This window comes from Streptomyces hygroscopicus, assembly GCF_026168105.1.
In the GTDB taxonomy this organism is placed as follows: Bacteria; Actinomycetota; Actinomycetes; order Streptomycetales; family Streptomycetaceae; genus Streptomyces; species Streptomyces hygroscopicus_D.
In genome coordinates this window covers 225,343-283,013 of record NZ_LBMW01000003.1, presented here as the reverse complement: position 1 = coordinate 283,013, position 57,671 = coordinate 225,343, and the positions used below count along the sequence as shown (strand labels likewise).

The 57,671-nt window shown below is 69.5% G+C and carries 47 protein-coding genes (1 of these 47 running past the window's edge); 17 read left to right on the top strand and 30 right to left on the bottom strand.

What is annotated here, in order from left to right:
- Positions 1-546 precede the first annotated feature (546 nt).
- Both fxsT and AAW14_RS05160 read right to left on the bottom strand, forming a co-directional pair.
- Positions 547-2,604, bottom strand: a complete 2,058-nt coding sequence (fxsT, locus tag AAW14_RS05165) for an FxSxx-COOH system tetratricopeptide repeat protein (protein WP_265560307.1) — start codon at positions 2,602-2,604, stop codon at positions 547-549.
- Positions 2,605-2,750: 146 nt separating this feature from the next.
- Positions 2,751-3,218 carry a hypothetical protein gene (locus AAW14_RS05160; protein ID WP_265560305.1) on the bottom strand — a complete coding sequence of 156 codons (468 nt, stop codon included), beginning with the start codon at positions 3,216-3,218 and terminating at the stop codon, positions 2,751-2,753.
- A 474-nt stretch (positions 3,219-3,692) separates the two neighbouring features.
- Here AAW14_RS05160 and AAW14_RS39425 point away from each other — a divergent pair, with 474 nt between their 5' ends.
- On the top strand, positions 3,693-4,094 hold the full coding sequence (locus tag AAW14_RS39425) for an LAETG motif-containing sortase-dependent surface protein (RefSeq protein WP_322741010.1): 402 nt from the start codon (positions 3,693-3,695) through the stop codon (positions 4,092-4,094).
- A 399-nt stretch (positions 4,095-4,493) separates the two neighbouring features.
- Here the strand turns inward: AAW14_RS39425 and AAW14_RS05150 are convergent, their stop codons facing one another.
- Positions 4,494-4,961, bottom strand: a complete 468-nt coding sequence (locus AAW14_RS05150; protein WP_265560303.1) for a DUF6294 family protein — start codon at positions 4,959-4,961, stop codon at positions 4,494-4,496.
- Positions 4,961-5,326 (bottom strand): hypothetical protein, encoded by a 366-nt coding sequence (locus tag AAW14_RS05145; protein ID WP_265560301.1) that lies wholly within the window; start codon positions 5,324-5,326, stop codon positions 4,961-4,963. The genes AAW14_RS05150 and AAW14_RS05145 overlap by 1 nt, the downstream gene beginning before the upstream one ends.
- A gap of 760 nt (positions 5,327-6,086) precedes the next feature.
- Between AAW14_RS05145 and AAW14_RS05140 the strand changes: the two genes are divergently transcribed.
- Positions 6,087-6,494, top strand: coding sequence for a nuclear transport factor 2 family protein (locus AAW14_RS05140; protein WP_265560300.1), 408 nt, complete (start codon positions 6,087-6,089; stop codon positions 6,492-6,494).
- 126 nt (positions 6,495-6,620) lie between these two features.
- Here the strand turns inward: AAW14_RS05140 and helR are convergent, their stop codons facing one another.
- Complete coding sequence (gene helR / locus AAW14_RS05135) at positions 6,621-8,768, bottom strand: RNA polymerase recycling motor ATPase HelR (protein WP_265560298.1); 2,148 nt, start codon at positions 8,766-8,768, stop codon at positions 6,621-6,623.
- A 188-nt stretch (positions 8,769-8,956) separates the two neighbouring features.
- Positions 8,957-10,189, bottom strand: a complete 1,233-nt coding sequence (locus tag AAW14_RS05130; RefSeq protein ID WP_265560406.1) for a glycosyltransferase — start codon at positions 10,187-10,189, stop codon at positions 8,957-8,959.
- A 278-nt stretch (positions 10,190-10,467) separates the two neighbouring features.
- Between AAW14_RS05130 and AAW14_RS05125 the strand changes: the two genes are divergently transcribed.
- Positions 10,468-11,985, top strand: a complete 1,518-nt coding sequence (locus AAW14_RS05125; protein WP_265560405.1) for a protein kinase domain-containing protein — start codon at positions 10,468-10,470, stop codon at positions 11,983-11,985.
- A 321-nt stretch (positions 11,986-12,306) separates the two neighbouring features.
- Here the strand turns inward: AAW14_RS05125 and AAW14_RS05120 are convergent, their stop codons facing one another.
- From AAW14_RS05120 to AAW14_RS05065, 12 genes are all read right to left on the bottom strand, one after another.
- Positions 12,307-12,858, bottom strand: coding sequence for a GNAT family N-acetyltransferase (locus AAW14_RS05120; RefSeq protein WP_265560296.1), 552 nt, complete (start codon positions 12,856-12,858; stop codon positions 12,307-12,309).
- Positions 12,859-13,246: 388 nt separating this feature from the next.
- Entirely contained in the window at positions 13,247-13,621 is a 375-nt protein-coding gene (locus AAW14_RS05115; RefSeq protein ID WP_265560294.1) for a VOC family protein, read from the bottom strand.
- Positions 13,622-14,101: 480 nt separating this feature from the next.
- Positions 14,102-14,704 carry a sarcosine oxidase subunit gamma gene (locus AAW14_RS05110; RefSeq protein ID WP_265560292.1) on the bottom strand — a complete coding sequence of 201 codons (603 nt, stop codon included), beginning with the start codon at positions 14,702-14,704 and terminating at the stop codon, positions 14,102-14,104.
- A complete protein-coding gene (locus AAW14_RS05105) occupies positions 14,697-17,918 on the bottom strand; it encodes a sarcosine oxidase subunit alpha family protein (RefSeq protein ID WP_265560291.1) in 3,222 nt (1,073 codons plus the stop codon). Before AAW14_RS05105 ends, AAW14_RS05110 begins: the two co-directional genes overlap by 8 nt.
- Before the next feature lie 12 nt (positions 17,919-17,930).
- The gene (locus tag AAW14_RS05100) at positions 17,931-19,163 is read right to left on the bottom strand and encodes a sarcosine oxidase subunit beta family protein (RefSeq protein ID WP_265560289.1); all 1,233 of its coding nucleotides are present in this window, start codon (positions 19,161-19,163) and stop codon (positions 17,931-17,933) included.
- A complete protein-coding gene (gene glyA / locus AAW14_RS05095; RefSeq protein WP_265560288.1) occupies positions 19,160-20,443 on the bottom strand; it encodes a serine hydroxymethyltransferase in 1,284 nt (427 codons plus the stop codon). Before glyA ends, AAW14_RS05100 begins: the two co-directional genes overlap by 4 nt.
- Entirely contained in the window at positions 20,440-21,300 is an 861-nt protein-coding gene (locus AAW14_RS05090; protein WP_265560286.1) for a bifunctional methylenetetrahydrofolate dehydrogenase/methenyltetrahydrofolate cyclohydrolase, read from the bottom strand. The genes glyA and AAW14_RS05090 overlap by 4 nt, the downstream gene beginning before the upstream one ends.
- Before the next feature lie 37 nt (positions 21,301-21,337).
- On the bottom strand, positions 21,338-23,776 hold the full coding sequence (locus tag AAW14_RS05085) for a GcvT family protein (protein WP_265560285.1): 2,439 nt from the start codon (positions 23,774-23,776) through the stop codon (positions 21,338-21,340).
- Positions 23,777-24,027: 251 nt separating this feature from the next.
- Complete coding sequence (locus AAW14_RS05080; RefSeq protein ID WP_265560283.1) at positions 24,028-24,990, bottom strand: ABC transporter substrate-binding protein; 963 nt, start codon at positions 24,988-24,990, stop codon at positions 24,028-24,030.
- Between the two features lie 13 nt (positions 24,991-25,003).
- On the bottom strand, positions 25,004-26,977 hold the full coding sequence (locus AAW14_RS05075; RefSeq protein WP_265560282.1) for an ABC transporter permease: 1,974 nt from the start codon (positions 26,975-26,977) through the stop codon (positions 25,004-25,006).
- The gene (locus AAW14_RS05070) at positions 26,977-28,065 is read right to left on the bottom strand and encodes a quaternary amine ABC transporter ATP-binding protein (protein WP_265560281.1); all 1,089 of its coding nucleotides are present in this window, start codon (positions 28,063-28,065) and stop codon (positions 26,977-26,979) included. The genes AAW14_RS05075 and AAW14_RS05070 overlap by 1 nt, the downstream gene beginning before the upstream one ends.
- A gap of 20 nt (positions 28,066-28,085) precedes the next feature.
- A complete protein-coding gene (locus tag AAW14_RS05065; protein WP_265560280.1) occupies positions 28,086-29,555 on the bottom strand; it encodes an aldehyde dehydrogenase family protein in 1,470 nt (489 codons plus the stop codon).
- A 218-nt stretch (positions 29,556-29,773) separates the two neighbouring features.
- On the opposite strand from AAW14_RS05065, the gene purU reads away from it, so the two are divergent.
- Positions 29,774-30,646: a formyltetrahydrofolate deformylase gene (purU, locus tag AAW14_RS05060; protein WP_265560279.1), complete on the top strand. Its 873-nt coding sequence runs from the start codon at positions 29,774-29,776 to the stop codon at positions 30,644-30,646.
- Between the two features lie 76 nt (positions 30,647-30,722).
- Here the strand turns inward: purU and AAW14_RS05055 are convergent, their stop codons facing one another.
- Entirely contained in the window at positions 30,723-31,559 is an 837-nt protein-coding gene (locus AAW14_RS05055; RefSeq protein ID WP_265560278.1) for a 5,10-methylenetetrahydrofolate reductase, read from the bottom strand.
- Between the two features lie 2 nt (positions 31,560-31,561).
- Positions 31,562-33,232: a choline dehydrogenase gene (gene betA / locus AAW14_RS05050; protein ID WP_265560277.1), complete on the bottom strand. Its 1,671-nt coding sequence runs from the start codon at positions 33,230-33,232 to the stop codon at positions 31,562-31,564.
- Between the two features lie 203 nt (positions 33,233-33,435).
- On the opposite strand from betA, the gene AAW14_RS05045 reads away from it, so the two are divergent.
- Positions 33,436-34,182, top strand: a complete 747-nt coding sequence (locus tag AAW14_RS05045) for an IclR family transcriptional regulator (RefSeq protein WP_265560403.1) — start codon at positions 33,436-33,438, stop codon at positions 34,180-34,182.
- A gap of 65 nt (positions 34,183-34,247) precedes the next feature.
- Here AAW14_RS05045 and AAW14_RS05040 read toward each other — a convergent pair whose 3' ends face one another.
- From AAW14_RS05040 to AAW14_RS05015, 6 genes are all read right to left on the bottom strand, one after another.
- A complete protein-coding gene (locus AAW14_RS05040; RefSeq protein ID WP_265560276.1) occupies positions 34,248-35,381 on the bottom strand; it encodes an aromatic ring-hydroxylating oxygenase subunit alpha in 1,134 nt (377 codons plus the stop codon).
- A gap of 130 nt (positions 35,382-35,511) precedes the next feature.
- Complete coding sequence (locus AAW14_RS05035; protein ID WP_265560275.1) at positions 35,512-36,675, bottom strand: NAD(P)/FAD-dependent oxidoreductase; 1,164 nt, start codon at positions 36,673-36,675, stop codon at positions 35,512-35,514.
- Positions 36,672-37,034: a bifunctional 3-phenylpropionate/cinnamic acid dioxygenase ferredoxin subunit gene (locus tag AAW14_RS05030; RefSeq protein ID WP_265560274.1), complete on the bottom strand. Its 363-nt coding sequence runs from the start codon at positions 37,032-37,034 to the stop codon at positions 36,672-36,674. The genes AAW14_RS05035 and AAW14_RS05030 overlap by 4 nt, the downstream gene beginning before the upstream one ends.
- A gap of 307 nt (positions 37,035-37,341) precedes the next feature.
- Complete coding sequence (locus AAW14_RS05025) at positions 37,342-37,974, bottom strand: MBL fold metallo-hydrolase (RefSeq protein WP_265560272.1); 633 nt, start codon at positions 37,972-37,974, stop codon at positions 37,342-37,344.
- Positions 37,974-39,059 (bottom strand): S-(hydroxymethyl)mycothiol dehydrogenase, encoded by a 1,086-nt coding sequence (locus AAW14_RS05020; RefSeq protein WP_265560270.1) that lies wholly within the window; start codon positions 39,057-39,059, stop codon positions 37,974-37,976. The genes AAW14_RS05025 and AAW14_RS05020 overlap by 1 nt, the downstream gene beginning before the upstream one ends.
- A 201-nt stretch (positions 39,060-39,260) precedes the next feature.
- Complete coding sequence (locus AAW14_RS05015) at positions 39,261-40,166, bottom strand: NmrA family NAD(P)-binding protein (protein ID WP_265560268.1); 906 nt, start codon at positions 40,164-40,166, stop codon at positions 39,261-39,263.
- A 233-nt stretch (positions 40,167-40,399) separates the two neighbouring features.
- Between AAW14_RS05015 and AAW14_RS05010 the strand changes: the two genes are divergently transcribed.
- The 3 genes from AAW14_RS05010 to AAW14_RS05000 all read left to right on the top strand — a co-directional run bounded on the left by AAW14_RS05010 (position 40,400) and on the right by AAW14_RS05000 (position 42,286).
- A complete protein-coding gene (locus AAW14_RS05010) occupies positions 40,400-40,960 on the top strand; it encodes a TetR/AcrR family transcriptional regulator (RefSeq protein ID WP_265560267.1) in 561 nt (186 codons plus the stop codon).
- Between the two features lie 356 nt (positions 40,961-41,316).
- Positions 41,317-41,559, top strand: a complete 243-nt coding sequence (locus AAW14_RS05005; RefSeq protein WP_265560266.1) for a hypothetical protein — start codon at positions 41,317-41,319, stop codon at positions 41,557-41,559.
- Positions 41,560-41,896: 337 nt separating this feature from the next.
- Positions 41,897-42,286 carry a hypothetical protein gene (locus AAW14_RS05000; RefSeq protein WP_265560265.1) on the top strand — a complete coding sequence of 130 codons (390 nt, stop codon included), beginning with the start codon at positions 41,897-41,899 and terminating at the stop codon, positions 42,284-42,286.
- Positions 42,287-42,399: 113 nt separating this feature from the next.
- Here AAW14_RS05000 and AAW14_RS04995 read toward each other — a convergent pair whose 3' ends face one another.
- Positions 42,400-43,635 (bottom strand): FAD-dependent oxidoreductase, encoded by a 1,236-nt coding sequence (locus tag AAW14_RS04995; protein WP_265560263.1) that lies wholly within the window; start codon positions 43,633-43,635, stop codon positions 42,400-42,402.
- 104 nt (positions 43,636-43,739) lie between these two features.
- On the opposite strand from AAW14_RS04995, the gene AAW14_RS04990 reads away from it, so the two are divergent.
- The 7 genes from AAW14_RS04990 (at position 43,740) to AAW14_RS04960 (ending at position 50,323) form a co-directional block, all read left to right on the top strand.
- Positions 43,740-44,966, top strand: a complete 1,227-nt coding sequence (locus AAW14_RS04990; protein WP_265560261.1) for a cytochrome P450 family protein — start codon at positions 43,740-43,742, stop codon at positions 44,964-44,966.
- 81 nt (positions 44,967-45,047) lie between these two features.
- Positions 45,048-45,773, top strand: a complete 726-nt coding sequence (locus AAW14_RS04985; protein ID WP_265560259.1) for a ParA family protein — start codon at positions 45,048-45,050, stop codon at positions 45,771-45,773.
- Positions 45,770-45,994, top strand: a complete 225-nt coding sequence (locus AAW14_RS04980) for a hypothetical protein (RefSeq protein WP_265560258.1) — start codon at positions 45,770-45,772, stop codon at positions 45,992-45,994. The genes AAW14_RS04985 and AAW14_RS04980 overlap by 4 nt, the downstream gene beginning before the upstream one ends.
- A 272-nt stretch (positions 45,995-46,266) precedes the next feature.
- A complete protein-coding gene (locus tag AAW14_RS04975) occupies positions 46,267-47,211 on the top strand; it encodes a quinone oxidoreductase family protein (protein WP_265560257.1) in 945 nt (314 codons plus the stop codon).
- A 31-nt stretch (positions 47,212-47,242) separates the two neighbouring features.
- On the top strand, positions 47,243-48,016 hold the full coding sequence (locus AAW14_RS04970) for an IclR family transcriptional regulator domain-containing protein (RefSeq protein WP_265560255.1): 774 nt from the start codon (positions 47,243-47,245) through the stop codon (positions 48,014-48,016).
- A 218-nt stretch (positions 48,017-48,234) separates the two neighbouring features.
- Positions 48,235-48,600 (top strand): hypothetical protein, encoded by a 366-nt coding sequence (locus AAW14_RS04965; RefSeq protein ID WP_265560253.1) that lies wholly within the window; start codon positions 48,235-48,237, stop codon positions 48,598-48,600.
- A gap of 184 nt (positions 48,601-48,784) precedes the next feature.
- The gene (locus tag AAW14_RS04960) at positions 48,785-50,323 is read left to right on the top strand and encodes a sulfatase (RefSeq protein WP_265560252.1); all 1,539 of its coding nucleotides are present in this window, start codon (positions 48,785-48,787) and stop codon (positions 50,321-50,323) included.
- A 552-nt stretch (positions 50,324-50,875) separates the two neighbouring features.
- Here AAW14_RS04960 and AAW14_RS04955 read toward each other — a convergent pair.
- From AAW14_RS04955 to AAW14_RS04945, 3 genes are all read right to left on the bottom strand, one after another.
- A complete protein-coding gene (locus AAW14_RS04955) occupies positions 50,876-51,757 on the bottom strand; it encodes an NlpC/P60 family protein (RefSeq protein WP_265560251.1) in 882 nt (293 codons plus the stop codon).
- Positions 51,758-51,971: 214 nt separating this feature from the next.
- The gene (locus tag AAW14_RS04950) at positions 51,972-55,847 is read right to left on the bottom strand and encodes a helix-turn-helix domain-containing protein (protein WP_265560250.1); all 3,876 of its coding nucleotides are present in this window, start codon (positions 55,845-55,847) and stop codon (positions 51,972-51,974) included.
- A 158-nt stretch (positions 55,848-56,005) separates the two neighbouring features.
- On the bottom strand, positions 56,006-56,371 hold the full coding sequence (locus AAW14_RS04945; protein WP_265560249.1) for a hypothetical protein: 366 nt from the start codon (positions 56,369-56,371) through the stop codon (positions 56,006-56,008).
- 292 nt (positions 56,372-56,663) lie between these two features.
- Between AAW14_RS04945 and AAW14_RS04940 the strand changes: the two genes are divergently transcribed.
- Positions 56,664-56,852, top strand: coding sequence for a hypothetical protein (locus AAW14_RS04940; protein WP_265560248.1), 189 nt, complete (start codon positions 56,664-56,666; stop codon positions 56,850-56,852).
- Positions 56,853-57,059: 207 nt separating this feature from the next.
- On the top strand, positions 57,060-57,671 hold the 5' portion of the coding sequence (locus AAW14_RS04935; RefSeq protein ID WP_265560247.1) for an alpha/beta fold hydrolase. It continues 525 nt past the right edge of the window; only the first 612 of its 1,137 coding nucleotides appear in the window; it begins with the start codon at positions 57,060-57,062; its stop codon lies beyond the right edge, outside the window.

Sequence of the window (57,671 nt, the reverse complement as noted above, 5' to 3'; positions counted from 1 at the left end):
GCTCACTTCCTTCGCAAACGCGTCGGGTCCACGGGCACCTGGCTCAACGCACCAGGAAACAGGCATCGATGAACAATCGACGCCTTCTGCATCCCCACTCGCGCCTGCCGGGCCCGACCGGCCCCGGGAGGGACCGGAACAAGCTGACTGGCTGCCGTGCCCGATCAGATCCGCCGTCAGGTCGCATCGCTCACACCAGCGTCCTGTGGGGCGCACCGCAAGGCCCTGGAGAACTCGACCGTCACTGCCGTGAGGTCCACTTTCCGCTGGCCAGGAAGCGATCGTGTCCCATCGGGTGGTGTGGTCACCGGCCAAGCTGATTCGGTTCCGTTCGTGGCGGAAGCTGGCCGTCGTCCTCGGCCGAGTCGGCGGTGAGGAGTTCGGTCATGGAGGGCTTCGGAGAGGTAACGGTGGTTGAAGGCTTGCCATTCGTCGTGGAGTTCGGCCGTGATCGCGGCGGTGAGCCGGTCGACGGTGGCTGGTGGGCGTCGGTGCTGAAGGCACATTGGCCAGGGTGTGGGGATCTGGGGCCCATACCGACGATCGTTACTGGTCTGCAGCGCTCGCTTCCCCCGCCTGGCCCCGCCAGTAGGCGAGGTTACTCCGGGCGACCAGGGTCTGGGGGTGGTCGGTACCGAGCACCCGTACGGAGTCCGGCAGCAGGGCGGCGAAGGCGGCCGCTGCCCCGCTCGCGTCCCCCGCCTGGCCCCGCCAGTAGGCGAGTCCCTGCCGGGTGGAAAGGGTACGGGGGTGATCGGGGCCGAACACCCGCAGCCGATCGATTAGCAGGTCCCCGAAGGCGGCCGCGGCCCCGCTCGCATCCCCCGATTCCCCGCGCCAGTAGGCGAGGTTGGCCCGGGCGATGAGGGTGTCGGGGTGGTCAGGGCCCAACACCCGTACGAAGTCCGGCAGTAGGTCGGCGAGCGTGGCAGCCGCCCCGCTCACATCCCCCGCCTGGCCCCGCCAGTAGGCGAGGTTGGCCCGGGCGACGAGGGTCTCGAGGTGGTCGGGGCCGAACACCCGCAGCCAGTCGGTCAGCAGGTCGGCGAAGACGGCCGCCGCCCCGTCCACGTCTCCCGCCTGGCCCCGCCAGTAGCCGAGGCCTTGCCGGGCGAGGAAGGTGCCGAGGTGGTCGGGGCCGAACACCCGCAGCCGGTCGGTCAGCAGGTCGGCCAAGGCGGCCGCGGCCCCGCTCGCATCCCCCGACTCCCCCCGCCACCGGGCGAGGTCGTACCGAGCGGTGAGGGTGTCGGGGTGGTCGGGGCCGAGTCGGCTCAGGGTGGTGGTCGCAAGATGACGGCAGTAGTCGCGGGCGGCGGCAGCCTGACCGGTCTCGCCGAGGCTCTGGCCGACTCGGTACAGAATCGGGTGGGCATGGGGCCGGTACAGGGCGTCCTCGGCGCATGCGATGAGGGTTGAGGCGTTGGCGCGCAGCACCTGGGCGAGGGCGGTGTCGCGTTCGATGGCGGGCCAGGCGGCGATCAGGGCGTCGGCGGCGGTCCAGGCGTACTGGTCGTGCTGATCCAGGGTGAGGGTGTCACGAACGGCGCGCTGGACCAGCTGGTGAATGCGGACGGCCTGGCGGGGAGCGTCAGGGATGTGTTCGATGAGGTGGAGCCGGTGCAGGGCCCGCAGCGCACTGGCCACTTCCTCGGCCCGGACAGCGCTTGCCTGCTCTGCGCTGCCTCGGCGTTTGCCTGGGGTGCGATGTTCGGCGAGGCAGGCCAGGACGGGCCGGCTGGTCAGGACGGCGATGGGAATGCCGTTGGGGTCGAGCATCGCGGTGAGGTGGAGCAGGTGGCGGGCCAGGCCGACGGGGTGCAGGGTGTCGGCGCGGTCGATCGACAGGGACCAGGCGGCCGCGACGGTGTGGTTCTGGTCGTCGGGCAGGGTATCGGGGGCGGCGTGGGCGAGCTTGGTGGCGCGGTCGGCAAGCAGAGCCCGGTAGGCGGTGATCTCCTGGCCAGAGTCTGCGAGGTGGGCGGCAGCTTGGGACAGGGCCAGCGGCAAGTGCCCGAGACCGTCGGCGAGGGAGTTGAGCTGGTCGTCGGACTCTGCGCGGCCATGGGACGCCAGCGCGACGGTGAGGTATGCGAGGGCCTCGGCGGAGGTGAACAGGCCCACCTCGATCGAACGGCGGCTGGTCCCGGTCAGGGCGGCGTCACGGCGGCGGGTGGTGACGAGGGTCCGGCCGTGGGGGCTGGCCGGGGGCCAAAGCCCGCGCAGGTCCGCCGGGTCCGCAACGTCGTCCAGCACCACCAGCCACCGGCACGGGTTCGCCCCGGCCTTGGGCTCCAACCAGGCCAGAAATGCCCGCGCCGCCCCTTCCAGGTCGGCCGGGTCGGCGCCCAGGACCTCGATGCCGGCCTGCGCGTACCCGGCCGCGACGGCGGCAGCGCTGTCGGCGGTGATCCAGACCAACACGTCCACCGCACCGCTCTCCTGAGCGTGCCGGGCGTAGTCGGCGGCCAGCTGCGTCTTGCCTACACCGCCCATCCCGGCCAGCACCTGGCCGATCACCGCGGTCCCCCCGCCGGCCAGCGCCGTCCGCAGCCGCGCTACCTCCGCCCGGTCCTGAAAACACTGCGCTCGCGGCGGGATCACCCCGACCTGGCACGGCCAGGCGGCCGGCCGACGTGGCGCGGCAAGGTAGTTGACCTGGCTGATGCTTCCGGCGGCGAGGCTGCCGTGGTGCGCGATGATGGTGGTTTCGGCGTCAGCCGGTGGGCTTGGGTCGGTGCCGGGTGCGGTCAGCCCTGGTCCGGCCCCGGCGCCGAAGGGTTTCCCAGCGACACGTCTCCCATCCGCAGCGCGGCGACCGACCCGTGCTCCGCACGGATGTCCACGTCCCCGCCGACAGCCTGGCCGTCGCCGGTTACCGAGACACCGCCGACGGGAGTTGTGGCGGCCTGAAGGTCCTTGACCGCTCGGTTCAGGGCTTCGGAGAAGGCGCTGTCACGCTCGGCGGCGTCCTCCACCGCCAGCTCCAGACGCTGGCGCGTGCGCGGAGACAGCTCCATCTGCCCGGCTTCGGCCTCCTCCCCCGCCCGCTCCAGCGCGGGGTCCTGCCCCAGCTTGGCACTGATCAGCTCATGCAGTCGGTCCATCGCCGCTTCCAGACCCCGGTCGACCTCCTCATCCGCCTGCCCTGCCACCCGCTTGGCTTTCCGGACCAGCCACGCGAATGCGTACCCGACCGCGATCTCCACACCCGTCACCACAACCCCCGTGCCAGTCCCGGAACATGACACTCAGACAGTATCGGGATCCCCCTTCGCACACCATCGCACCCAAATGGACAGGACCGAGACCGCGTCACCCGCCCATCGGCGCGCCCCGCAGCGACCGCGCCCCTCACCGCCGGGCAGCAATTCGTGTGGCTGGCTGGTCTCGGTCGATCAGCACGGTGCCGTCATGCCGTCCGCGGCGGGTGGCGAAGTCATCGACGCCCAGCACCTTCGGAAGGGTCCAGGCCGGATCGGGCATGGCCGTGAGCGCCCGAAACAGTGTCATCCGGCTCCCCGGTAGGTGCAGGACGGCGGCGAGACGGCTCCCGGCCCGCCGGCCGGCGCGACGGCGACGGTCCGCGGCGAAGGCCGGCCGGTGGCGGCGAGTGGGCGGCGCATACGGCTTCCACGGCCGGGGGCCGGTGCGTCGGCACCGGGCACATCGACCACGCCACGGCGGCAGGTGTGAGCACGACAATCCTGGTGCCGTGGCTCCAGGGCTACCAGTGGAACGTCTCGGTGACGGCGGGCAGTCTCGTCGATGAACGGCTGACGGACCTGCCCATCTCCCCGGACACCCCGTGCGTGCCCGCCGCTTCCCACCCGTCCGGTACCCCGACTGCCGGCCCGGCCCCCTCGGCATCCCCGACCGCCACCGCGACGCCGACCTCTCCGGCCGCCGCACCTCCGGCCTCGACGTCCCCGGTCCCCTCGACGTCCGCGTCCTCGCCTGCTGCGGGGACCGGACTCGCCGAGACCGGAGGCGGCAGCGAGGCCGGTCTGATCGCCGGGTCGGCCGCCGCGGTGATCGCCGCCGGTGCAGGCGTACTGTTCGTGATGCGCCGCCGCACGGCCGGACGGCACTGACCGGGGACCCGCATCGGGTCGAGGGCACGGGTCGTATGCGTCTGACGATGCTTACGCCCCCTGCCCGTTGATCCACCGGCTTGTACGGGTCCAAGCGGCGGCCCATGGCGGGAGCCTATTCCGCACTCGGGCCAGACCGAGTCCACGGCCTTGCGGACTGTCCGCCACGGCAGGTTGTCCTTGCGCTCAAGCTCCCGCATCGTCACGCCGCCAGGGTGGCGGCCCTTCTGACCGCCGCCGTCCGCCGAGCCACCAGACGGCCTACGGTCGGTGACCCGGCCCCGCCTGAGCCGCGCGTGGCCTACGAGACCGGGTCATGCGCCACTCCGACCGACTAGAGAGGCAGGACGATGGTGGCTTCGTGCAGCGGACACGAGGCCACCACCGCGTGGGGCTCGTTCAGCACGAGGCCCATTGGGTCACCCTGACCGTGGCGCCGTAGACGCTCGGTTCGTAGGTACCGTTCGCCGTCCAGTCATGCTTCTTACTCGCCCACATCGTCGGGCTGTCGTAGGTGGACGTGGTGAACAGGCCCTGGCCCGCGGAGTTCTTCAACTCGAATCGCGCATGCCACACATCGCCGCTGAGCGTGAAGTCCGTCCATGTCCGCGCACTGAACGTGAGGCGGCCATCCGCGTACAGCCGCAGGTACCCGCCGGTCTGGTGGCAGTCACCGACCTTCAGATCCCCCCAGCTGAACCACTTGTACGCGACATCGGCGAGCCCGGGCCGGGCCTCGCTCGAGATGCCCGTACGGAGGGCGTCCGCGCCGGTGTCGGCCCACGCCGGGGTGTGGAAGACCAGTACGGCGGACAGAACGGCGACGAGCGTCGCCACGAGTCGGCCGACACGTCGAAGGGAGGCCATCAGTGGGCTCCTTTCGTGGCTCGGGTGGTCGAACCGAGACGGACGGCGAGTGCCTGGACGCCCGTGGGCGCGTCCCAGGTGGCGCCGACGCCGACCAGCGCCCACCCTCCGCTGCACGAGGCATCCCCGTACAGGAATGCCGTGTCGGTGGTGTCGTTGGAGAACCTGACCGCACCGCCCGTCAGCGGAAGGCAGGTGTCACTTTGCGGGTCGCGGACCTCGAAGGCTTGTCCGGCCGTTGTTACGTAGGTGTAGCTTCCGCCCGCCGCTCGGGCGCTGCCGGACAGTGCCGCGAGCAGCGCTAGCGCGAAGGCAGCAGTCAGAGCTGAACTGTGGAACCGGCGCAGCACCGTTGTCGATTTCACGCTTGTCCCCTCCTTTCGCGGGTCAGCAACTCCCGCACGCGTATTCGGAGAACCAGGGCTGTGAACACACGAGGCCGTCACAGTCCTGACAGAACTCGCCGCAGATCAGAGTGTGGCGGGGCGCATCACAGCGCGTGGTACCGGTCGACTGGCACGTGGTGACCTTCAGGTGGGCCCTGTGGCCGGGCTTGACGGCTGCGGCCTGGCGGGCGAGTTCCTTGATGGCCTGCTCTTTGGTGAAGCACTGGTACTGGCTGCGGCCTTGGACGGGAGGCCGACAGCGGCGGCGTCGGCAGCGGCGGTGGCGGGCATCCCAAGGGCCAGCCCCAGGGCGAAGAGAGCCAGGACGGCTCGGCGACGTCTCATCACGTCGTCATGCTGCCCATCACCAAATGGGCTACTCTCGGGGCGAATAGGTCATATGAACTGCTCACCCGGGACATGACGGAAGACGTCTGGACGTTTTGGATCTTCGTGGCTTCCGGGGCGCCGCCCACGTCGGCCTCAATGACCGGAGGCCGACCGATCCTGCGGAGCATGATCGTTCACCGAAAACCCGCCGTCCGGCAAACGCCTCTGTGATGATGTGGCCTTCCGTGTCTGTGTCTGTGTCTGTGTCTGTGTCTGTGTCTGTGTCTGTGTCTGTGTCTGTGTCTGTGTCTGTTTCCGGGTCCGGGTCCGGGTCCGGCTCCGGCTCCGGGTCCGCGTCGGTCCGGGTCCGCGTCGGTCCGGGTCCGGGTCCGCGTCCAGGGAGGCCGCCGTGTCCACATCCCCGCAGGAGATCTTCGAGAGCTACGTCTACGCCGGTGCCCTGACCCGAAATGCTGACGCACTCGCCGAGAATTTCACCGAGGACGGCGTCTTCGAGGCACCGCTCATGCCTGCCGACGCCGTTTTCCCCAGGCGGTTGGAGGGGCGCGAGGAGATCCGCAGGGGAATGGCGGCGTACTACGGGCAGCAGGTGAACGGCAGGGGAGCGCCGAATTTGGAGAAGTCCGGGTACGTGCTGCACACCACCTCCGATCCCGACGTGTTCATCGCCGAGATCGACACGGTCTTCGACGGGAGCGGAGAGGACGTGACTGTCTCGCTCGTACAGATCTTCCGCATCCGCGACGGGAAGATCGCTCGGCTGCGCGACTACTTCGCGCCGGAGCAGGTGGGTTGAGGAAGCCAGAGCGGTGACCGTCGGAGGCATGCCCTGGGCTGCATGGGTACCAGGGCCGTTCCTCGGCCCGAATATCCAACTGTCACTGAACGGGGTGGCCACGCGCTGCCCTGAAGCCGGCCGACATCAGGAACTCGTGAGGATGACGAGTTGCTGGGTCGCTCGGGTCATCGCGACATAGCGGTCGACCGCGCCTTCGATGCCCTGGCCGAACTTCTCCGGGTCGATGAGGACGACCAGGTCGAACTCGAGCCCCTTGGACAGCTCCGGGGTCAGCGACCGGACGCGGGACGTCGTCCGGAGCGTGGGATCGCCGATGACGCAGGCGATCCCGTCGGCATGTGCGGCGAGCCAGGTGTCGAGGATCGAGCTCAGATCCGAGGCAGATCCGTGTACGACGGGGACGCCGTTGCTGCGGATGGAGGTCGGCACGTTGGCGTCCGGGAGCACGGCCCGGATGACCGGCTCGGCTACCGCCATGACTTCTTCCGGCGTCCGGTAGTTGATGCTCAGGGAGGCCAGGTTCATTCGGTCGAGCCCGACCCGCTCGAGCCGTTCCTTCCAAGACTCCGTGAACCCGTGCCTGGCCTGGGCACGGTCCCCGACGATGGTGAAGCTCCGGGACGGGCACCGGAGCAGCAGCATTTGCCACTCTGCGTCGGTCAGTTCCTGAGCCTCGTCCACGACGATGTGCGCGAACGGGCCGGCGAGCAGGTCCGGTTCGGTGCTGGGCAGTGCGGTCTCGTCGATGAGGGTGTCCTGCAGGTCCTGTCCTCGCAGCATCGTCACCGCACCCTCACCGTCGGCATCGGCCTCAAGCAGGTTGTCGATGACGCCGGCCATGCGCTCGCGTTCGGCGGCGACAGAGGCGTTGTGCCGACGCCTACGGCGCGACGCCTCCGGGTCACCGAGCCGCTGCCGTGCCGCGTCCAGGAGGGGCAGGTCGGACACCGTCCAGGCCTGGGTGTCCCCGCGCTGCAGCTTCCGAACGTCATCCGGGCTCAGCCAGGGAGCGCACATCCGCAGGTAGGCGGGTACCGACCACAGGTCTCCCACGAGGTCAGCCGCTTCGAGCAGCGGCCACGCGCGGTTGAAGGTCGTGAGCAGTTCCCTGTTCTGCCGCAGCGACTTGCGGAGCAGGTCGGCCGAGACGTCGCCGTCGTGCTTGTCCACCAGGATCGTGAGCAGTTCCTCCCAGACCTGGTCGCGCGCCTCGTTGTGCGGAGTGCCGGGTTCTGCCGCTTCGAACGCCACGGCCCAGTCGTCGGCGCCCAGCCGGATGTCGGACCAGTGGGTCGTGACCGTCATCCCTTTGGTGGGCGGCTCCTCATAGAACCTGACGGCCGTCTCGATCGCCTTCACCATGTTCGCGGACGACTTCAGGAGGGCCACGTCCGGGTCGGACTCGACCGCTGCTCCGGCTCCCTCGGCGACAAGGTCCCGCAGGGTGCAGGTCTGCACGCCCTCCTCTCCGAGGCTGGGGAGGACGTCGGCGACGTAGGCCAGGTAGGGCCGGTGCGGACCGACGAACAGCACACCGCCCCGACGGTGGCCGAAGCGAGGGTCGGAGTAGAGGAGGTAGGCGGAGCGGTGCAGAGCGACGACGGTCTTCCCCGTACCCGGACCGCCGTCGACGACGAGAGCGCCGCGGGATCCCGCCCGGATGATGGCGTCCTGGTCGGCCTGGATGGTGCCGAGCACGTCTCGCATCCGTGCCGACCTGTTGCTGCCCAGACTGGCGATGAAGGCGGACTGGTCGTCGAGCGCGGCGTGCCCGTCAAACCCGTCCGAGGTGAACACCTCGTCCCAGTAGTCGCTGACCCGGCCGCGGGCCCAGCGATACCTGCGGCGGCTTGCCAGACCCATCGGGTTGGCGTGGGTGGCTCCGAAGAACGGCTCTGCCGCCGGGGAGCGCCAGTCGAGCAGCAGCCGACGGCCGGCGCTGTCGGTGAGGCCAAGTCGTCCGACGTACACCGGCTCGGGGTTGTCCGCGCTGACCATGTGTCCGAGGCAAAGGTCCAGACCGAAGCGACGCAGTGCGCGAAGGCGAGCGGTCAGCCGGTGGATCTCCACGTCCCGGTCCATCGCCTGTCGGCCCACGCCGCCGGGCGCCCTGCGCTCGGCATCGAGGCGGTCGGACAGTTCGGCGATCGCCTGCTCGAGGCTCTCCGCGATGACCGCGAAGTGATGCTCGTCGCCGGCGATCAGCGCCGGGTCGGCCTTGGGGGAAAGGTGGTCGGGAAGGTCAAACACGCTGGTGGTCAGCGGGTTCACGTCATCGGCTCCGATCTGGGGTCGCTTGCGACCGTTGCGCACAGCAAGGCGTCTGGACTGGCGTGACGAACCTGGTGGCCATGACGAGCAACGCTCCACCTGACGTGGCCCCGTGGCCGTTGGCGGTTGGGGCGCCAGGGTTTGCAGGTTCTCGTGTTCCGGGTCCTGGCTCGACGGTCCCGCGTGGTTCACGCGACCATCGGCGGCTTCTCTCGGGTGAGCGCGTCGAGCAGCAGTCTCGCGGCCACCGTCGCCCCGTCGGTGCGGATCGTGCCGGCCAGGGCGGTCGCTCGTGCGCGGGTTTCGGGAGTCAGGGTCGTCTTGAGCGCCGCTGACAGGGACTCGGTGGTCGGGGTCGGACCGCCGTGTGCCGTGCCGATGCCCAGGTCGGCCACCCGGCCGGCCCAGTACGGCTGGTCCGCCGCCCGGGGTACCACCACCTGAGGCGCGCCGGCCCGGGCGGCCGTCGTCGTGCCCGCACCGCCGTGGTGCACGACGGCGGCCACCCGGCCGAACAGCGCCTGGTGGTTGACCTCGCCGACGGCGAAGCAGTCGTCCTGGTCGTCGATCAGGGTCAGGTCGGCCCAGCCGCGGGAGACGAGTGCGCGGCGGCCCTGCGCGCGGACCGCCTCGATGGCCGGCTGGGCGATGTCCTCCGAGGCGCGCATGGGCATGCTGCCGAAGCCCACGTACACCGGTGGTTCGCCGGCCTCCAGGAACGCCACCAGCTCGTCCGGGAGTGGGCGTTCGTCCGGCAGGATCCACGCGCCGGTGTGTACGACGTCGAGGTCCGGCGTCTCCTGCCACGGGTCCAGGATCGGGTCCGTCGCCAGCCACGGCTGCTCGCCGATGACGTAGTCGCGAACGTTGTCCACCGGAGGCAGGCCGATCGACGCCCGGTTGGTGTTGAGCGCCTCACCGAACAGCGCGTCGGTGCTCTGGGCGTCCAGGTCCCACAGCACCCGGTTGTCGGTCACGTCCGGCGGAAACGGCCGGCCCGGATACGCCAGCGGCGGGTGGTGCGGCGACGGCAGGGTGAGCGGCTGGAAGGTCGCGTGCACGTAGCGGATGCCCAGCTTCTCGGCCACCGACCGCGCGCCGGCCACGGCCGGCACCATTCCGGTCGCCACCACCGCGTCACATCCCTCGGCCGCCGCGATGACCGCGTCGAACTGGCTGGCGATCAACTCGGCCGCGCGCCGGGGCAGGTTCGCTGCTGACGGCTGCGGCGCCGCAGCCGTCAGCGCCCGCGCCGACCGGCCGAAGGGCAGGAGAGGCACTCCGACACCGGCGAGCCGATGTGCAAGGTCATCGTCCGGCGGAGCGCACACCCGTACCTCCGCGCCGAGTTCCCGTAACCGCACAGCCAGTCCCACCAGCGGTTCGACATCCCCGCGCGACCCATACGTCGACAACAGCACACGCACTTCGCGACTCCCATTTCCGCAGGTTCTGGCCTCGGCCGGTGATTCTGCGGCATGACGGGGGTCTTGCCGCAAGCCCCCCGGTGCGCTATACGTTGAGAGTGGCAAGGAGTGGGTACTCCCCCTTGCCCTTTGCCCTTTGTCCTCCACTGTGGACGGACGACCTCCTCGCGAAGCCGCTGCGCGCCGCGTACGGCGATACGTCGGCCCAGGGGATCTCCCATGGGGCGCGCGGGTATCGGTACGAGCTTGGTGAGCGGCTTCCTTCGGTGGAGATGCCGTCGCTGCTGCCGCGTTTCCTCAGCTTCACGGGAGCGACGAACGGATTGCTGAGCGGAGAACGGCTTCGCCCCCTGCGCAACCATCTCGGCGCGCAGCGGCACCTGGCCTCGGGGCGCCTCCAGCCTTGTCTGAACGCGCGGCCCGCACAGGGTCCGCGCAGAATCACAGAGATCCCACAAGATCCGCCCCTACCGTGCCTCGGCGGAGACCGGCAACGAGGGGGAACAGTGGATCGCACACGTCGTCTGGGCGGACGCTACCGTCTGGAACAGGTAGTAGGTCAAGGGGGGATGGCCGACGTATGGCTGGCGCAGGATCTGCTGCTTTTTCGCTCGGTCGCCGTGAAGACTCTCCGGCCGGAACTGGCCGCCGATGCCGAACACTGGGCACGCTTCCGCCGTGAGGCCTTCTCGGCCGCCCTCCTGGGCCACCCGTCCGTCGTCGCCGTCTACGACACGGGCGAGGACATGGCCGACGACGGTCCCGTCCCGTACCTCGTGATGGAGTACGTCAAGGGCGCCACGCTGCTCCAACTCGTGCGTGACAAACGGATCGCCGGGCCCGAGCAGGCCCTGGAACTCACAGTCGGCGTGCTGGAGGCGCTTGAGCACGCCCACCGCCACGGCATTGTCCACCGGGACATCAAGCCGGCGAACGCCATGCTCTCCCACGAGGGCACGGTGAAGGTGATGGACTTCGGAATCGCCCGGTCGGTGGATCTGGCGGGTACGACCCTCACCCGCACCTCGGTAGTTCTGGGCACGGCCGAGTACCTCTCGCCGGAACAGGCCCGGGGCGAGCAGGTGGACTGCCGCACCGACCTCTACTCGACCGGCTGCCTACTGTACGAGCTGCTCACCGGCCGCCCTCCGTTCACCGGTGACTCGCCGCTGGCCGTGGCCATGAAGCACCTCTCGGATCCGCCGGTCCCCCCGTCCGCCCATGCGCCGGGGCTGCCCGCCGCCTACGACACCCTGGTGCTCCGCGCGCTGGCCAAGGATCGCGCGGAGCGGTACCAGACCGCCGAAGCGATGCGTGACGCCATCGGGGAGGTACTCGCAGGCCGTGCCACGGCGGTCACCTCGCCGCTGCCCACTCCACCCCCGACGGTCCGGTACACCCCACTGCCGCCGCCCAAGGGTCCCCGGAAGGGACGCTCCGTGCGCCGACGGCGCATCCGCTGGGCTCTTCAGGCGACCGTGGCTTTACTGGCGACCGCCATGGGCACCTACCTGATCACCGGATCGCACGTCTCTCCTCGCGCCCCGGTCGCGGCCCCCTCCCTGATCGGCAAGACGATGGCCGAAGCCCGATCAAGCGCCCAGACAGTTGGCGTACGGGTCCAGCCCGCCCGACACCGGGTGTGCCCACAGCCCGCCACACCCATCGGCCGAGTGTGTGAGCAGACACCGTCACCTGGGAGCCACGTGCCGCGGCACACCATCATGTGGGTCACCGTGTCTCTCGGCACCCCCCAGGAGGACCCCGGGCGCAGCAGCGCACCACGGTGAACCGGGCCTCGATCCGGTTTCACGTAGGAGAGGCTGGGTCGGGGTTTGGGCGATCTCGGCGTTGTGCACGGCTGCCCAGTCGCCGAAACGGCTGTCCTCCTTCGTGCTGTGCCGGTAGGGGGGAGGTCCCCCTCACGGGTGAAGCACCTGCTGATCCGGATCCTGCCGTCGGCACGCGAGAACGTCGAGCTGTTCCAGGGCTGGTCCTGTGATCTGCAGACGGCGAACAGGGCCCACGGCCCATGCGGGACAACTTCGCCCACCTGGCCCTCGGCCCTCCATCCCGGCTCCGCGGCCCGCCCTTGACCGTCGGGCGGCGGCCTAACAGTGCTTCGAATCCGGGTCCGGATTCCAGTCCTGGACGAGGAGCCCGAGCAGCACCTCGTCCAGGAACTCGCCCATCACCCAGGCCGAGGAGCGCAGCACGCCCTCGCGGACGAAGCCGTTGCGTTCGGCGGAACGCAGCATCGCGACGTTGTCCGACAGCGTCTCGATCTGCAGCCGCTGCAGGCCGCGCACGACGAAACCGTAGTGGCACAGCACCGCGACCACGTCGGTGCCGTAGCCCTTGCCGCGAGAGGACGGCAGCAGCCCCAGCCCGATGTGCGCGGACCGGTTGTGGTTGTCGATGCTCCACAGCGACGCGGTGCCGAGCAGCGTGCCGCCGTCCAGCTCCACCACGGAGAACGGGACGTGTCGCTGTTCCTTGTCGTCCACCACGAGCGGCGAGTCCTTCGAGCCGGGCGTGATCGGCCGCCACGGCCGGCTTTCGGCCCGCGAGGAGTTGACCACGTCGTCGTGGAGCTCGGCCTGCAGGATCGGGATGTCGTTTTCGTGCCGGGCCCTGAGCCCGACCTTGCTCCCCTTTAGCATGCAAGCTTCCTATCCGACCGGGCTGGCCGGCGGCAAACCCATAAGAAATCGCCTCAGTTGACGTAGAGGCGGTAGCAGATGAGTGGGCTGGCGAGGTCGATCGCGCACCGGGACCAATCGAGTTCCCAGCACATTGCACAAACCCACCGCGCAGACCCACCACACCCGCGCCGACCCACCACACCCGCGCAGACCCACCACACCCGCGCAGACCCACCACACCCGCGCAGACCCACCACACCCGCGCCGACCCACCACACCCGCGCCGACGCGCTGGTGCCGGCCGTGCCGCCGGGCCGCGCCTGGCTGATCGAACCCGGGGCCGAGGTCCCCGCCCTACGGCCGATCCTGACGCCGCGCCTCAATGACGGCGATGGGCCCGGCGGACTCAGTGGAGGCAGAGGCAGAACGGATGGCCGGCCGGGTCCGCGTAAATCCGCCAGTTGGCCCCCGGACGGAGCCGGTCCGTCCGCTCCAGCACGGTCGCGCCGAGGGCGAGCGCCCGCTTCTCCTCGCCGTCGAGGTCGTCCACGTCGAAGTCCAGGTGGAGCTGCTGCGGGCACTCCTGGCCCGGCCATTCGGGCGCTCGGTAGCCGTCCACCCGCTGGCAGGCCAGCGGCGTCCCCTCGAACCCGTGCACCTCGACCCAGTCGGGATCCTCCGGATCCGCGACCACCTGCCCGCCGAGCAGATCCGCGTAGAACTCCGCGAGCCGTACCGGATCGGTGCAGTCCAGCGCGACCGCCTGCAGCTTTCGAATCACTTCCGAACACCCCTCGCTCTTCGGCCGCTTCCGCGACGCCCCCGTACGGGAGGGGTCGTACCCGCCGGGGCGGCGGGCATGCGCGGCGGTGCACCGGACCGCCGCCGCGATTCACGGGCGGTCGGTCGACCGGGGTTGGAGCGGCGTTGCGGCAGGCCGCCGGCCGGCAGTCCGCCATGAGCGGACTGCCACGGCTGCTGTGGCGCGTTGCCCAGAGTTTGCCGCGGTGAGCGCCTCCTCTCCCTCGCCGCCGAAACAGCTCGCGAACCGGCCGCCGCAGGGCAGGAGCCCCCGTCGTTCCCGGGGGCGGATCCTGCCCGGCAGCGGGTCCGCATGGCGCGCGGCTTCGATCGACGGCTGATGGAAGTCAATGCCGGGGAAACGGCTCCACGGGAAAGCCCGGGTCCGTGGTGCGCGCAGTGGTGTGGGAGCCCCTGGGGGCTCCCACAGAAGGGACGAGGCCCGCGCCGCTGAGGTCGTTCACACGTATTCCGTGGCCGCGTCCAGGAGCCAGTCCGTCAGATAGGCGGCGAAGGACGAGCGGACCAGCACCCAGAATCCGGCCCTGGCTTCGTCCCGGGCGACCAGCATGATTTGGGCGCGGCCGAGTGTGGTCTGGGCACAGCGTCCGGGGCCGAAGGCACGCGGGTGCAGGTCCAGTGGACAGCCGTGGGCCAGCAGGTCCCGGGCGTGGGGGCCCGCGACCAGGAGCGTGGTGCGCTGGGCTGAGACGTCGGTGACGGACACGGGTTCGTCTCCGGAAGCCGCCCGGATGCGGTTCTCCAGGTCCCGCTGGATCCCCGGCGGCCCCACCAGCAGCCATTCGTCGGGGCCGAGCCACAGCGCGGTCAACTCCCCCGCACGTACGACGGTGTTGGGTTCGAGGGGCAGTGGGAGGTCCAGCGCGATCCCTACGGCGTCCGCTGCCGCTCCCTTGGCGTCGAGGCGCAGGTTGATCTGGGCCAGGAAGGGGAGTTCGGCCAGCCGGACCGCGCCGCGGGAGGTGCGCGTTGCGACGGCCAGGCGATCGGCGGAGTGCGACAGGGGGCTTCGGAGCGGGGCGGTGGGGGCGGTGTCAGCCATCGCGGCGGGCTCCCTCGGGGTCGTAGAGGACGGGGCTTGCGACGGTCACCGGTACCAGCCGGTCGCCCACGGGGGCGTACAGCCGCTCGCCGATGCGCTCCCGTCCGCCCTTGATCAGAGCGAGCGCGAAGGTCCGGCCCAGGGCGGCGCTGCGGTAGCTGGAGGTGACGTGGCCGAGCATCGGGACGGGCGGTGCCGGCAGCACGCTGTCGGCGATCAGGTGGGTGCCTTCGGGAAGGAAGGTGCCGGGGTCCTCCGGCAGGAGGCCGACCAGGTGCTTGCGGTCGGGGCGGACGGTGTCCGCGCGGGCGTAGGAGCGCTTGCCGACGAAGTCGCGCTTCTTCTTGGACACCGCCCAGCTCATGCCGAGGTCGTGGGGAGTGACTGTGCCGTCGGTGTCCTGGCCGATGATCGGGTAGCCCTTCTCCGCCCGCAGGACGTGCATGGTCTCGGTGCCGTACGGGGTGATGCCGTACGGAGCGCCGGCCTCGTACAGCGCCTCCCACAGGGTGAGCGCTTCCCACGGTGACACGTTGATCTCATAGGCCAGTTCGCCGGAGAAGCTGATCCGGCACACCCTCGCCTCGATGCCCACGACGCTCGTCTCCCGCCATGCCATGAACGGGAAGCTGTCGTTGTCCACCGCCAGCGCCGGTGCGAGCGCACCCAAGACCTCGCGGGAGCGGGGGCCGACCAGGGCGACGGTGGCCCACTGCTCGGTCACGGACGTGCAGTGCACGCGCAGTTCGGGCCATTCCGTCTGCAGCCACTCCTCCATCCAGTCCAGGACGGCAGCGGCGTTCCCCGTCGTCGTGGTGACCAGGAAGCGGTCCTCGGCGAGGCGCATGACGGTGCCGTCGTCGAAAACCATGCCGTCCAGACGGCACATGACGCCGTAGCGGATCATGCCGACCTTCAGGGTGCTCATCATGTTGGTGTAGAGCCGGTCGAGGAACACGGCCGCATCCGGGCCCTGTACGTCGATCTTGCCGAGGGTGGAGGCGTCCATGAACGCAACGCCCTCGCGGGCCGCCCGGCACTCGCGCAGCACGGCGGCCTCCATGTCCTCGCCGTCCTGCGGGTAGTACCAGGGCCGCTTCCACTGGCCGACGTTCTCGAACAGGGCGCCGTGCGCGACGTGCCACTCGTGCAGGGCCGTCACCCGGATCGGGTCGTGCAGCGCGCCGCGGTCCCGGCCGGCGAGCGTGGCGAAGGAAACGGGTGTGTAGGGCGGCCGGAAGGTGGTCGTGCCCAGCGCCGAGATGTCCACGCCGAGGAGTTCGGCGACGACGCCACTGGCCAGGACGCCGGAGGTCTTGCCCTGGTCGTTGGCGGTGCCCGCCGTGGTGTAGCGCTTGGTGTGCTCCACCGAGCGCAGACCGGCGCCGGTCGCCCGGGCCAGGTCGTCGACGGTGACGTCGCGTTGGAGATCGACGAAACGGGGTGCGCCGGGGGCACCGGGGACGACGAACACCTGCATGGGCGGCGTCTGCGGCTGCACGGCCACGTCCGGGATGCGATGCGTCTCGGGGCTGTAGCCCTCGGCCTCGATCGCGCGGGCACCTGCGGCGGCACCGTGCGCGAGGACCCGGGCCAGGTCGAGTACGCCGGTCGCGCTGCCGGCGACCTCGACCGCCTGGCGGCAGGTGTCGGGGACGAAGGAGCCGCGCGCCTCGTCGTGGTGCAGTTTGCCGCCCGCCTGGCTGAACAGATGGGCGACCGGGTTCCAGCCGCCGGAGACCAGCAGCAGGTCGGCGGTGAACTTCCGTTGTCCCGCGGGCTGTTCGTAGGGGGCGACGGTCACGGCTGTGAGACGTGCGTCGCCTTCCGTGCCGGTGACCGCGTGCCCGGCCAGCACCTCGATACCGGCATCCCGGGCGCGCTCCGCCCACTCCCCCGGCTCGGGGCGGGTGTCGACGATCGCTGTGACGTCCACCCCCGCCGCCGTGAGGTCCAGCGCCGCAGCGTAGGCGCTGTCGTTGGTGGTGAAGACGACCGCGTGGCGGCCCGGCAGGACACCGTGACGGTTGACGTAGGCGCGGGCCGAGGCGGCCAGCATCACACCGGGGCGGTCGTTGTCCGCGAAGGCCAGCGAACGCTCGTGGGCGCCGGTGGCCAGAACGACACGGCGGGCGCGGATGCGCCAGACGCGCTCACGGGACACGTTCTCGGGTGCCGCTGCACCGAGGTGGTTGGTGCGGCGCTCGACGGCGAGGAGGTGGTTGTCGTCGTAGTACCCGAAGACGGTGGTGCGGCGCAGCACGCGCACCTCGGGCGCGGCTTCCAGCACGGCAGCGACCTCGTCGACCCAGTCGAGCAGTTCGCCCGTGCCCAGGAGGCTGCCGCCCAGCTCCGGTTGGTCGTCGGCGAGGATGACGCGTGCGCCGCTGCGTGCTGCGGCTGCCACGGCGGCGAGCCCCGCCGGACCGGCGCCGACCACGAGGAGGTCGCAGTGCGCGTGGACGGCGTCGTAGCGGGCCGGGTCCGGCTCCGTGGCGAGGCGTCCCTGGCCGGGCAGGCTGCTCGCGACGAGGCCGTCGTACAGCTCGACGGTCGTGGCGGGCAGCATCGGCTCGGGGAAGGGGGCCTCGATCTGGACGACGGCGTTGGGCTCCTCGACTCCGGCCGAGAAGATGCCGCGCGGGCGGCCGAGCTTGATGCTGGTGCCGGCCTGGATCACCCCGTTGGCGAGGAGGGCGGACGCGAGGGTGTCGCCGCGGAAGCCCTCGTACGGGGTGCCGTCGAAGGTGAAGCTCAGTGGTTCGGTGCGGTCGACTCGGCCGCCGGCCTGCAGCCGGAACGGCTGACCGGCCACGCCGGCCGCGGTGGGCCCCGGGGCGTGTCGCGGCTTCGTCCTCTGCTGCGGACCGGTGCTTGTGGATCGCCCTTCCGGCTCGTCCTCGACCTCCGCACGGGCCGAAGTCACCGGACCGGGACCACCCGTTGACGGCCGCTCCTCTCCCGCCCGGTACACGGCGAGGATCTCGTTCGTTGCGGTGTTCCGCACCGCGTTGAACCACCGGCGGCAGCCCGCCGCGTGGCTCCAGCGTTCGGCGAACGGGCCCTTGGGGTTGTCGCGGAAGAAGAGGTAGCGCGCCCACTCCTCGTCGGTCAGGGCCGCGGAATCCTCGGGGTAGGGCACGTGTGCCTGGCCGCCGTAGTGGAACTCGGCCTCGTCACGGGGCCCGCACCACGGGCAAGAAATGAGCAGCATGGTTTCGGCTCCCTAGTGGGCCACCGCGGCCGCGCCGTGCTCGTCGACGAGCGCGCCGGTGGTGAAACGGTCGAGCGAGAAGGGGGCGTTGAGGGGGTGAGGAGTGTCGTGGGCGATGGTGTGCGCGTAGACCCAGCCGACGCCCGGGGTGGCCTTGAATCCGCCGGTCCCCCAGCCGCAGTTGAGGTAGAGGTTCTCGACCGGGGTGAGGCCGACGATGGGCGAGGCGTCGGGGCTGACGTCGACGATGCCGCCCCAGGTGCGCAGCACATGGGCGCGGGCGAAGACCGGAAAGAGTTCCAGGGCGGCGGACATCTGCTGCTCGATGATGTGGAAGGCACCACGCTGGGTGTAGGAGTTGTACGCGTCGATGCCCGCGCCCATCACCAACTCGCCCTTGTGCGCCTGGCTGACGTACACATGGACCGCGTTGGACATGACGACCGTCGGGTGGACCGGCTCGAGGAGTTCGGAGACGAGCGCCTGCAACGGGTGGCTCTGCAGCGGCAGTTCGATGCCGGCCATGGCGGCAAGGACCGAGGTGTGGCCGGCCGAGCACAGCGCCACTTTCCCGGCCGCGATCGGCCCGAGCGTGGTCTGCACCCCGACGATCCGGCCGCCGACGATGTCGAGATCGGTGACCTCGCAGTTCTGGATGATGTCGATCCCGGCGGCGTCGGCGGAGCGGGCCAGGCCCCAGGCGACGTGGTCGTGCTTGGCGATGCCGGCCCGCGGCTGGTAGGTGCCGCCCAGGACCGGATAGCGCACGTGGGGTGAGATGTTGACGATCGGGCAGACCTCTTCGACCTGCTCTGCGTCGAGCCATTCGGCGTCCACGCCGTTGAGCCGGTTCGCCTCGACGCGGCGCACGCTGTCGCGGACGTCCTGCAGGCTGTGGGCGAGGTTCAGCACACCGCGCTGGGAGAAGAGGATCGGGTAGTCGAGTTCCTCCGCCAGTCCCTCCCACAGCTTGAGGGCGTGTTCGTAGATGCCGGCGCTCTCGTCCCACAGGTAGTTGGAGCGGATGATGGTGGTGTTGCGGGCCATGTTGCCGCCGGCCAGCCAGCCCTTCTCCAGTACGGCCACGTTGGTGATGCCGTGGTTCTTCGCCAGGTAGTGGGCGGTGGCGAGGCCGTGTCCGCCGCCGCCGACGATCACCACGTCGTACGACCGCTTCGGTTCCGGCGTGCGCCACAGCCAGTCGGGGTGCTCGGGGAGCTCGGCGCCGGGGGTGCGAGGGCTCATCGGACGTCTCCGGCTTGTGACAGGTGCGGGTAGAGCGGGTGCTTGGCGGCCAGCGCCTCCGTACGACCGCGCAGGGCGGCGATGTCGGGATCGGGCTGGAGGGCCAGCGCGATCACGTCGGCGACCTCGGCGAAGTCCTCGTCGGTGAAGCCGCGGGTGGCCAGTGCCGGGGTGCCGATGCGCAGTCCGGAGGTGACCATGGGCGGGCGCGGGTCGAAGGGCACGGCGTTGCGGTTGACGGTGATGCCGATCTCGTGCAGCAGGTCCTCGGCCTGCCTGCCGTCGAGTTCACAGGCACGGAGGTCGACCAGGACGAGGTGGACGTCCGTGCCTCCGGTGAGGACCTTCACCCCGGCGGCCGCCGCGTCGGGCCGGGTGAGACGTTCGGCGAGGATTCGCGCGCCCGCGAGCGTGCGGGTCTGCCGGTCGGCGAACTCGGGCGAGGCGGCGACCTTGAAGGAGACCGCCTTGGCGGCGATCACGTGCTCCAGGGGTCCGCCCTGCATGCCGGGGAACACCGCCGAGTTGATCTTCTTGGCGAGGTCGGCCTCATCGGTGAGGACGACCCCGCCACGCGGGCCGCCGAGCGTCTTGTGGGTCGTCGTGGTGGTCACATGGGCGTGCGGTACGGGGTTGGGGTGCAGCCCGGCGGCGACCAGGCCCGCGAAGTGCGCCATGTCGACCATCAGGTACGCGCCGACCTCGTCGGCGATGCGGCGGAACGCAGCGAAGTCCAGCTGCCTCGGGTACGCGGACCAGCCCGCGATGATCATCTTGGGGCGGTGTTCCTTGGCGAGCCGCCCGACCTCGTCCATGTCGACGAGGTTGTCCGCCTCGGCCACGTGGTACGGCACGACGTTGAACAGCTTGCCGCTGTAGTTGATGCGCATGCCATGCGTGAGGTGCCCGCCGTGCGCGAGGTCGAGGCCGAGGATCGTGTCGCCCGGCTGGAGCAGGGCGAAGAAGACGGCGGTGTTCGCCTGGGCGCCCGAGTGCGGCTGGACGTTGGCGAAGCCCGCGCCGAAGAGCGACTTGACCCGCTCGACGGCGAGCCGCTCGGTGACGTCGATGTGTTCGCAGCCGCCGTAGTAGCGGCGGCCGGGGTAGCCCTCGGCGTACTTGTTGGTGAGGACGGAGCCCTGCGCCTCCATCACCGCGGAGGGCGCGAAGTTCTCCGAGGCGATCATCTCGAGGGTGGACTGCTGGCGGTGCAGCTCGGCGCCGAGAGCTGCGTGGACCTCGGGGTCCAGCTCCGCCAGGGGTGTGTTCAGCGCGTTCATACGGTGTTCGCGTTCCTCTCGGCGGCCTCGACGACATTGGCGAGCAGCATCGCTCGGGTCATGGGGCCCACGCCCCCGGGCATCGGCGCAAGCCACGCGGCGACCTGGACGGCCCCCGGGTGCACATCGCCGACCAGCCCGTTGTCGGTGCGGGTGATACCGACATCCAGGACCGCCGCGCCTGGGCGCAGCATGTCCTTGGTGATCAGCCCGGGCGAGCCGGCGGCCGCGACGACGACGTCCGCCTCGCGTACGTGCCAGGCCAGGCCCTTGGTGCCGGTGTGGCACAGGGTGACGGTGGCGTTCTCGGACCTGCGGGTGAGCAGCAGTCCGATGGGCCGCCCGACCGTGACGCCCCGGCCGATCACGCACACCCGCGCTCCGGCGAGCGGCACCCCGTAGCGACGGAGCAGTTCGACGATGCCGCGCGGGGTGCACGGCAGCGGGGCGTCGACGCCGAGGACGAGCCGGCCGAGGTTGACGGGGTGCAGGCCGTCGGCGTCCTTGGTCGGGTCCATGCGTTCCAGGACGGCGTTCGCGTCCAGGTGGCGCGGGAGCGGGAGCTGGACGATGTAGCCCGTGCAGGCCGGGTCGGCGTTGAGTTCGTCGATGACGTCCTCGACCTGCCGCTGTGTGGCGTCGGCGGGCAGCTCACGCCGGAGGGAGGCGATGCCCACCTGTGCGCAGTCGCGGTGCTTGCCGGCGACGTAGGCATGGCTGCCGGGGTCGTCGCCGACCAGGACCGTGCCGAGCCCTGGCGGGCGGCCGCCGGCGGCGGTCAACTTGGCCACGCGCTCCGCGAGTTCGCGACGGATCTCGGCGGCGGTCGCCTTGCCGTCGAGCAGCTGTGCGGTCACCGGCGGTGCTCCTTCCTTCGAAGCCGACGCTGTGGTGCTAGCCACGCAGGCGGGACATGGTCGGGTCGAACAGGGGCTCCTCGGCGACGACCGCCTCGATGCGCTGGTCGAAGTAGCCGACGTGCACGGTTGTGCCGGGCGTGGCGAGCTCCGCCGGGAGCCACGCGTAGGCGATGCCCTTGCCGATCGTGTAGCCGTAGGCGGCGCTGGTGACGTAGCCGACGGGGCGGTCGCCGTCGTACACCGGCTCCTTGCCCATGACGACCGCCTGCGGGTTGTCGATGGTGAGGCAGGTCAGCCTGCGCCGTACGTCGGCCTTGCGCCGCTCGAGCGCGGCCTTGCCGATGAAGTCGTCCTTGTCGGGCTTGACGGCAAAGGCGAGCCCCGCCTCGTAGGGGTCGTGTTCATAGGTCATGTCGGTGCCGAAGGAGCGGTAGCCCTTCTCCAGGCGGAGGCTGTTGAAGGCGCCGCGGCCGGCGACGATGCCGCCCAGTGGCCTGGCCGCCCGCCACAAGGTGTCCCACAGCTTCTGTCCCAGGTCGGCGGTGGTGTAGAGCTCCCAGCCCAGCTCACCGACATAGCTCAGGCGCATCGCGGTGACCGGGACGGAGCCGATGTGGGCGCGCCTGGCACGGAAATACTTCAGGCCGTCGTTGGAGAAGTCCGCGTCCGTGAGGGGCTGCAGGACCTTGCGGGCGAGCGGTCCCCACAGCCCGATGCAGCAGGTGCCGGGGGTGATGTCGCGTACGGCCACAGAGCCGTCGGCGGGGAGGTGGCGGGTGAACCAGTCGAGGTCCAGGTTGCCGTTGGCGCCGACCTGGAAGAGGTCGCGGGCCAGCCGGGCGACGGTGATGTCGCTGCGGATGCCGCCGTCCTGGTCCAGCAGGAGGGTGTACGTCACGGAGCCGACGGACTTGTCGACCTTGCCGGTGGACAGCCGCTCCAGGAAGGCGGCGGATCCGGGTCCGCTCACCTCGAGCCTCTTGAGGGCCGTCATGTCGTACATCGCGACGGTCTCGCGGGTGGCCTGCGCCTCGGCGCCGACGATGGGCGACCAGTAGCGCGCGGCCCAGTCGTTGGGGGCGACGATGGAACGGCCTTCGACCAGGCCCGCGTTGGCCTCGTACCACTGGGGGCGCTCCCAGCCGTTCGCCTCCAGGAAGAAGGCTCCCAGCTCCTGCTGGCGGGCGTGGAAGGGGCTGGTGCGGATCGGCCGCGGGTCCCCCGACGGCTGCAGCGGGTGCAGGATGTCGTAGACCTCGACGAAGTTCTGGCAGTCGCGCGCCAGGACGTACTCCGGGGACAGTTGGTGCGGCTCGAAGCGGTTGACGTCGCACTCGTGCAGGTCGAAGGACGAGCAGTAACCGTCGACCAGCCATTCGGCCACGGCCCGCCCCACACCCGCCGAGTGGGTGACCCAGACGGCCTCGGCGACCCAGAAGCCCTTGACGTCCGGGGACTCCCCGAGGAGCGGCAGGTTGTCGGTGGTGAAGGAGAACAGGCCGTTGATGCCCTCCTCGATCTTGGCCTCCCCCGTCGCGGGGAGCAGGGACTGGGTTTCGGCCCAGGCGTCCGCGAAGTCGTCCTCGGTGAACTTGAGGACCGACGGCATCCGGTCGGCTTCGTCCACGGACAGGATGTCGTCGGCGGAGACCGGCATCGGGCGGTGACCGTAGTAGCCGATGCCCAGGCCGTCGAAGCGGTCGCGGTAGTAGAGGTCGGCGTCCTGGTGGCGCAGGATCGGGCGCACCGCCTCCTCCGTCTGGCCCGCGAGCGCCGGTACCGGGCCGGTCCAGGCGAGTTGGTGGGCGAGCGGGGTGAGCGGGAGGTTCATGCCGACCATGCGGGCGATCTTCGGGCCCCAGATGCCGGCGCAGCACACGACGATGTCGGCGGGGATCTCGCCCTGGTCGGTGAGGACGCCGGTCACGCGGCCCTCGCTCTGCTGGACGTCGAGGACTTCGTGGCGGGCCAGGAAGCGTACGCCACGCTCGGTGGCCCGCCGGATCTGTGCCTCGACGGCGAGGACGGCCTTGGCGAGGCCGTCCGTCGGTACCAGGAGCCCGCCGAGGACTCTGTCCGGGTTCACCAGCGGGTGCTGTTCGACGCACTCCTCGGGGCTCAGCAGTCGGCCCTCGATGCCCCAGGCGGTGATCCAGCCGTGGCGGCGGCGCAGTTCCGTGAGGCGCTCCGGGGTGGTTGCCACTTCGAGGCCGCCGACCTGCAGGAAACAGGGCTTGCCGTCGACATCGAGGGAGCAGAACTTCTCGACGGTGTAGCGGGCCAGTTCGGTCATCGTCTTGGAGGAGTTCGTCTGGAAGACCAGGCCCGGGGCGTGCGAACTCGAGCCCCCGGTGGCGGGGAGCGGGCCCTGGTCGACCACGGTCACTTCGGTCCAGCCTCGCGCGGAGATCTCGTCCGCGAGTGCCGCTCCCACGACGCCCGCTCCGATGATCACCACTCGGGGTCCCGCCATCGCCGCACCTCCGAATTCAAAACCGGTTCAGTTGCTTTGTACGCAACATGATTCAGGTTGCGCAACTCAATGTGCCTGTCGCGAGGATGGGTGTCAAGGGGTCGGCGACGTCGGTGAACAGCCCGAAACATGAAGGGGCCCGGCAGGCTGCGCATGCAGCCTGCCGGGCCCCTTCGCGGGCTCTCCGGCTCGCTCGTGCGTCGACGCTCCGACAGCCGGCGAAGGCGCCGGAGACGGTACGGCGTCCCTCCCTACTTGAGCCAGGCGTCGACCTTGCCGCGATTCGCGTCGACCCACTTCTTCGCCGCCGCGTCGTCCGACATCTTGTCCTGCGCGATGTACTTGGCCACGGTGTTCTGGTCGTCGTTGGTCCAGTTGAAGTTCTTCACCAGCTTGTACGCCGGACTGCCGGCCTGGGCGAACTTGGCACTGACGATCTTGTCCAGGTCGTAGACGGGATAGTCGCAGGCGACCTTCGCCGCGTCGGCGTCACAGCCCGTCGTGTACTTGGGCAGATCAACCTTCACCAGCGGCACCTCGGACAGGAACCACTGCGGCTCGTAGAAGTAGCCGATCACCCATTGCTTGTTCTTCTCGGCGGTTCGGAACGCCTGGATGAGCGCGGTCTCGCTGCCCGCATACACCACCTTGAAGTTCAGCTTCAGGTTCTTGACCAGTGCCGCGTCATTGGTGACGTACGACGGGTCGCCGTCGAGCAGCTGCCCCTTGCCGCCCGACTCGGACGTCTTGAAGTTGGACGCGTACTTGTTGAGATTCTGCCAATTGGTGATGTCCGGGTGCGCCTTCGCCAGCCACGGCGGCACGAACCAGCCGATGATGCCCTTGTTGCCGGTCTGGCCCGCCTCGACGGCGGTCTTCTGCCCGGTGATGTACTTCTTCTTCAGATCGTCGTGACCCCAGTTCTCCAGGACGGCGTCGACCTCGCCCGTGCCGAAACCCTGCCAGGCGATCTCTTCCTTCAAGTCCTTCTTCGTTACCGTGCAGCCGAGGTCGTGCTGCGCGACGTACGCGACGACCGCCGCGTCCGCCTCGTAGCCCACCCACGGATTGACGGCGAGGTTGAATGTGCCGCACTTGCCCGAACTCTTGGAGCCGGAGGAGGAACTGTCGCCCACCTTCGCTCCGCCGCAAGCGGTGAGGGTGAGGCCGAGGACGGCCAGGCCGGCTGCGCCGGCTCGCCAGTGTCTTGCCATGGTGTCGTGCTCCTTATGCGCTGGTGCGTCGCGCCGCAGCCTGAGTGATCCGGTCGAACATGACTCCGAGCAGTACGATGGCGAGCCCCGCCGCCAGCCCCTTGCCGTACAGCTGTCCCTGCGAGAAACCGGCCACGACGTCGTAGCCGAGGGCGCCCGCGCCTACCAGGCCGCCCACAACAACCATCGACAGCACGTAGATCAGGCCCTGGTTGGTCGCGAGAGTCAGGGCGCTGCGTGACATCGGCAGTTGAACCTTGGTGATGATCTGCCAGGTGCTGCACCCGGCGGACGTGGCCGCTTCCACGGTGGTCTCGGGCACGGCCCGCACTCCATCCGCGATGATCTTCATGGCGACCGGCGCCGCATAGACGACGGCGGCGACGATGGCCGTGAAGCGTGTCGCGCCGAACAGCGCGAGAAACGGCACGAGATAGACGAACGGGGGCATGACCTGGGCGGCGTCCAGAGTGGGCCGCAGCAGCCGGTCCACGAGCAGGCTGCGCCCCATCCACACCCCGAAGACGACTCCGAGCACCATCACCAGCACCGTCGCGACGACGGTCGAAGCCAACGTCGTCATGCCGTCCGACCACACGCCCGTGCCGACCAGCAGGCCCACGCACACGACAGTGGTGACCCCGGCGCGCCAGCCGCCGAGCACCACGCCCATGGCGATCAGTACCGCGCCGACGAGCCACCACGGGGAGTCGGTGAGCAGCGACTGGAACGGATTGAGCAGGCCGTTGGTGACGACGTCGCGGAAGGTGTTCGTAATGCCCGACAGGTTGTCCTGTGCCCAGGTGGTCGCGGTGGCCGCCGCGCTCGCGATGGAGCTGCCGAGGCCGCCACTGCCGGGGAACTCCGCAGCCCACACGTAGGTGTGCGACAAATGGATGAGGACGGCGACGACCACGGCACCCGCTCCCAGCAGCGGCCGCCGCCAGGTGAGGAAGCGGCCGCCGGAGCGCCGGGCGGCCTCCTCCCGTCCGCTGGCCGCGGTCGTGACCCGGTCGAGGACGATCGCCATCACGACAATGGCCAGGCCCGCGTTGAAGGCCGTCCCCACATCGAGCGACTGCAGGGCCTGGACGACGGTCTTGCCGAGGCCGGGCGCGTCGATCAGGGCCGCGATGGTCACCATCGCGAGGGCGGCCATGATGGTCTGGTTGACGCCCATCACCACGGTCCGCTTGGACATCGGCAGCAGGACCTTCTGCAGCGCCTGCCGCCGTGTCGCGCCCAGCGAGTCGGCCGCTTCGACGGTGGTCACCGGCACGGAACGGATGGCGTGCGCGGTGATGCGGATCGCCGGCGGGGCCGCATAGATCAGGGTGGCGATCGTGGCGGAGGCAGGGCCGATGAGGAAGAACAGGGTCAGTGGGGCCAGGTAGACGAAGGTCGGCATCGTCTGCATGAAGTCCAGGAAGGGCGTCACGATCCGGTTGAACCGGTCGGACAGCCCGGCCCACACGCCCAGCGGGATCGCGAACAGCAGCGCGACCAGGACCGCCGAGAGTGTGAGCGAGAGGGTGTCCATGCTCTCCTGCCACAGGCCCTGCAGCCCGAAGAGGGTGAACCCGGCCACCGCCAGCAGAGCGACCCGCCAGTTGCCCACGGCCCATGAGACGTAGCCGGCGATGCCGACCACGCCGAGCCACCCGATCTGCGGGACGGGGCGGCCGCCGGACGGCTGTGAGATCAGGCCCTGGACGAAGGTCACCAGGTTGTCGATGACCAGACGGATCTCGTTGAAGAAGTAGAGGAAGAGCGGGTTGGAGTTGCGGTTCGCGCCGATCGTGTCGTTGACATCGTTGAACCACCGGTGCAGACCGGTGAGGTCTGCGGCTGCCAGGCTCAGGGTCTGCTTCCCGCGGAACACGGCGAACAGGACCAGCCAGGCAACCAGGATCGCGGCCACCACCATGCGCCGGGGGACCTTGCGGACACCGGCGAGGGCTGTGGTCTTCTCCAGGGCGACGGCCATCACATGCCGCCTTGCTGTCCGGCGACCACCGAGAGGATCTCCTCGTCACCGACGATGCCGAGCAGCTTGCCGTTCTCGACGACCTTGACCGGCCTGTCGGCCGCCAGTACCGCCCGGGTGGCTTCCCGCACCACGACGTCCGGGCCCAGCTCGGGACCGTCCAGGGCGTCGTCCGGCTCCGGGGGCCGCATGATCCACCGCAGGGTGAGGACATCGCCGCGCGGCACGTCCTTGACGAATTCGCGTACGTAGTCGTCGGCAGGGGCTCCGACCAGTTCGTCTCCGGTGCCGCACTGGACCATCCTGCCGTCGCGCATGATGAGAATGCGGTCGCCCAGCTTGAGCGCCTCGGAGAGGTCGTGAGTGATGAACACCATCGTCTTGCCGACCTCGTGGTGCAGGCGGATGACCTCGTTCTGCATGTCACGGCGGATCAGCGGGTCGAGCGCCGAGAACGGTTCGTCGAAGAAGAGCACGTCCGGGTCGCCGGCCAGCGCGCGGGCGAGGCCGACCCGCTGCTGCATACCACCGGAGAGCTGGTCGGGGTACGAGTTCTCGTAGCCGGCGAGGCCGACCAGTTCGACGACCTCCAGGGCCCGCCTGGTGCGTTCGGCCTTGCTCATGCCGCGGATCTCCAGGCCGAAGGCCACATTTTCGACGACGCGGCGGTGGGGCAGCAGCCCGAAGTGCTGGAAGACCATGGAGAACTTGCGGCGCCGCAGTTCGCGCAGGCGTTTGTCGTCCGCGTCGCGGATGTCCTCGCCCTCGAAGACGACCTCTCCGGCGGTGGGTTCGATCAGCCGGGTCAGACATCGCACCAGCGTGGACTTGCCCGAGCCCGACAGGCCCATGACCACGAAGACCTCGCCGGGAGACACTTCGAAGTTCAAGTCGCGTACGGCGGCGGTGCATCCCGTGCGGTCCATGAGCTCGCGGCGAGTGAGCCCGCACAGCTCGTCGGAGTCCGGCACCCGGTCGGCCTTCGGCCCGAACACCTTCCACAGCCTGCGCACGGATATGACCGGAGTGTGGTCCGAGTCCTGGGGCGTGCCGCGCCGCTGCGGCACCTCGGTCTGTGTTGGGGTCACGATCGACCTCTTTTCGGCGTTCAGCCGCGGAACCAGCGCTGCGGCCGGGGTTGGATGTTCTGCCAGATGTGCTTGGGCTCTCGGTACTCGTCCAGGCCGGTTGGTCCCAGCTCCCTACCCACGCCCGAGTGCCCGAAGCCACCCCATTCCGCTTGCGGCACATAGGGGTGGTAGTCGTTGATCCACACCGTGCCGTGGCGCAGCCGCCGGGCGACCCGCTGGGCCTTGCCGGCGTCCTGCGTCCAGACGGCTCCGGCGAGCCCGTACTCGGTGTCGTTGGCGATGCGTACGGCATCGTCCTCGTCATGGAAGCGCTCGACGGTGAGCACGGGTCCAAAGGACTCCTCGTGCACCACGCGCATGTCCTGCCGGCACTCGTCGAGCACGGTGGGCGGGTAGTAGTGGCCGTTCGCCAGTGCGGGATCAACGGGACGTTCGCCGCCGCAGCGCAGGACGGCGCCTTCGGCGAGGCCCGCCGCGACGTACGCCTCGACCTTCTCCCGGTGCTGGGAGGAAATCAGCGCTCCGGTCTCGGCCTCGAGGTCGAAGGGGCCGCCGAGGCGGATCTGGCGGGCACGGCGGACGACCTCGTCGACGAAGGCGTCGTGGAGGGAATCCTCGACGATCAGCCGGGCGCCGGCCGAGCAGACCTGTCCCGAGTGCAGGAAGACGGCCGTGAGGGCGAAGTCCACAGCCGTCTCGAAGTCCGCATCGGCGAAGACGACGTTGGGGTTCTTGCCGCCGAGCTCCAGCGCGACCTTCTTCACGGTCGCGGCGGCGGTGGCCATGATGCGCCGGCCGGTATGAAGGCCTCCGGTGAAGGAGACCATGTCCACGGCGGGGTCCTCGGAGAGCGGTGCGCCCGCCTCGGGACCGGTGCCCAGGACGAGATTGGCGGCGCCGGCCGGCAGCCCCGCCTCCTCGAGCGCCTTCATCAGAAGGATCGAGGTGGAGGGGGTGAGTTCACTGGGCTTGAGGACGATCGTGTTGCCCGCGAGGAGGGCGGGAGCGACCTTCCAGGACGCCTGGAGCAGCGGATAGTTCCAGGGGGTGATCAGCCCGCACACGCCGACCGGTTCGTGGACGACGCGGCTGATGGCGTCGTCGCGGCCGGTGTCGATCACGCGGCCGGCGTCAGTGCCCCCGATCCCCCCGTAGTAGCGGAAGCAGGAGACGACGTCGGCGATGTCGTATTCGCTCTCGACCAGCCGCTTGCCGGTGTCCAGCGATTCGGCGCGGGCGAATTCCTTGGCGTCGCGTTCGATGAGGTCGGCGGTCCGCAGCAGCAGCGCACCGCGCTCCCGCTCGGGGGTGCGCGGCCAGGGTCCCTCGTCGAAGGCGCGGCGGGCCGCGGCGATCGCCGCCTCGGTGTCGGGGCGCGTCCCTTCCGATACGGTCGCGGTGAGCGTGCCGTCAGCGGGACAGCGGATTTCCCGGCGGCCTCCGGCCACCGGCTCCCGCCATTCTCCGTCCACATACAGGTCTGCCACGCGCCCAGCCCTTCAACCGAAATGCGTTGCGCATCGTGCATTCAATTGCTTGTGGTGGAACACCCTGGCGAATGCTCAGACCTACGTCAAGGGGTTGGCGGATGACGATTTCACTATGCGGGCAGTTGCCCGGCCACCCTTGACCGCAAGGGACACCGAGACGACCATGTTGCGCATCGCTCACCATGTTGTGCAATACGCACCAGCGGAGGCTGCCCATGTCCCCTCGACCGCAACCTGGCCGTGAGTACGTCCTCACCCTCTCGTGTCCCGACCGCGCGGGACTGGTCCACGCCGTGAGCGGCTTTCTCGTCAGGAACTCGGGCAACATCCTGGAGAGCCAGCAGTTCGACGATCGACTCCAGGGCCGATTCTTCATGAGGGTCCACTTCGACGTTTCCGACCCGAAGGCGGAACTGGAAAATCTGCGTTTCCGCTTCGGTCCCGTCGCGGAGGCCTACCGGATCTCCTGGACCCTCCGGGACGCCTCCACCCCGACCCGGACGCTGATCATGGTGTCCAAGTTCGGCCACTGCCTCAACGATCTGCTCTTCCGCCGGCGTACCGGCGCGCTCAACATCGAGATCCCCGCGATCGTCTCCAACCACCGGGACTTCGAGCGGCTGGCGGAGTCCTACGGCGTCCCCTTCCATCACATCCCGGTCGCCAAGGACGCCAAGGCCGAGGCCGAGACGCGACTGCTGGAGCTGGTGCACGAGCTGGACATCGACCTTGTCGTACTGGCCCGCTACATGCAGATCCTCTCCGACGACCTGTGCAAGCAGCTCGAGGGCCGCGCCATCAACATCCATCACTCCTTCCTACCCAGCTTCAAGGGCGCACGCCCGTACGAGCAGGCCTACGACCGCGGAGTGAAGCTCGTCGGCGCGACGGCGCACTACGTGACACCGGACCTGGACGAGGGGCAGATCATCGAGCAGGACGTGGTCAGGGTGGACCATTCGCTCGACCCCGGGGAACTGGTCACGGTCGGGCGGGACGTGGAGGCACAGGTGCTCGCGCACGCGGTGAAGTGGCACAGCGAGAGCCGCGTCATGGTGGACGGCAACCGTACGGTGGTCTTCCGCTGAGCGGTGCGGCACGACGGCGGGCGGGCCGGAGTCCGGCCCGCCCGCCCGCCGTCGTACACGGCCCCCGAAGCGGCCTTCAGCCACCGAGACGGTCCAGCAGCGCGCGGCGCCACCGCTCTGTCTCGGCGATCTGGTTGAAGGTGAACAGGTGCAGGCCGGCCACCCCCGCCGACGGCGCCGTGAGGGCCTCGGCGCTGCGGGCGAGCAGCCGCTCGGGCGAGTAGCCGCCGGGTGCCGCGAAGCGCAGGAACCAGGCGGCATGCCGGGTCAGAAAGCGCGTCGACTCCCCCACGCCGATCTTCGCCGCCATGGACAGCAGCCTGGCCCGCTGCACGGGCCCGGCCACGCCCACATGGACAGGCAGGCGGACACCGCGGCGGCGTGTCCGGGCGAGCCAGTCGCCCAGCACGCGCGGGTCGAAGCAGAGGTTGCTCACGATGTAGGTGGCGTGCTCGCGCTTGTCCCACATCGCCTGGATGGTGATGTCGTCATGGATGAGCGGATGGCTCTCGGGATAGCCGGTGATGCCCACGCGGGCGAAGGGGCTGCCCAGCTCGCTCAGCCTGCGCAGTACCGGCAGCGCTCCGTCGTAGGCCCCGGCCGGCGGGTCGGCGTCGCCCGCTGGGACGAAGACGTCCTCCACACCCGCCTCGCGGAGCCGGTCGGCCACCTCCTTCAGGTGCGCGTCGTCCCGCAGCAGCCGCGCGGGCACGTGCGGGACGACGCGGTGTCCGTGCGCCGCGAGCCGGCTCGTGAGGTCGAGGGTCGGCTCCAGGCCCTTGACCGGCGACGCCGTCACGGTGACCACGACCTCGCGGGGGACATGGGCGAGGACCTTGTCCTCGGTGGCCTTCGCGGGCAGCACCTCGTAGCGGACACTGTCCAGCAGCGCCCGGAGCCCTGCGGAACCCACGTCTACCCGGCCTGCTTCTGGGCATCACGGTGGCGGTAGTACGCGGCCTTCGACGGCGCCGGCGGTTCCTTGCCGAGGATCAGGTCGGCGGCCTTCTCGGCGATCATCATCACCGGTGCGTAGATGTTGCCGTTGGTGACGTAGGGCATGACGGAGGCGTCCACCACGCGCAGGCCGTCCAGGCCGTGTACGCGCATGCTGGCGGGGTCGACGACCGACATCTCGTCCGTGCCCATCTTGCAGGTGCAGGACGGATGCAGGGCGGTCTCGCCCTCCTTCGCGACCCAGGCGAGGATCTCCTCCTCCGTCTCCACGGACGGCCCGGGCGAGACCTCCCCGTCGTTGTAGGGAGCGAGAGCGGGCTGGTTGAGGAGCTTGCGGGCCACTCGGATCGCCTCGACCCATTCTCGGCGGTCCTGCGCGGTGGAGAGGTAGTTGAAACGCAGTGCCGGGTGCTCGCGCGGGTCCTTGCTCTTGATCTTCACCGAGCCGATGGCGTCGGAGTACATGGGGCCGACATGCACCTGGTAGCCGTGGCCGCCGGAGGGCGAGGAGCCGTCGTAGCGGACCGCGACCGGCAGGAAGTGGAACATCAGATTGGGGTACTCCACGTCCTCGTTGCTGCGGGCGAAACCGCCGGCCTCGAAGTGGTTGGTGGCGGCCGGCCCCTTGCGGAAGAGCCACTGCAGTCCGATGAAGGGGGCCCGCCACTTCGCCATGTACGGCTGCATGGAGACCGGCTGCTTACAGGCGTACTGGACGTAGACCTCCAGATGGTCCTGCATGTTCTCGCCGACGCCCGGGAGGTGGTGGACGACGTCGATGCCGAGGTCGCTCAGCTCCTCTGCGTTGCCGACGCCCGAGAGCTGCAGCAGCTGCGGGGAGTTGATCGCGCCGCCGCAGAGGATGACTTCTCCGGCTCGGACCTGCTGGGGCGCACCGCGGCCGCGCTGATACTCGACGCCGACGGCGCGCTTGCCCTCGAAGAGCACCCGGGTGACGAGGGCACGGGTGGTGACCGTGAGATTGGGCCGCTTCATCGCGGGCTTTAGGTACGCCTTCGAGGCCGACAGACGACGCCCGCGGTGAACATTGCGGTCAAATGGTGCGAAACCTTCCTGACGGTAGCCGTTGACGTCGTCGGTGCGGGCGTAACCGGCCTCCTGGACGGCTTCGAGGAAGGCGGTGAAGAGCGGGTTGGTCGCCGGGCCGCGCTCGAGGACGAGGGGGCCGTCATGGCCACGGAACTCGTCGTCCGGATCGGCCGCGAGACAGTTCTCCATCCGTCGGAAGTACGGCAGGCAGTGCGCGTAGTCCCAGGCCTCCATGCCGGGGTCGGCCGCCCAGCGTTCGTAGTCCATGGGGTTGCCGCGCTGGAAGATCATGCCGTTGATGCTGCTGGAGCCGCCCAGCACCTTGCCGCGCGCGTGATAGATGCGCCTGCCGCCCATGTGGGGTTCGGGCTCGGACTCGTACTTCCAGTCGTAGAACCGGCTGCCGATCGGATAGGTAAGCGCCGCCGGCATGTGGATGAAGACATCCCACGGGTAGTCGGACCGGCCGGCCTCCAGCACCAGCACCCGGTTCGCCGGGTCTGCGGAGAGCCTGTTCGCCAGTGCACTGCCGGCCGATCCGCCGCCGACGATGACGAAGTCGTATTGCAGGGGAGCCATGGTGCCTCGTCTCGCTCGCGCCGTAGATACGCCAGGCATGCTAGTACCAGTAGCGCTATACGCACCAGGTTGCGTTCAACGCAACTTGCAAGGACTTTGTTCCGGTGCCGCTTACTTGCGCCGGTGTTGTTTACTACGCGTATAGTTTCGCTGTGAGCAACTACAGTCCAGATACCGAAACATCCAACGCACAGTCCGGTGGAGTGCAGTCGGTCGACCGCGCCATCAGCGTCCTGGAGATCCTGGCCCACCGCGGCGAAGCGGGCGTCAGTGAAGTGGCCGCCGAGATCGATGTTCACAAGTCCACCGCGTTCCGCCTGCTCGGCGCCCTCGAGGCGCGCGGCCTCGTGGAGCAGGCGGGCGAGCGCGGCAAGTACCGTCTGGGCTTCGGCATCGTACGCCTGGCCGGCGCGGTCACGGGTCGCCTCGACATCACGCAGCAGGGCCGCCCGGTGTGCGAGCGCCTCGCCGAGGAGATCGGCGAGACGGTCAACATCGCCGTCATGCAGGAGCACTACGCGATCAACCTCTACCAGGTGCGCGGCCCGGCGGCCGTCGCCGCGCACAACTGGGTCGGGGAGCTGACCCCGCTGCACGCCACCTCCAGCGGCAAGATCCTGTTGGCGTACCTGCCCGCCAAGGAGCGCGCCGCGCTGCTGTCCGAGGCCGGCCTGAAGAAGGTCACCCCGCACACCATCACGGCCAAGGCGAAGCTCGAGAAGAACCTCACCGAGGCCCGCGAGCGCGGCTACGCCTGGACCCTGGAGGAGCTGGAGATCGGTCTGCACGCCTTGGCCGCACCGATCCGCAACCGGGACGGCGAGGTCATCGCGGCGCTCAGCGCCTCAGGTCCCTCGTACCGGTTCACCGAGGAGCGTGTGCACGGGCTCGCTCCGGTGCTGCTCAAGGGCGCGGAGGAGATCAGCCACCGGATGGGCTACCTGGGCTGAGCGGGCGGTCCGTCGCCGGTACCGGCCGACGAAGGGCGAGGCGTGGATCGCACGAGCGATCGCCGTCACTGCGACTGCGGGGCGCACAGGCGCTCGTTCACCCAGTCGTGGAAGGCACCGATGTGGTGCTCGCTGGGCACCAGCACGCCGCCCTTGGCGTACAGCCTGGAGCTCATTCCGGGCTGGGTGCGCTCGCATGCCTCGAAGTCCTGGCGGTTGACCCGGTCGAAGAGCTCCACGGACCGGCTGACGTCCTTGCCGCTGTCGACGACGCGAGGGAGGTACAGCCAGTCGCACTCGACGATCGTGCGGTCGACGGCCACCGGGTACATCCGGTGGAAGATCACGTGGTCGGGGACGAGGTTGATGAAGACCTGCGGCTTGACGGTGATCGCGTAGTAGCGGCGGTCCTGGTCCTCGGACACGCCGGGGATGCGCTCCAGGCCCTCGGAGCCGTCGACGGTGAAGCCCTGGACCTCCGCACCGAATTCGGCGCCGTGCCCGACGTAGTACTGGGCGGCGTAGCCGTCGGCGAACTCGGGGAGCACCTCGGTGAGTTCGGGGTGGATCGTGGCGCAGTGGTAGCACTCCATGAAGTTCTCGATGATGAGCTTCCAGTTCGCCTTGACGTCGTAGACGATCCTCTTGCCGACGGCGAGGTTGTCGATGTCGTAGCGCTCGATCGACTCCGCGTCGCCGAGGCGGGCGACGACCTCACCGATGACGTCCTCCTCGAAGGAGGGCGGATTCTCCGCCAGGCAGACCCAGACATAGCCGAGCCATTCACGCGTGGCCACGTTCACCAGGCCGTATTCGGTGCGGCCGACGTCGGGCATCTTGGTGAGGTTGGGCGCCGCGACGAGCTTGCCCGTCAGGTCGTACGTCCAGGCGTGGTACGGGCACTGGAAGGCCCGCTTGACCTCGCCGCTGTCGTCCGTGCATATCTTGGCTCCGCGATGCCGACAGACGTTGAAATAGGCCCGGATCGAGTTGTCCCGGGCGCGGGTGACGAGGATGCTCTCACGGCCCACGTCAACGGTCCGGAAGGCCCCGGGCTTCCCCAGGTCCGACGAGCGCGCCACGCAGAACCACATCGTCTCGAAGATGCGCTCCTGCTCCTGGGCGAAGATCCCCGGATCGGTGTAGGAGGGGCCGGGGAGGGTGGCGATCAGGCTGTCCGGCAGGCTGGTCGAGGTCACGGTGCACTCCTCGGGAAACGTCGTGGATCGGTCATTCACGCGCCGGGAAGAGCGTCTCCGGACGGCGTTGTGTATGGAGCAACGCTGCGCGTCATATGAAACTGCAGCATGGGATGCGGCATGAGCGGTGTCAAGACGTCGTGACGGTGAGCTGCTTGCGCCAGCGGGTGAACACCCGCGGCTGGTTCATCGCGAGCACGGCGACCGGATGGCCGGCACGCCGGTAGACGGCAAGGAAATTGCGGTCGTCCGTGGCGCCTTCCTCGACCGTCACACTGTCTGCTCCGGTCGCATGGCCGGCGAACTGGATCTTCACCCCGTACTGGTCCGACCAGAAGTACGGCGGCCGGGGCACGCCCGGTTCCACCGCTCCCCACGACAGCAGCGCGGCGACGGCCGCGTCGGGGCGCTCCCGCGCACCGGTCCAGTGTTCGACGCGGCGGTGGACGCCCGCACGGGGGTCGTACCAGGAGGCGCAGTCACCGACCGCGACCACACCGGCCAGGCTGGTGCGGCCGTCCGCGCCGCACTTCACGCCATTGTCGAGCGCGACTCCGGATCCTTCCAGCCACTCCACACAAGGGCGTGCGCCCACACCGACGACGACGCTGTCGGCAGGGACACTTCGACCGTCCTCGAGCAGGACGGCGTCGACCCTCCTCTCACCGCTCAGCCCTTTGACGCCCACGCCGCACAACAGCCGTACGCCGTGGTCCGCGTGGAGTGCGGAGACGATGCCCCCCATGGCCTCGCCGAGCGGTCCGGCCAGCGGTGTCGGAGCCGCCTCGATCACCGTCACGTCGAGTCCGAGGGTGTGGGCGGTGGAGGCGACCTCGGCGCCGATGAATCCGCCGCCGATCACGACGAGCCGTCCACCACGGGCCAGTTGGTCCCGCAGGCCGCGGGCGTCGTCCAGGGTGCGCAGGACGTGCACTCCGGCCAGGCCGTCGGTGCCCGGCAGCCGGCGCGCGGCCGCGCCGGTCGCGATGACGATGCCGTCGACGCGGACTTCCCGGCCGTCGGCGAGCCGGATGGCGCGCTCCGTGCGGTCGAGTCCGGTGGCGCGGCTACCGAGCAGCCACTCCGCCTGCAGGTCCTCGTCGTCCGTCTCCAGCGCGAGATCCGCCTCGCCGATGCCGCCGGCCAGGAACTCCTTGGACAGCGGCGGCCTGTCGTACGGGCGGTGGGGCTCGTCGCCGATGACGACCAGCCGGCCGTCGTAGCCCTGTTTCCGCAGTGAGCGCGCCGCCGACAGGCCGGCCAGCGAGGCACCCACAACGGCCACTGTCCTCACGCGGGACCGCCGGCGAGCCGGGATGCGACGCAGGGCGGCAGATTGGGGGCATCCGTGGACACCCGGACGTAGATCATGCCGTCCTCCACGAGCACCTCATGGGTCCGGACCGGGAGCTTGGCCGGAGGGGCGTCTGCGGCGCCTGTCCTCAGGTCGAACTTGGAGGCGTGGAGCGGGCATTCCACCTCGCAGCCCTCCAACCACCCGTCGGCGAGCGACGCGTCCTGATGGGTGCAGGTGTCGTCGATGGCGAAGACCTCGCCGTCGTCGGTATGGAACACCGAGACCGGCGGATCGATGTCGAGCCGGTAGGCCTCGCCTCGCGGGAGATCCGCGAGACGGCACGCGGGAATCATCATGACACCTCGGTGCGTATAGCGAAACGGATTGCGGTAAGCGCAACATCAGTCTGAGGTCGGCCCGAAGCCTTGTCAAGGCACAAAGAGGTCGGGCCAAGCCGATGCTCGAGTTGCATAACATGCAACTCAATGTGTAATGAACAACAGCACGCGAACGGGGCCCGATGCCGGAGAGAGCGTGTTCCACCAGCTCAAGAAGGGCATCGGGCCCTAGCAGCTCCCATGTCGCGGGTGCGCGAAGGCGACCCGCCGCTTCGGCCCGCGGTGGGCGCGAGTCGGGGGCGGGCTCGTACGGTTCGGTGGGCGGTCAGAAGCCGCGGTCGATCCACTCCTGAAGGTGCGGGGCCTCCGCGGCGACCGTGGTCGTCTCCCCGTGTCCGGTGTGTACGACGGTGTCGCCGGGAAGAGTGAGCAGCCGGTCCCGGATGGAGTCGACGATCGTGCCGAAGTCGCTGTACGACCTTCCCGTCGCCCCCGGACCGCCCGCGAAGAGGGTGTCACCACTGAACAGCGCCGTCAGGCCCGGCGCATACAGGCAGACAGCGCCGGGAGCATGGCCGGGAGTGTGCAGAATCGTCAGCTCGACACCCGCGACCTTGAGGACCTGCCCGTCGGCCAGTTCGCCGTCGGGCATCCGGTCCGGGTAGGTCTGCTTCCACAGCGGCAGGTCGTCCGCGTGAAGCAGGATCGGGGCACCGGTGCGCGCCGCGAGTTCGGGCGCGGCATCGATGTGGTCGTTGTGGGCGTGGGTGCACACGATGGCCCGCAGGTTGCGCCCGCCAAGGGCTTGGGCGATCACGTCGGCGTCATGTGCGGCGTCGACGACGACGGCCTCGGTGTCGTCGCCGATGATCCACACGTTGTTGTCCACGTCCCAGGTGCCGCCGTCCAGCGAGAAGGTCCCCGAGGTGACGAGGCGTTCGATGCGGGCACCGGCCATCACAGGACCACCACCGAGCGCAGCACGTCGCCGCCATGCATCCGCGCGAAGGCCTTCTCGACCTCGTCCAGCGCGATGGTCTCCGTGACGAAGGCGTCCAGGTCCAGACGGCCCTGCAGATAGAGGTCGATGAGCATCGGGAAGTCACGGGAGGGCAGACAGTCGCCGTACCACGAGGACTTCAGCGCGCCGCCCCGGCCGAAGACGTCGAGCAGCGGCAGTTCGAGCTTCATCTCCGGGGTCGGTACGCCGACCAGGACGACCGTGCCGGCCAGGTCGCGGGCGTAGAAGGCCTGCCGGTACGTCTCCGGGCGGCCGACCGCCTCGATGACGACGTCGGCGCCGAAACCGCCGGTCAGGTCACGGATCGCCTCGACCGGATCGGACTCCTTGGAGTTGACGGTGTGGGTCGCGCCCAGCTTCTTGGCGGTGGCCAGCTTTCGGTCGTCGATGTCCACGGCGATGATCTTCGCCGCCCCCGCCAGGTTCGACCCTACGACCGCCGCGTCCCCGACGCCGCCGCATCCGATGACCGCCACGCTGTCACCACGTCCGACCTTGCCCGTGTTGATGGCCGCTCCGATGCCCGCCATCACCCCACAGCCCAGCAGTCCGGCGGCGGCCGCCGACGCCGCCCGGTCGACCTTCGTACACTGCCCGGCCGCCACCAGCGTCTTCTCCGCGAACGCGCCGATACCCAGCGCCGGAGACAGTTCGGTGCCGTCGGCCAAGGTCATCTTCTGCTTCGCGTTGTGGGTGTTGAAGCAGTACCACGGCCGTCCGCGCAGGCAGGCCCGGCACAGCCCGCACACGGCGCGCCAGTTGAGGATGACGAAGTCCCCGGGGGCGACGTCGGTGACACCCTCCCCCACAGACTCCACGACACCTGCGGCCTCGTGGCCGAGCAGGAAGGGAAAGTCGTCGCTGATGCCGCCCTCGCGATAGTGCAGATCGGTGTGGCAGACCCCGCAGGCCTCGATCTTCACCAGCGCCTCGCCCGGGCCCGGGTCGGGCACGATGATCGTTTCCAGGCTGACGGGGGCACCCTTCCCCCGCGCGACGACAGCACGGACCTGGTGAGTCATGGCCACTCCTCTGCTGTTACGAGACCCGAGTATCAGATGTTGCTCATTGCGGCACGCATCTCATGTGTCGCAACACAGCATCCTGGAGTGCCGACCCGGGGTCAAGGATTCGTCACACAGCACACCGCACGGGATTCCCGGGTCTTGGGACCACTGGGCGTTTGGCTGGGCAGAGCGGCGGTCCGGCCCCGGCCGTGCGGCTCAGCCCAGGTAGAAGTCCTTGCGAGCGGCTACGAACGCTTGGATGGTTTGGGCGGGGACACCAGTGACGCGTTCGACGTCGTCGGACGCGCGGTCGTAGCGGTTCTCGCGGTGGAGTCGGGCCATGGTGGCGATGTGCTCTTCTGTGTGTGGCGGCAGGCCCGCCTTGGCGAGCACGTCGGCCCGCCACCGGCCCAGCGGCACGTCCGCATAGGTCACGGGGCGCCCCAGCGCCCGTGCGAACTCCTCGGCCATCTCTGGCATGTCGACCGTGCGTGGTCCGGTGAGCTCGTAGACGTGTCCGATGTGCGGAGCCGGGTTGCGGAGCACGGTGGCGACCACCCGGGCGACGTCGTCGATGGCGACCGGCGACGTGCGCCCGGTACCGAACGGCAGCGCGATCGTGCCGTTCTCCCGGATCGACTGCGCCGCCAGCGTGGTGAACAGCGGATTGTCCAGGAACGCCGTCGGCCGGATGTGGACCACGGGCAGACCCGACCAGTTCAGTACCTGTTCCGCCAGCCAGTGCAGCCGCTGCTGGTGGGACTCCGCGGTGCTGGTGGCGGTCATCTGCGACACCGTCATCTGTGACATGTCGACCAGGCCGTCCAGGTGGCCGTGTTCGCGCGCCACGGTGGCCACCACCGTCGCGGCCAGCAGATGGTCCGGCGACACCGGCATCGCGAAGTACATCCGTCCGACACCCTGCAGCGCGGGCGCGACGGTCTCGGGCCGGGTCAGGTCGCCGACGACGACCTCCGCCCCGGTCGCGCGCAACTCGGCCGCGCGGTCGTCGTCCCGGCGGACCATGACGCGCGCCGGCACGTTCTGCGCGCGCAGTTGGTCGAGGACCGTGCGACCCACGCCACCTGCGCCGGTGATGAGAACAAGACTGCCGGCAGCCATCCGTTGATCTCCTTGGAGTAGTCGGTGTGATGTGATCACGCGTACATACGGCGTGCGACATGGATCAGGCGGCATCCACGGGCCTACGCCGCACCAGACGGGGGCGGAGGCCGACCAGGGCCCCGGCGATGACGGCCCACAACGCGAGGGTGATCACAACTAAATAGATTGTGAGGGAAATTTATTCCGGCCGTATGATAGATGCCAGTCGTCATCCGACCGAGGAGGTGTTCATGGGCCGCGTGTCACAGGCACAGGCGCGGGAGAACCGCAAGCGGGTCGTGGAGACGGCCTCCCGCCTCTTTCGCGAGCAGGGCACGAGCGTGAGCGTCGCCGACCTGATGCAGGCGGCGGGCCTGACCCACGGCGGCTTCTACAAGCAGTTCGACTCCAAGGAAGCCCTGATCGACGAGGCGGTCAGGCATGCCTTCGACGAACTGGCCCAGTGGCGTGCGACCGCCTTGCAGGGGCATGAGGGACGGCGCGAGGAAGCCCAGCGGGCCATGATCGACGCGTACCTGTCCTCCCGGCACCGGGACAACGCCTCCACAGGATGCCCCGCCGCGGCGCTCGCCGCCGACATGGCCCGCGAAACCGGTGACCGCGAGGCTCACCGCGCCTACGCGGAAGGCGTACAGGACTTCGCCGACTGGCTCGCCGACGACGACGAGGACGGCATCGCGCGGCTGTGCACCATGCTCGGCGCCGTCGTACTGGCCCGTGCCGTCAAAGACCCTGCCCTTTCCGACGAGATCCTCACCACCGCACGCGCGGCACTGTCCCCACCACACTGACCTGCGCCCGCGCCGCTGCGCGTGACGATGCAGTCCTACCGAAGGTGACCCTGTTCCGGAACGCAACAGGGTGATCCGGCGCCGAGGACCGCATGCGGGCCATGCGCAGGATCTCCGCCCCGACCGGGACGAGTTCGCGAATCACTACGGCCCCTACCGTCCCACGGTCGGGCGCGCCCTCGGGACCTCCCAAGACACCGGCGAGACGGACGAATAGGCCGATCGGGTGGCATCTTTTCGTGGGGATGCACGCTCGGGTACCTGAGGTAATCCTGAGGGTGCGCCTCTCGCCCGGCGCCCCATCCGAGGCGGCCGCTCGGGTCGACCAGGCGCACCTGATCGGAAAGGAGTTGCTCATGCAGAGTCGAATCGCACGCAGCCTTGTCTCAGGTCTCGCGGCGGCCATGCTGGCGACCGGAGCGGGAGTGGCTGCCGCAGGCACCGCCTCCGCAGCGTCCTCGACAACCGCCAGTGTGACGTCCCACCACACGGCGCCGACCGCGAAGTGCCGTACGGTCAAGGGCTACTGGAGGACGGTCAAGTCCCACGGCAAGACCACGCGCGTCTGGGTGAAGCCGCGCACCGTCTGCACCAGGTAGTAGCGGGCTCGCATTGACGGGTCGTAGGTCTCCGCGCTCAGGCCCCCTGCCTGTGCGCGGAGGCTGCGTGCGTGTAGATGCCCCCTGCCGGGACGGGTTCCGCGCCGGCGGTCATACCGGACCCGTTGGCCAGGCTCCTTACGGGCCATCTCACTCGGCGGATCCGACAGCCTTCGGAGTGGGGTTCGTTGAGCGCCTGCGCGGAGACAGCGACAGGCTGGTCGCGGCCGATGTGAATGATCGACGTGCAGACGTAGAAAATTCAGGTGACAATGGGCATGAACCGCACCTGAAAGGTCGAGCGGAAGTAGCCCCGTTATCGGACAAGGGGATAACTATGGCGGTCTTGATCTTGGCCGCTTTGGCCCTGGCCTTGGGAGCTCTGGCACTCATCATTGCGCTGTTCCGCTCCCGGAAGCAGGGAAACCTGACCGAGGAAGTCCGTTCCATGGCGGGACTCCTGGCCGTCTTGGGAAGCGACGGCGCGATATCGGCTGCCGCAGTCTGGGGAATCGGCTCAGTGTCGAAGGACAGCAATCAGGTCGTCGCACTCCTCACGAGTGCTTTCACTGCCATGACGGCAATAACTACGGCCTACTTCGGAATCAAAGCCGTCTCCAACACCGCCCAACGCGTGTTCGAGAATGGTCACGGCCGCGGTAAGGAAAGCCAGGACAGTACGCAGGGAAATCAGCCCCCGGGACAGGCGGGGCAGGGCCAGGAATAGCAATGCCCCACCGATCGGCCCCAGTTGGGCCGAACAGGCCGCCGAATCGTTGACCACAGCCGTGTGCGCGGGAAGTCCCGGCGCCAGAGCCAGTGGTAGCCGTGCTCCGCAACTCACCGCACCGACTCGGCGGGCGGACGCTCGCGCATCGCCCCGTAGCCGATGAAATACGCCGGTACGCGCCTGAACCACGGTGCGGTCGTGAACAGTTCACTCACCCGTTCCGCCCACCTGGCGTTGCCGAGGGGCGGGCGTCCCGCGAGGACAGGCGCGATGACCCGCGCGTGAGCGAAGCGCTGCAGTGTCTGCGTGGCCGCCGCGGTCGGCCACCGGCGTCGCTGGACGGCGCGTACGTCCGCGAGGCCGACCGCACCCCTGCGCAGCGGTTCGACGAGGTGCCGCGCGGCGGCAACGGCGTCTTGGACAGCGAGGTTGATGCCGATGCCGAAGACCGGTGACATCGCGTGCGCCGCGTCGCCGATGCACAGCAGTCCGGGGCGGTGCCAGTGCCGGAGGCGGTCGAGCCGTACGTCGAGCATCTTCACCTCGTCCCACGACCGCAGCGCATGCGCCCGGTCCGCGAGCCAGGGCACGGCGGCCGAGAAATCGACCATGAACCGCTCGAGACCGGCGGCGCGGCGCTCGGCGTCGGTGCCCTTGGGGATCAGCGCGGCGCACTGCCAGTACTCGCCACGGTCGATCATGGCCGTGAGGAACCCGTCGCCGGCTCCTCCGACGAGCCCGTGGGGGTCGCCTGCCCGCCGAGGCAGCCGAAACCACCAGGCGTCCATGGGGCAGGTGAACTGCCGGAGCCGCAGTTCGGGCCGTGACCGGGCCAGTGATCCCCGACCGTCGCAGGCGACCGTCAGGGTGGCCCGCAGTTCGCCCGTACGGCCGTCAGACGTGCGGTACCGCACCCCGGTGACCCGTCCACGCTCGACCAGGAAGGATGTCGCCTCGGTGCTCATCCGCAGGCGGAAGGACGGCTCCTTCCGGGCCTCGTCGGCGAGGAGGTCGAGCAGGTCCCACTGCGGCACCATCGCCACGTAGTTGTACGGGCCCGGCAAAACGCTGATGTCCGAGACGGTGACCAGCGAACCGTCCGCGCCCAGCGGCAACTGGACCGTGTTCACCCGACGTTGCGGCAGACGGGCGAAGCTCTCGGCCAGACCGAGGTCATCCAGTAGCGCCAGAGTCGACGGATGCACGGTGTCGCCGCGGAAGTCACGCAGAAAGTCGCCGTGCTTCTCCAGGACCGTGACGGCCACGCCGGCCCGGGCCAGCAACAGGCCAAGGACCATTCCGGCGGGACCGCCGCCCACAACGCAACACGTTGTCCGCTCCCTCACAGCCCCACCCTTCGGTCACATCCGCCACCCATGTCAATGGGACATATACCCTCAAAAACAGGAAGACCTTCGTCGTATGGATTCATGACGCCCCTGGAGGCCCGATGAGCCAGCAGCCGTGCCTTCTGCCCTATGCCGATCCGGCCTTCGTGGCGGATCCCTTCCCGCTCTACCGGCAGCTGCGCGAGGAGGGCCCGGTACGGCGCGCCGTCATCGCCGGGGGCCTCGAGGCATGGCTTGTCACGCGCTACGAAGACGGCCTCGCGGCCCTGTCCGACCCGCGGCTCAGCAGCGACTTCCGCGATGCGTCGGACCCCCGGCTCCTCGAGCGGCTGCCCGCCACGCAGCGCGAGACGATGCTGCGCACCATGCTCCGTTCCGACCCGCCCCACCACACCCGCCTGCGCCGCCTGGTCTCCAAGGCGTTCACCGCGCGCAGGGTGGCCGAGATGCGGCCTCGCGTCCAGGAGATCACCGACGGGTTGCTCGACGCGATCGTGCCCGCCGGCAAGGCCGACCTCATCGAGGACTTCGCGCTGCCGCTTCCGGTCACTGTGATCAGCGAACTGCTCGGAGTGCCCGTCGTCGACCGGCACGACTTCCAGCGGTGGACCGACGAAATGATCCTGCAAGGAGCCGAGCCGCCGGACCCGGCCCGGATGGACCATGCGTGGCGGCAGATGCGCTCGTACCTGTCCGGACTCCTCGAGGACAAGCGGGTCCGGCCCGAGGACGACCTCCTCAGCGCGCTGATCACCACCCGGGACGAGGAGCACCGGCTGGACGCCGACGAGCTGCTCGCCATGGCCTTCCTGCTGCTGGTGGCCGGATACATCACCACGGTCAACCTGATCGGCAGCGGCATCGCCGCACTGCTCGCCCGCCCTGATCAACTGCAGATGCTGCGGGACGATCCGCAGCTGCTGCCCGGTGCGATCGAGGAGTTCCTGCGCTACGACGGACCCGTCAACCCCGGCATCGCCCGGTTCGCGCGGGAGGACGTCACCATCGCAGGAGTGACGATCCCGAGCGGCGCGACCGTGCTCGTCGCCTCCGCCATCGCCGACCGCGACCCGGCGCAGTTCCCGGACCCCGACCACCTGGACATCACCCGGCAGGACAACGCGCACCTCGCCTTCGGGCACGGCATCCACTACTGCCTGGGGGCGCCGCTGGCCCGGCTCGAGGGCCAGATCGCCATCGGCACCGCCTTGCGCCGCCTGCCCCACCTCAGCCTGGCCGTGCCGCGCGGCGAACTGCAGTGGCGGCCGGGCGGTCTGCGCGGCCCCGAACAGCTGCCCGTCACGTTCGCCTCCGACGACTCCAGATGAGAGCGACTGCCCGCGGCCGCGTATACAGCACACTCGCCGGGCAACTCGTGGGCCCGGCGGCTTCGGCATTGGCCCATAAGAATGATTCACCGGCGCCGCAGGGTGAACGGGGAGAGTGTGCGTCCCGCATCGACGGCAGTCGGACGCTCGTGGCCGTTAGCGTTCGCTCTTGTGTCGCCGAGTTACGCCTTTGTGAATCTGAAACCCGGAGTGGGAAAGACGACCAGCGCAGTCTGGTTGGCTCATGCACTTCACGAGTCGGGCACCTCACCACTGCTGGTGGACAGTGACCCGGCCTCCTCCGCGCTGCGTTGGAGTGAACTGGCAGGTGGCTTCCCGTTTCCTGTGGTCGCCCTTCCGGTGGGCGACGTGCACCGGCGCGTGAACGACTTCCTCGGCAGCCGGCAGGCCGTCGTGTTCGACGCCCCGCAGCTCGAGGACCACGCCCACATCGCCCGGAGCATCATGAGGTACGCGAGCGAGTGGATCGTGCCGGTGACCCCATCCCCCATCGAGCTGGATCGCATGGCGCCCATCGGTGGCGAGATGGGCGACGTGCAGTCCTTGCGCGCCCAGCCGGCCCGCGCCGCTGTCCTGCTGAACCGCACGAATCGTCCCGACGCCACGCGCACCGGTCCCGATGCCGACGCCCGTGAAGCTCTCACCGAGCGGGGCTTCGACGTGTTGTCCACCCATATTCCGCGGCTCGACCTGTACGCCCAGTCGTTCGGCAGCCCCATCGAGGTCAAGGGCTCGGCGTACATGGACCTCGCCCACGAACTCATCAAGCGTCAGGACACGGCGTGAACCAGCGCAAGGACACCTACCGAGCCGCACTGCGGCGGGGACCGGAGGCAGCCGCGCCCCGGCCCGTCAAGGTAACTCAGCTGCACACCCGGTACGTCCGGGTGACCATCGAACTCGACCCTGCCTTGCCACGCGACCTGACCCGATGGGTGGGACCACCTGTATCCGCGCTCCTGCGCGCCGGCGCCGCCGTGCTGCGACCCCTGAGAAGCGCCGTTTGACATGTTTCCCGGCCACGAGGCCAGGGATTTTGGCCTGGGTCGTCCGACCCTTTCGGGGAGGTCGGCTCGAAGCGTTCCGTGCGCGCGAAGTATGGCCGTGTCTGGCGGCCCTGTACTCCAGCATGCCCGCGAACGTGGACCATCCCACGGCGTGTGCGGACTTGGCGAGCCGGTTACGGCCGGGGCCGGGCATCACCTGCAACTGGTTGAGGGCTTGTCAGGGCCAGTTAGGGTGGATGCCCAACCGTCGCCGTCAGTGGAGGAAAACGCCCGTGCGCGCTGTCGTCATGAAGTCGCTGGGAGGCCCTGAAGTACTGGAGATGGCCGATGTGCCCGAGCCCACTCCGCCACGTGCTCACCGCGTGATCAACGTCCGCAAAGCCGGTGTGAATTTTGCTGACACGCATGTGCGGACTGGTACCTATCTCGCAGACATTGAGCTGCCCTATACCCCGGGCAACGAGGTGATGGGCGTGGACGACAAGGGCGAGCGGGTGGTGGCGCTCACACGGGGCGGCGGGTACGCCGAGCAGGTCGCCATGCACAGGATGACCTGCTGGCCGGTACCGGACGATGTCACCGACGAGCAGGCGCTTGCGGTCACGCTCCAGGGCAACACCGCATGGCATCTGCTGCACACGTGCATCCGGCTGACGTCGTCGGACACCGTGGTCGTCTCCGCGGCAGCCGGGGGCGTGGGCACGCTCGCCATGCAGCTGGCAGCACAGGCCGGCGCCCGCGTCATCGGCCTGGCCTCCACATCGGAGCGCCGGGCCCTGGCGACCGAGTTGGGCGCCTCCGCCGTGGTCGACTCCCGTGCCGATGACCTGACGCAGGCCGTCCTGGACGCCGCCGGGGGCCCTGTGACTGCCGTCCTGGAGATGACGGGCGGACGGGTCCACGAGCAGCTCCTCGCGACGCTCGCGCCCCTTGGGCGGATGGCTGTCTACGGCTACGCAGGCGGTACGCCCGCCCCGGCATCGGGTCGGCTGCTGCTGGAGCGATCCCTGACCGTTCAAGGCCTGTGGCTGCCGCACCTTTACAGCGTGCGCGGCGCCCTGGCCAACTCCATGAAGGAACTGTTCGACGCCGTCGCGGCCGGGACACTGCGCCCCGTCATCGGCCAGGAATGGCTTCTGAAGCAGGCCTCGGATGCACACCGCGCTCTGGAGAACCGCACCGTTACCGGTAAGGCGATGCTGCATGTCTCCAACTGAACCGACCACCCAGGCGATATCGGAGGAGTCCATGCCAACGATCCCGGGAGGGCCGGGCGTTGCGGACCGGGCGCACTTCGTGCGGCAGGTTCTGGCGGAGCTCGGCCCTGGTGCTCACTCCCTCCGCGACATTGCGGCAGCGGCCGGTCTGGACGACTCCACGACGTCCCGGATTCTCACCGCTGGCATCTACCGGGAGATCTACGAGCGCCCCCGGCGCGGCATGTACCAGCCGGCACCCCCGCCGTCCGATCTGGCCTACGCACTCCCCCAGGGGCCGACCCGCGACGAAGCGCACCAGGCTCTGCAGGCGCTCCGCGAGGCTACTGACGGCGGCCTGGTCTTCCTCTACACGAAGTCGCCGGGGACGACGGCCGGCCGACAGTGCACGGACATGGCCGTCGGCGACAGTGACCTGGCCGACCTGGGCATGACTGCGCACGACGTGATGTCGGTCATCCGCAGCCTACGCACAGGTGCCAGCGGACGGGCCATCCTCGCCTACCTGCCCGAGGCCGTCCAGGCGCACGTGCTGGCCGAACCCGTGCCGGACGGGGCAGGCCCGGGAGTCATCCGCGACGCCGACCAGCTGACGGCCTCACTCGTCGAGATCCGCGAACTCGGTTTCGCCCTGGGCCACCAGGAGTGCATGGCGCACTGGAACAGCATCGCCGCGCCGGTCTTCGACGGCGACTCGATCGCAGCGTCCGTGCTGTTGCTGCGCCCGGCCATGCAGATGCAGCGGGCTCCGGTCGCGTACATCGACGCGACCAGGCGCGCTGCTGCCGCGCTCAGCAAGCACTGAGAAGCTGTTTCAGAACCGGTGATCTGTGACGTCCGTGACTGGTGGACCGGTCGGTGGTGCCGGGCGCCGTGGGCCGCAATAGGGGCTGGAATCGGCCATGTTGGCTTGGCGTCTGGTGATGTTGGTGGTGCGGGGTGCAGCCTGGGTTGCATCGCCGGGCCGGGGTTCCGCAGCCGACGCAGGACGCCGACGCTTCGGCCCGTGTCGGATGGTGCGCCATGGCTCCAATGGTGGAGATGGTCGGGAAGGTCACACGGAGCCGTTACGACGAGCTGGTGGCCGAGTCCTTGGACCTGGTGGAGGAGGACACCCGCTGTCAGTTCGGGCTCGGGGACGCGGCGTTAGAGTTGGAGCCGCTTCGCGGGCACGGGGGTCATCTGCCGCTCGACGAGGGTGATCAGAGTGTGGCGGAGTCGCTGCGGCTGTTCGCCGATGAGATCGGGCTGTCCTTCTATACCGTCCGTACGCAACGGTGGGTGGCCGCGCAGTGGGGTCCCGTAGAAGGCGGAGGACACGCCGACAGTGCGGTCAACGGGTCGGTGGACGGCCTTGCCCGAGTACGACAGCTGGACGCGAACAGGTAGCAGGTCACCAGCTCGCCGGCGAGCATCACCATGACATCTCCGAAGTAGACCTCGGCCTCGGCACCGGGCCTGTGGGACGCGCACCTCGGCTGATGAGCTGGGCCCTTCGGCACAAGGAATCCACAAGAAGCGCTCTTACTCTCGCTGGCCCACCGACCGGCAGACTAGTGGGAGTTGAGAGTGCATGCACGGATCGTCTCCAGGCAGGAGTGCGGCAGGGCAGGTCCTGCTGTGGGTTGCCGTGGCCGCCGCGGTGCTCGTCGGGTGCTCGGCAGCGCCCGGCAAGAGCGCGGCGGTCGGGGCGTCCGCATCCTCGTTGGCGGGGAGTTCTGAACAGGGCCGCAAGCCCAACATCATTTATGTACTCACCGACGACCTCTCCTGGAATCTCGTGCGGTATATGCCGCACGTTCAGCAGATGAGCAAGCAGGGGACGACGTTCTCGAACTACTTCGTCACCGACTCGCTCTGCTGCCCCTCGCGTTCCTCGATACTCACGGGGCAGTACCCCCACAACACCGGGGTCTTCACCAACAACGGGGACGACGGAGGCTACGGCGCCTTCATGAAGAACGGCGACGAGAAGAAGTGCTACGCGCCGGCTCTTCAGAAGGCCGGCTACCGCACCGGCTTCATGGGCAAGTACCTCAACGGCTACCAGCCGAAGGACACCAGCGGCACCGATCACCCGTACGTGCCTCCGGGCTGGAACGAATGGGACGTGGCCGGCAACGGGTATCCAGAGTTCAACTACGACCTCAACGAGAACGGCAGGGTCGTCCACTACGGCCATGACCCGCAGGACTACCTGACCGACGTGGTGTCCGCCAAGGCGGGCTCCTTCATCGGTTCCTCGGCGGCGGACGGCAAGCCGTTCATGCTGGAACTCGCCACCTTCGCGCCGCACGAGCCCTCCACGCCCGCGCCCCGCGACGCCAACAGCTACCCGGGGCTCAAGGCACCCAGGAGCGCCGCCTACGATCGGCTGCCCGCGCAGGCGCCGAAGTGGCAGGCCGATCTCAAGCCCCTGAGCGACAAGGAGAAGACGCAGATCGACCGCAAGTTCGCCAAGCGGGTCCGCTCGGTTCAGGCCGTCGACCGGATGATCGGCCACCTGGAGGACGTGCTGAAGGAGAAGGGGCTCGCGGACGACACGTATCTGGTCTTCGGCTCGGACAACGGCTTCCACATGGGTGAGCACCGGCTGCGGCCGGGCAAGCAGACCGCTTTCGACACCGATATCCGCGTCCCCATGATGGTGACGGGACCGGATGTGCCGGCGGGGCGGACCGCCTCCCAGCTGGTGCAGAACACCGATCTCAATCCGACGTTCCAGCAGCTCGCGGGGCTGAAGCCGCCCTCGGCCGTGGACGGTCTCAGCCTTGTCGACCTCTTCCACGGATCGTCGCCGAAGGACTGGCGTGAGTCCGTTCTGGTCGAGCATCACCATCCCGGAACGTCCACGGGCGATCCCGACGCGGCTCCGAAGGACAGCGGCAATCCGCCGACGTACGAGGCGCTTCGGACCGCGGACAGTCTCTGGGTCGAGTACGCGGACGGGGAACGCGAACACTACGACACGCAGGCCGATCCCGCTGAGCTTAAGAATCTCGCAGGCAGTCCGAGCGACGGGAAAGAGAAAGCCCTGCACGAGACCTTGACCGCGCTCGCCCGTTGTTCGGGCTCCGAGTCCTGCCGGGACGCGTCGCGGCTGCACCAGTAGCCGTCATCGGGCTGCGCTCGGCGGCATCCGGCTGCACATACACGAAGACCCCGCATCCAGCGCCCTGAGGGGTGGCGGGGTCTTCCGCACCTCATGCGAACTGCCCCTCGGCACGATTTGTGCCTGCGCACACGGCTCCGGAGGCGTCGGTCCCATCAGCCATGGGCGCTGGCCGGCGGCGCATCCTGTGGAGGTCTTCCTATGCTTGGCCGCCCATAGGCAGGACTCAACCTGCGGCGTCATAGCCGGAGTCCCCGCTCCGGGTGGCAGATGACGCGTCGCTGCGGTAAGTACCTCGTCGGCGCTGCGCGGTTCTGTGCGCGGTTGCTGGTTGAACTTGTGGCGCAGATAGGGCTTGCGTCCAGGCCCTGCTCGTACGGCACTGCTACAGCCCCTCCGCTACGGGCAGTAACAGAACACCGGTTCTGAAACAGCTTCTGACCGGCCGGCCGCACGCAGCAGGGCCCCCGCGCGGGGGCCCTGCGCCGGCACGCGTGCGGGACGGCACCGTGCGTAGGCGGACGACCGGGTTTTCCTCAGGTGGTGTCGTGGTCAGGACGTGCACGTCGGCACGCCGTCGAGCCAGGCCGGGCCCTGGATGTAGATGTTGGTGACCCAGGCTCGGTAGTCGGGCAGGTAGGACCAGGCGTCATTGGAGTATCCGTCTGCGGTGACGAGTTCGGCGTGCTTCTGGCAGTCGACCCGGACGGTCGTCGGGCCGGGAAGCGCGTACACACGGGCGGCCCGTGAGGACGGCTGGGCCTTCGTCCAGACGCCGGTGCCCCAAGTCTGGAAGACGTGGCCGGTGACAGGGCCGGTGTTGACGCGGAGCGCACCGAAGTAGTCGCCGTTCAGGCGGACGTCACTGACCATCACCTTGGTGCCCGACTGCTTGGCCTCGACCATCTTGCCCGCGCCCAGGTACAGGGCGATGTGATGCAGGTCCTGTGAGGTACCCCAGGCAAGCAGATCGCCGGGCAGCAGCGGGGCAAGGCCCTGAGCGGCCGTGAAGCGAGCGGCGGCGCGGGGCGTGTAGTACTGGACGCCGGCGTCACCGTTGAGGATGTCGGATCCGGTGGCCTGGGCGTAGGCGTAGCGCACCAGCCCCGAGCAGTCGAAGCCGCGCCGTTCGGGGTCGTGTTCGCTGGCCGGGTCGGTCGGGTCGATCTGCCCGTAAGTGGGGCCGGGCTGCGCCCCGTGGCCGCCGCCCCAGGTGTACCAGACACCCGCCGCGGCTTGCTCGCAGGCCGCGGCGATGGCACGTTCGGCTGTCTCGGAGGCGCCCGGCGACAGGGGACCGCACCCTTCGCCGGACCGCGGTGCGACGGTGCCGGCGGGCAGCCGCTCGGCGGCGTGGGCGGAGTAGGTGGGTGCCCAGGTGAGAAAGGCCAGTAGGCCGATGAGTGCGCCAATGAGACCGGTCCTGCGATGCATGACGGTACCCCCGTTCTGTGTTCTGGACTCGTGGTCGTCCCAAGCGGCTTCCGTGGTCGCGGAGGACGCCGCGGGACGCCGATGTGCGGTCGCCGAATCGGAGTCCAGGCTGCCGACCGGCAGTGGCGCCGGTCGACATCTGGGCGGTGCCCTCTTCGGGAAGGCAACGGGAAACCTTGGGGAAACCCCCGCCCGCCAGGCAGGCACGCCGGACTCAGGGGCGGGCGCACGTCTGCGTAAGAGCCACGGCGGGCCCAGGGGCGAGGACCTCGCGTGCACGGCGGCCGACGGTTCCGAGCAGCCGGCATATCTGCGTCTGCCGGGAGGCGAGGTCCAGGTCCCACAGCCGGACGGTGCCGTCGTTGCTGCTGCTGGCCACCGTCCGCCCGTCCGGTGAGAAGGTGACGCCCCACACCGCGTTGGTGTGGCCGGTCAGGGCGGCCCAGGCTCTATGTCCCCGCACGTCCCACAGCCGCACCGTGCGGTCGCTGCCGCTGCTCGCCAGCAGATGCCCGTCCGGTGAGAAGGCGATGCCGCGCACTGATCCGGCGTGGCCGGTCAGGGACGCCTCCAGTCGCTTCCGGCCCGGATTCCACAGGCGTACGGTGCCGTCGTTGCCGCCGCTGGCAAGTGTGTGCCCGTCGGGGCTGAAGGCCACCGCGCGCACGGCACCGGTGTGACCGGTGAGCCTGGCGGTCTGGCGGTGGGCGGCCACGTCCCACAGCCGTACGCTCAGATCGTCGCTGACGCTGGCGAGGGTGCGTCCGTCGGGGCTGAAGGCAACGTCGTTGACGTAGTCGGTGTGCCCGGTGAGCACGGCGAGCGGGCGACGGGCCGGTACGTCCCACAGGCGGACCGTACCGTCGGAGCCGGCCGACGCCAACGTCCGCCCATCGGGGGCGAACGCCACCGCGAACACGCTTCCGGTGTGGCCTGCCAGCGTGCCGAGCGGGCGACGGGCCGGTACGTCCCACAGGCGGACCGTACCGTCGGAGCCGGCCGACGCCAACGTCCGCCCATCGGGGGCGAACGCCACCGAGACGACGCTCTCGCGATGGCCGGTGAACGTGGCCAGCGGCCGCCTCAGGGCCACGTCCCACAGACGTACCGTATGGTCCGCGTCGGCGGCCGCGAGCAGTTTCCCGTCCGGGCTGTACGCAGCCTGCGATACCTCGGTGAACGGCGGTGCCGCGAGCGCCCGTCCCCTGAGGTCCCACAGCACGACCGACTGGTCGAAGCCCGCGGTGGCCAACAACGTCCCGCTGCTGTTCACGGCCACGCCCAGCACGTAGTCCGTGTGCCCGGCCAGCGTCTCCGTGGGGCGCCCGCTGTGCGCGTCCCACAGCCTGGTCGTGCCGTCACCGCCCGCGCTGACCACGGTCGCGCCGTCGGGTGTGTAGGCGACCGCGTTGACGTCGTCGTTGTGGCCGGTCAGCGTCGCCGTCGTGCGACGGGCGGCCGCGTCCCAGAGCCGTACGGTCCGGTCGACGCCTCCGGTGGCCAGACTGTGGCCGTCCGGCGAGAACGCGATGCCCAGTACCTCGTCGGTATGGCCACGCAGCACGGCGACCGGGCGCCCCCGGTCGGTGTCCCACAGCCGTACGGTGGTGTCGGAACCGGCCGAGGCGAGCGTCCGTCCGTCAGGGGCGTACGCCAGGGCGGTCGCGGCCCCGGTGTGGCCGCTGAGGGCCGCCACCGCCCGGTGGTCGCGTCCGGTGTCCCACAGCTGCACCGTTCCGTCGCCACCCGCAACGGCGAGCGTCCCTCCACGAGGGTCGAAGGTCACAGCCCGGGCGCCCGTGGTCCGTGCGGGCAGTACCGCTTGCGTCCGGTGGCGAGCCATGTCCCACAGCCGCACGGGCCCGCCCGTCGAACTCGCCGCGAGCGTACGGCCGTCGGGGCTGAAGGCGACCGACCTCACCCGACCGGGCAAGGTGAGCGTGGCCGTGGTGCGGTCGTCGGGCAGGTGCCGCAGCATCACCGTGCCGTCGGAACTCGCTGTCGCCAGCAACTGGTCGTCCGGTGCGAAAGCCAGGGCGTTGACCGGCCCTTCATGCCCACCGAGCCGGGCTGCGAACGGCTGGGCCTGGGTGCTCAGGAGGGCGCCGCGTGCCTCGGCCGTCGGGTGGGCGCGGTAGGCCGCCACCGCAAGCAGCATCGACACCTCGGGCTGACCACCGGCCAGTGAGGTGGACTGCAGGGCGAGGGCCTGTGAGCGCGATACGCGTTCCTGGGCCAGCGCACCCGAGCGCTGCTGGTAGGCGATGCCGCCTGCCGCGAGGGCGAGGCCGAGCAGGACGACGAGTGTGCCCAACAGCCCCTGCCGCAGCCGTTCCTGACGCCGGGACTGCCGTTGCCGTGCCTCTTCCTCGGCCTGGCTCGCCTTGAGGAACGCCTCCTCCTGCGGGCTGAGGCGACTTGCGCCGTCCAGTTCGTCGGCCCGGGTGAGTGCAGTCTCCAACCGAGTGCCCCGGTACAGGGCGGAGGCGTCACGGCCCTCCCGTTCCCAATCCGCGGCGGCGTGGGCGAGCTGCTGGTGGATCAGGAGCCCGGCCCGGCCCTCGTGGATCCAGTCGCGCAGCCGTGGCCAGGCGTGCAGCAGCGCCTCGTGGGTGATCTCGACCGTGTCGCGGTCCACGGTGATCAGCCGGGCACGGACGAAGGCGTCGAGGACCCGGGCGGCGTCCTCCGCGTCGGCGAGCTGCTCCATCAGGGCGGAACGGCTCGTGCGGCGCCGGGTCGCTCCGGTGTCGTCGGAGACGTGCACCAGCCGCGACAGCATGCGCCGGACCGTCTTCTGTTCGGCCGGATAAAGCTGGGCGAACACCTCCTCGGCGGTACGCGCGACCGCGCCCCGGATGCCACCGGCACGCTCGTATCCGGCGACGGTGAGTGTGGAGTCCTCGCGGTGCCGCCAGGTGGCCAGCAGTGCGTGGGACACCAGAGGCAACGCCCCGGACGGGGTCTCATGGAGCTCTGCCCCGGCCCGAACGGAGGCACCCGGCTCGTCGCGCAGCCCGGCGTCCCGCAGCAGCAACGGCACCAGGCCGGGTTCGAGCGTGACGCCGGCGAGTTCAGCGGGGCGGATGACCGACTCGCGTAACTCCGCGACCGACATCGGGGGCAGTGCGAAGAGCCCGTCGGTGAACACCGATGCGAGTTCGGGAAGCTCGAGGCAGCGTCCGGAGAAGTCCGCCCGGACGCCCAGCACGACCACGGCAGGGTCGTACGCCGGGCCGTCCGGTGCAGGCGCCGCCAGAGCGCACAACACCCGGACGAAGGCTCGTCGTTCGTCCTCGTCGGCACAGAGCGTGAACAACTCCTCGAACTGGTCGACCAGCAGCACCGGTCGGACCGGCGGCCGACGACCCCCTGCGCCGGACTCCTCCGCTGTCGCGTCCGTCATCGAGTGGGCCGCCTCCAGCAGCGCGTGGGGCCTGTCCCGGAGTCCGGCCACGGTGATCCCGAGGTCGCAGCACAGCGCCTTCGCGGCACGCTCCAGCAACTCCTCCAACGGGTGTGCGGTGGGCGTGAGTGCCACGACGGGCCAGAGTTCCGCGCCCGGCATGGGAAAGCCGCCGGGACGCCGCAGAGAGGGTACGAGCCCGGCACTGAGCAGGGACGACTTGCCCGCCCCGGACGGGGCCACCAGCATCAGGGGCCCGGTTCCGATGCGCTGGAAGACCCGCTCGACAAGGGCGGCTGTCGCTCGTTCGCGGCCGAAGAACCATGCCGCGTCCTGCGCGGTGAACGCGGAGAGGCCGCGATAGGGGCAGACGGGCTCGCTGACATCGTTGCCATCGGCACGCTCCCGGCCCACCGCCGTCTCCACCAGTGCGAGCAACTGGCCGTGAGCCTCGAGTATCCGGTCGCAGCGCCGGGCGACATCGACGGTCGCCCGCTTCGCACCCGTCTCGATCTTGCTCAGATAGCCCTTGCTGTAGTGCGTCTGCCGGGCCAGGTCGGCCAGGGACAGGCCGCGTTGTCGTCTCAGCCGTCTGAGCTGGACGGCGAAGGACGGCGTGGTCGTCGCCGCCTGTTCGCGCTCGCTGCCGTTGTCACGTCCCGGTCCTTGCTGCGGCTCCCCCAAGGCATCCCCCATGGCATTGCGTGCCGTTGCCGTGAGACGGCGGGTGCCCAGGTTACTTTCCGGACGAGACGTGCAGCCAAGCCTTTCACCCGTAAGTGGCGGAAACACGAACCTCCGGAACCGCGCGGGGCGGTTCCGGAGGTCGCGTTCGCCATTGGTTACGGCCGGTTGAGGGTGATGGAGTTGACCGGTGTCAGATCGGCCCAGACGCCTGTCTGCTGGGCGAAGGGAGCTCCACAGCCCGTACCGTTGTAGCCAGTGCAAAGGCTGGCGGTCGCGCCCCCGTACTGGTTGTTGAGGACCCAGTGCCACCCGTACTGGTTGCTCAGGTTGTGGGCGCCGTAACTGTAGAAGATCTGGCTGGGCGAGGCGGCCGGGTTCTGGTTCTGCGGGTAGATGCAGACCGCGCCGGACGGGCAGCCGGCCCAGTCCCCCGCCGGCTTGGCCTGGGCCGCTCCCCCCAGAGCGATCACGGCGGCCGCTGCAGTCGCGAACGCCGCGGCGCCGCGGACGATCTTGCGCATATTTCTTCCCCTTTGCGCTCTCCTGCCTTGAGACAGGGCGTGCTTGGTGCTGACGGCTCCATGGTGGTCGCGTGACAACCCGAGATCGACGGGTTTCCCGTTGCCCAGTGGGGCCCGGCCCGGGGAAACCTCCGGGCTGCAGGCACGTTCACAGGAAACGGTCAACCGGGGAGGCCGACAGGGAGGCTCTGCGGGGGCGCAACACCGGTGTGCTGCATTTCCTGCGCGTGCACCTGACGGAGTACGTCGCGTTCCTGGTCAGCTTCACGGCCATCGGCATGCACTGGATGGTTTGTCAATACCCGTCGCGCTGGTCACACACTGGGCGCCCGTGTGCTGGACGCTGCTTCCGCTGACACGGATCGGCCCGCGTTTCATCGAGCGGAGGGCCACGGTGCCGCCGTACGAGCCACACATCGCGGGCCCGAAGGGCACTGTCACCTTTGAGCTGATCGCCTCCCGAATCGCCGAGAAGCTGTGACGTCCACGCGGGTGAAAACGGAGAACGGTACTCGAACAGCGAATCGCACGAAGTGTATGGGGCGATCGGTCTGCGCCTGTACCGGGGGCGAATACGTCTGTGCGGTGGTGGCAGGCGCGGGCGACGGCCTCCCTACTCCCCGCGGAGTACCCGCGCTGACACTTGTCGGGGGATGAGATCGGTCCTGCGACGGGCGATCCTGGAGGCGTGGCCGGATGCGGGGACGTCGCGTCGAACGCCACCACCACCCGTGACCGGGTGGCCGTCGTGATGACCGGCCAGAACAGACAGGAGACTGACGTGCGTACCGACCCCCAGGCCGAGCCACTTGACTCCGCGCCACCGGAGTCCGGTGCTGCGGAGGGCGTACCCTCACCGCGCCGCCCGTGGATCAGGCGGTGGCTCCGACGCCTGGCGCTGGGCGGTGCCGTCCTGCTGGTGGTCGTCACATCGGCGTCATTCATCTACAACGCCGTCACTGCACGACGCGCCTCGCCTCCCGGAGGTCTCAGATACGTCCAGGCGGCCGGCATCCGGACCCGCTACCAGACGTGGGGCGAGGCCGGCTCGCCGGTCGTCCTCATCCACGGTGCCTTCGAGTCGGTGGACACCTGGTCGAGGCTCGCTCCGCTGCTCGCCCGTGATCACCGGGTGTTTGCGCTGGACCTGACGGGCAACGGCTACAGCGAGCGGCGCGGCCCCTACACCGTGGGCCACTTCGCCCAACAGGTTCTGGGCTTCCTAGACGCCATGCACCTCGGCGGGCCGGGCGAGCGCCCCCTACTGGTGGGGCATTCCAGCGGAGCGGCCGTGGCCGCG

Excerpts from the sequence above, each read along its gene's own strand:
- AAW14_RS05150 (WP_265560303.1), bottom strand. The coding sequence starts at position 4,961 with ATGGCCTCCCTTCGACGTGTCGGCCGACTCGTGGCGACGCTCGTCGCC.
- AAW14_RS05125 (WP_265560405.1), top strand. The coding sequence starts at position 10,468 with ATGCCGTCGCTGCTGCCGCGTTTCCTCAGCTTCACGGGAGCGACGAAC.
- AAW14_RS05120 (WP_265560296.1), bottom strand. The coding sequence starts at position 12,858 with ATGCTAAAGGGGAGCAAGGTCGGGCTCAGGGCCCGGCACGAAAACGAC.
- AAW14_RS05110 (WP_265560292.1), bottom strand. The coding sequence starts at position 14,704 with ATGGCTGACACCGCCCCCACCGCCCCGCTCCGAAGCCCCCTGTCGCAC.
- AAW14_RS05105 (WP_265560291.1), bottom strand. The coding sequence starts at position 17,918 with ATGCTGCTCATTTCTTGCCCGTGGTGCGGGCCCCGTGACGAGGCCGAG.
- AAW14_RS05100 (WP_265560289.1), bottom strand. The coding sequence starts at position 19,163 with ATGAGCCCTCGCACCCCCGGCGCCGAGCTCCCCGAGCACCCCGACTGG.
- glyA (WP_265560288.1), bottom strand. The coding sequence starts at position 20,443 with ATGAACGCGCTGAACACACCCCTGGCGGAGCTGGACCCCGAGGTCCAC.
- AAW14_RS05085 (WP_265560285.1), bottom strand. The coding sequence starts at position 23,776 with ATGGCGGGACCCCGAGTGGTGATCATCGGAGCGGGCGTCGTGGGAGCG.
- AAW14_RS05080 (WP_265560283.1), bottom strand. The coding sequence starts at position 24,990 with ATGGCAAGACACTGGCGAGCCGGCGCAGCCGGCCTGGCCGTCCTCGGC.
- AAW14_RS05075 (WP_265560282.1), bottom strand. The coding sequence starts at position 26,977 with ATGGCCGTCGCCCTGGAGAAGACCACAGCCCTCGCCGGTGTCCGCAAG.
- purU (WP_265560279.1), top strand. The coding sequence starts at position 29,774 with ATGTCCCCTCGACCGCAACCTGGCCGTGAGTACGTCCTCACCCTCTCG.
- betA (WP_265560277.1), bottom strand. The coding sequence starts at position 33,232 with ATGGCTCCCCTGCAATACGACTTCGTCATCGTCGGCGGCGGATCGGCC.
- AAW14_RS05030 (WP_265560274.1), bottom strand. The coding sequence starts at position 37,034 with ATGATGATTCCCGCGTGCCGTCTCGCGGATCTCCCGCGAGGCGAGGCC.
- AAW14_RS05025 (WP_265560272.1), bottom strand. The coding sequence starts at position 37,974 with ATGGCCGGTGCCCGCATCGAACGCCTCGTCACCTCGGGGACCTTCTCG.
- AAW14_RS05020 (WP_265560270.1), bottom strand. The coding sequence starts at position 39,059 with ATGACTCACCAGGTCCGTGCTGTCGTCGCGCGGGGGAAGGGTGCCCCC.
- AAW14_RS05015 (WP_265560268.1), bottom strand. The coding sequence starts at position 40,166 with ATGGCTGCCGGCAGTCTTGTTCTCATCACCGGCGCAGGTGGCGTGGGT.
- AAW14_RS05010 (WP_265560267.1), top strand. The coding sequence starts at position 40,400 with ATGGGCCGCGTGTCACAGGCACAGGCGCGGGAGAACCGCAAGCGGGTC.
- AAW14_RS05005 (WP_265560266.1), top strand. The coding sequence starts at position 41,317 with ATGCAGAGTCGAATCGCACGCAGCCTTGTCTCAGGTCTCGCGGCGGCC.
- AAW14_RS05000 (WP_265560265.1), top strand. The coding sequence starts at position 41,897 with ATGGCGGTCTTGATCTTGGCCGCTTTGGCCCTGGCCTTGGGAGCTCTG.
- AAW14_RS04990 (WP_265560261.1), top strand. The coding sequence starts at position 43,740 with ATGAGCCAGCAGCCGTGCCTTCTGCCCTATGCCGATCCGGCCTTCGTG.
- AAW14_RS04985 (WP_265560259.1), top strand. The coding sequence starts at position 45,048 with ATGATTCACCGGCGCCGCAGGGTGAACGGGGAGAGTGTGCGTCCCGCA.
- AAW14_RS04970 (WP_265560255.1), top strand. The coding sequence starts at position 47,243 with ATGCCAACGATCCCGGGAGGGCCGGGCGTTGCGGACCGGGCGCACTTC.
- AAW14_RS04965 (WP_265560253.1), top strand. The coding sequence starts at position 48,235 with ATGGCTCCAATGGTGGAGATGGTCGGGAAGGTCACACGGAGCCGTTAC.
- AAW14_RS04960 (WP_265560252.1), top strand. The coding sequence starts at position 48,785 with ATGCACGGATCGTCTCCAGGCAGGAGTGCGGCAGGGCAGGTCCTGCTG.
- AAW14_RS04955 (WP_265560251.1), bottom strand. The coding sequence starts at position 51,757 with ATGCATCGCAGGACCGGTCTCATTGGCGCACTCATCGGCCTACTGGCC.
- AAW14_RS04945 (WP_265560249.1), bottom strand. The coding sequence starts at position 56,371 with ATGCGCAAGATCGTCCGCGGCGCCGCGGCGTTCGCGACTGCAGCGGCC.